Annotated in this window: 42 protein-coding genes, 6 pseudogenes and 2 riboswitches; of the genes and pseudogenes, 19 read left to right on the plus strand and 29 right to left on the minus strand. The window is 32.8% G+C overall.

Annotated features, from left to right (window positions below):
• The 5 genes and pseudogenes from ACZDYH_RS27645 to xerS all read left to right on the plus strand — a co-directional run.
• On the plus strand, nt 1-79 hold a 79-nt coding region (locus ACZDYH_RS27645; RefSeq protein WP_474887706.1), incomplete at its 5' end, for a type A2 lanthipeptide.
• A gap of 86 nt (nt 80-165) precedes the next feature.
• Nucleotides 166-3,435, plus strand: a complete 3,270-nt coding sequence (locus tag ACZDYH_RS27650) for a type 2 lanthipeptide synthetase LanM family protein (RefSeq protein WP_180985050.1) — start codon at nt 166-168, stop codon at nt 3,433-3,435.
• 25 nt (nt 3,436-3,460) lie between these two features.
• Nucleotides 3,461-5,656 (plus strand): peptidase domain-containing ABC transporter, encoded by a 2,196-nt coding sequence (locus ACZDYH_RS27655; RefSeq protein WP_458895804.1) that lies wholly within the window; start codon nt 3,461-3,463, stop codon nt 5,654-5,656.
• An 89-nt stretch (nt 5,657-5,745) separates the two neighbouring features.
• Nucleotides 5,746-5,880 (plus strand): annotated as a pseudogene (locus ACZDYH_RS27660) (DDE-type integrase/transposase/recombinase); the annotation flags it as partial.
• A 1,011-nt stretch (nt 5,881-6,891) separates the two neighbouring features.
• Complete coding sequence (xerS, locus tag ACZDYH_RS27665) at nt 6,892-7,968, plus strand: tyrosine recombinase XerS (protein WP_426938339.1); 1,077 nt, start codon at nt 6,892-6,894, stop codon at nt 7,966-7,968.
• A gap of 398 nt (nt 7,969-8,366) precedes the next feature.
• On the opposite strand, the gene ACZDYH_RS27670 is transcribed toward xerS, so the two are convergent.
• The 3 genes from ACZDYH_RS27670 to ACZDYH_RS27680 form a co-directional block, all read right to left on the minus strand.
• Nucleotides 8,367-8,684 (minus strand): protealysin inhibitor emfourin, encoded by a 318-nt coding sequence (locus ACZDYH_RS27670; RefSeq protein WP_098023358.1) that lies wholly within the window; start codon nt 8,682-8,684, stop codon nt 8,367-8,369.
• 32 nt (nt 8,685-8,716) lie between these two features.
• On the minus strand, nt 8,717-9,778 hold the full coding sequence (locus tag ACZDYH_RS27675; protein ID WP_426938315.1) for a M4 family metallopeptidase: 1,062 nt from the start codon (nt 9,776-9,778) through the stop codon (nt 8,717-8,719).
• A gap of 607 nt (nt 9,779-10,385) precedes the next feature.
• Nucleotides 10,386-12,128, minus strand: a complete 1,743-nt coding sequence (locus ACZDYH_RS27680; protein WP_474887686.1) for a S8 family serine peptidase — start codon at nt 12,126-12,128, stop codon at nt 10,386-10,388.
• 406 nt (nt 12,129-12,534) lie between these two features.
• On the opposite strand from ACZDYH_RS27680, the gene ACZDYH_RS27685 reads away from it, so the two are divergent.
• Both ACZDYH_RS27685 and ACZDYH_RS27690 read left to right on the plus strand, forming a co-directional pair.
• A complete protein-coding gene (locus ACZDYH_RS27685) occupies nt 12,535-13,182 on the plus strand; it encodes a YukJ family protein (RefSeq protein ID WP_001128579.1) in 648 nt (215 codons plus the stop codon).
• Between the two features lie 471 nt (nt 13,183-13,653).
• Nucleotides 13,654-14,595 carry an endonuclease I family protein gene (locus ACZDYH_RS27690; RefSeq protein ID WP_434714935.1) on the plus strand — a complete coding sequence of 314 codons (942 nt, stop codon included), beginning with the start codon at nt 13,654-13,656 and terminating at the stop codon, nt 14,593-14,595.
• A 239-nt stretch (nt 14,596-14,834) separates the two neighbouring features.
• Here the strand turns inward: ACZDYH_RS27690 and ACZDYH_RS27695 are convergent, their stop codons facing one another.
• Nucleotides 14,835-15,881 (minus strand): SpoIID/LytB domain-containing protein, encoded by a 1,047-nt coding sequence (locus tag ACZDYH_RS27695; protein ID WP_434714934.1) that lies wholly within the window; start codon nt 15,879-15,881, stop codon nt 14,835-14,837.
• Nucleotides 15,882-15,948: 67 nt separating this feature from the next.
• On the minus strand, nt 15,949-17,724 hold the full coding sequence (locus ACZDYH_RS27700) for a peptidoglycan-binding domain-containing protein (RefSeq protein ID WP_474887689.1): 1,776 nt from the start codon (nt 17,722-17,724) through the stop codon (nt 15,949-15,951).
• A 545-nt stretch (nt 17,725-18,269) separates the two neighbouring features.
• Here ACZDYH_RS27700 and ACZDYH_RS27705 point away from each other — a divergent pair.
• Entirely contained in the window at nt 18,270-19,103 is an 834-nt protein-coding gene (locus tag ACZDYH_RS27705; protein ID WP_434714931.1) for a peptidoglycan-binding protein, read from the plus strand.
• Between the two features lie 431 nt (nt 19,104-19,534).
• Here the strand turns inward: ACZDYH_RS27705 and ACZDYH_RS27710 are convergent, their stop codons facing one another.
• Together ACZDYH_RS27710 and mgtE are read right to left on the minus strand one after the other, a co-directional pair.
• Complete coding sequence (locus ACZDYH_RS27710; protein WP_434714929.1) at nt 19,535-20,620, minus strand: phosphodiester glycosidase family protein; 1,086 nt, start codon at nt 20,618-20,620, stop codon at nt 19,535-19,537.
• Nucleotides 20,621-20,777: 157 nt separating this feature from the next.
• Nucleotides 20,778-22,106: a magnesium transporter gene (gene mgtE, locus ACZDYH_RS27715; protein ID WP_434714928.1), complete on the minus strand. Its 1,329-nt coding sequence runs from the start codon at nt 22,104-22,106 to the stop codon at nt 20,778-20,780.
• A gap of 279 nt (nt 22,107-22,385) precedes the next feature.
• Nucleotides 22,386-22,551, minus strand: a riboswitch (M-box (ykoK) riboswitch).
• Nucleotides 22,552-23,057: 506 nt separating this feature from the next.
• Nucleotides 23,058-23,234, plus strand: a riboswitch (M-box (ykoK) riboswitch).
• Between the two features lie 187 nt (nt 23,235-23,421).
• Between mgtE and ACZDYH_RS27720 the strand changes: the two genes are divergently transcribed.
• Entirely contained in the window at nt 23,422-24,540 is a 1,119-nt protein-coding gene (locus ACZDYH_RS27720; protein ID WP_434714927.1) for an FtsW/RodA/SpoVE family cell cycle protein, read from the plus strand.
• Nucleotides 24,541-24,775: 235 nt separating this feature from the next.
• Here ACZDYH_RS27720 and ACZDYH_RS27725 read toward each other — a convergent pair.
• Nucleotides 24,776-25,504: pseudogene (locus ACZDYH_RS27725) on the minus strand (serine hydrolase domain-containing protein); the annotation flags it as partial.
• 145 nt (nt 25,505-25,649) lie between these two features.
• Between ACZDYH_RS27725 and ACZDYH_RS27730 the strand changes: the two are divergent.
• Together ACZDYH_RS27730 and ACZDYH_RS27735 are read left to right on the plus strand one after the other, a co-directional pair.
• Nucleotides 25,650-25,982: a DUF1904 family protein gene (locus tag ACZDYH_RS27730; protein ID WP_434714926.1), complete on the plus strand. Its 333-nt coding sequence runs from the start codon at nt 25,650-25,652 to the stop codon at nt 25,980-25,982.
• 638 nt (nt 25,983-26,620) lie between these two features.
• Nucleotides 26,621-27,247 (plus strand): LysE family translocator, encoded by a 627-nt coding sequence (locus tag ACZDYH_RS27735; protein WP_434714925.1) that lies wholly within the window; start codon nt 26,621-26,623, stop codon nt 27,245-27,247.
• A 604-nt stretch (nt 27,248-27,851) separates the two neighbouring features.
• Here ACZDYH_RS27735 and hfq read toward each other — a convergent pair.
• Entirely contained in the window at nt 27,852-28,040 is a 189-nt protein-coding gene (gene hfq, locus ACZDYH_RS27740; RefSeq protein ID WP_149214545.1) for an RNA chaperone Hfq, read from the minus strand.
• A gap of 22 nt (nt 28,041-28,062) precedes the next feature.
• Nucleotides 28,063-28,395, minus strand: a pseudogene (locus ACZDYH_RS27745) (transposase).
• A 465-nt stretch (nt 28,396-28,860) separates the two neighbouring features.
• Between ACZDYH_RS27745 and ACZDYH_RS27750 the strand changes: the two are divergent.
• The 3 genes from ACZDYH_RS27750 to ACZDYH_RS27760 all read left to right on the plus strand — a co-directional run bounded on the left by ACZDYH_RS27750 (nt 28,861) and on the right by ACZDYH_RS27760 (nt 31,065).
• Nucleotides 28,861-29,520, plus strand: a complete 660-nt coding sequence (locus ACZDYH_RS27750; RefSeq protein ID WP_149214546.1) for a GntR family transcriptional regulator — start codon at nt 28,861-28,863, stop codon at nt 29,518-29,520.
• A 1-nt stretch (nt 29,521) separates the two neighbouring features.
• Nucleotides 29,522-30,493 carry a DMT family transporter gene (locus tag ACZDYH_RS27755; protein WP_474887694.1) on the plus strand — a complete coding sequence of 324 codons (972 nt, stop codon included), beginning with the start codon at nt 29,522-29,524 and terminating at the stop codon, nt 30,491-30,493.
• Nucleotides 30,494-30,789: 296 nt separating this feature from the next.
• Nucleotides 30,790-31,065 carry a hypothetical protein gene (locus ACZDYH_RS27760; protein WP_149214548.1) on the plus strand — a complete coding sequence of 92 codons (276 nt, stop codon included), beginning with the start codon at nt 30,790-30,792 and terminating at the stop codon, nt 31,063-31,065.
• Between the two features lie 67 nt (nt 31,066-31,132).
• Here the strand turns inward: ACZDYH_RS27760 and ACZDYH_RS27765 are convergent, their stop codons facing one another.
• The 4 genes and pseudogenes from ACZDYH_RS27765 to ACZDYH_RS27780 all read right to left on the minus strand — a co-directional run bounded on the left by ACZDYH_RS27765 (nt 31,133) and on the right by ACZDYH_RS27780 (nt 33,796).
• Nucleotides 31,133-31,366 carry a YuzF family protein gene (locus ACZDYH_RS27765; RefSeq protein ID WP_002068860.1) on the minus strand — a complete coding sequence of 78 codons (234 nt, stop codon included), beginning with the start codon at nt 31,364-31,366 and terminating at the stop codon, nt 31,133-31,135.
• A 238-nt stretch (nt 31,367-31,604) separates the two neighbouring features.
• Nucleotides 31,605-31,831 (minus strand): annotated as a pseudogene (locus ACZDYH_RS27770) (hypothetical protein).
• 173 nt (nt 31,832-32,004) lie between these two features.
• Nucleotides 32,005-32,991 (minus strand): choloylglycine hydrolase, encoded by a 987-nt coding sequence (gene bsh / locus ACZDYH_RS27775; protein WP_434715079.1) that lies wholly within the window; start codon nt 32,989-32,991, stop codon nt 32,005-32,007.
• A gap of 379 nt (nt 32,992-33,370) precedes the next feature.
• Nucleotides 33,371-33,796, minus strand: coding sequence for a DUF4879 domain-containing protein (locus ACZDYH_RS27780; RefSeq protein ID WP_000472918.1), 426 nt, complete (start codon nt 33,794-33,796; stop codon nt 33,371-33,373).
• A gap of 558 nt (nt 33,797-34,354) precedes the next feature.
• Here ACZDYH_RS27780 and gad point away from each other — a divergent pair.
• Nucleotides 34,355-35,824, plus strand: coding sequence for a glutamate decarboxylase (gene gad, locus ACZDYH_RS27785; RefSeq protein ID WP_474887696.1), 1,470 nt, complete (start codon nt 34,355-34,357; stop codon nt 35,822-35,824).
• 168 nt (nt 35,825-35,992) lie between these two features.
• Here gad and ACZDYH_RS27790 read toward each other — a convergent pair whose 3' ends face one another.
• The 10 genes and pseudogenes from ACZDYH_RS27790 to ACZDYH_RS27835 form a co-directional block, all read right to left on the minus strand.
• Nucleotides 35,993-36,502, minus strand: a complete 510-nt coding sequence (locus ACZDYH_RS27790; RefSeq protein WP_434714922.1) for a ClbS/DfsB family four-helix bundle protein — start codon at nt 36,500-36,502, stop codon at nt 35,993-35,995.
• A 167-nt stretch (nt 36,503-36,669) separates the two neighbouring features.
• Nucleotides 36,670-37,431 (minus strand): glycosyltransferase, encoded by a 762-nt coding sequence (locus ACZDYH_RS27795; RefSeq protein WP_434714921.1) that lies wholly within the window; start codon nt 37,429-37,431, stop codon nt 36,670-36,672.
• Nucleotides 37,432-37,884: 453 nt separating this feature from the next.
• A complete protein-coding gene (locus ACZDYH_RS27800; protein ID WP_434714920.1) occupies nt 37,885-38,322 on the minus strand; it encodes a GNAT family N-acetyltransferase in 438 nt (145 codons plus the stop codon).
• Nucleotides 38,323-38,510: 188 nt separating this feature from the next.
• A pseudogene (locus ACZDYH_RS27805) lies at nt 38,511-38,913 on the minus strand (BlaI/MecI/CopY family transcriptional regulator).
• Between the two features lie 368 nt (nt 38,914-39,281).
• Nucleotides 39,282-40,106 (minus strand): SDR family NAD(P)-dependent oxidoreductase, encoded by an 825-nt coding sequence (locus tag ACZDYH_RS27810; protein WP_459070541.1) that lies wholly within the window; start codon nt 40,104-40,106, stop codon nt 39,282-39,284.
• Nucleotides 40,107-40,129: 23 nt separating this feature from the next.
• Entirely contained in the window at nt 40,130-40,837 is a 708-nt protein-coding gene (locus ACZDYH_RS27815) for an SGNH/GDSL hydrolase family protein (protein ID WP_434714918.1), read from the minus strand.
• The gene (locus tag ACZDYH_RS27820) at nt 40,815-41,435 is read right to left on the minus strand and encodes a TetR/AcrR family transcriptional regulator (RefSeq protein ID WP_434714917.1); all 621 of its coding nucleotides are present in this window, start codon (nt 41,433-41,435) and stop codon (nt 40,815-40,817) included. Before ACZDYH_RS27820 ends, ACZDYH_RS27815 begins: the two co-directional genes overlap by 23 nt.
• A 1,269-nt stretch (nt 41,436-42,704) precedes the next feature.
• The gene (locus ACZDYH_RS27825; protein ID WP_434714915.1) at nt 42,705-43,607 is read right to left on the minus strand and encodes a hypothetical protein; all 903 of its coding nucleotides are present in this window, start codon (nt 43,605-43,607) and stop codon (nt 42,705-42,707) included.
• 92 nt (nt 43,608-43,699) lie between these two features.
• Entirely contained in the window at nt 43,700-44,683 is a 984-nt protein-coding gene (locus tag ACZDYH_RS27830; protein ID WP_434714914.1) for a hypothetical protein, read from the minus strand.
• Nucleotides 44,684-47,466: 2,783 nt separating this feature from the next.
• Nucleotides 47,467-48,288 carry a UTP--glucose-1-phosphate uridylyltransferase gene (locus ACZDYH_RS27835; protein ID WP_149214553.1) on the minus strand — a complete coding sequence of 274 codons (822 nt, stop codon included), beginning with the start codon at nt 48,286-48,288 and terminating at the stop codon, nt 47,467-47,469.
• A 196-nt stretch (nt 48,289-48,484) separates the two neighbouring features.
• On the opposite strand from ACZDYH_RS27835, the gene ACZDYH_RS27840 reads away from it, so the two are divergent.
• From ACZDYH_RS27840 to ACZDYH_RS27850, 3 genes are read left to right on the plus strand one after another with little or no spacing between them, the layout of a single operon-like run.
• Complete coding sequence (locus tag ACZDYH_RS27840) at nt 48,485-49,774, plus strand: UDP-glucose dehydrogenase family protein (protein ID WP_434714913.1); 1,290 nt, start codon at nt 48,485-48,487, stop codon at nt 49,772-49,774.
• On the plus strand, nt 49,771-50,724 hold the full coding sequence (locus ACZDYH_RS27845; RefSeq protein ID WP_098198960.1) for an NAD-dependent epimerase/dehydratase family protein: 954 nt from the start codon (nt 49,771-49,773) through the stop codon (nt 50,722-50,724). The genes ACZDYH_RS27840 and ACZDYH_RS27845 overlap by 4 nt, the downstream gene beginning before the upstream one ends.
• Nucleotides 50,725-50,727: 3 nt before the next feature.
• Nucleotides 50,728-51,918, plus strand: coding sequence for a glycosyltransferase family 4 protein (locus ACZDYH_RS27850; protein ID WP_149214556.1), 1,191 nt, complete (start codon nt 50,728-50,730; stop codon nt 51,916-51,918).
• 454 nt (nt 51,919-52,372) lie between these two features.
• Here the strand turns inward: ACZDYH_RS27850 and ACZDYH_RS27855 are convergent, their stop codons facing one another.
• The 4 genes from ACZDYH_RS27855 to ACZDYH_RS27870 all read right to left on the minus strand — a co-directional run bounded on the left by ACZDYH_RS27855 (nt 52,373) and on the right by ACZDYH_RS27870 (nt 55,747).
• Nucleotides 52,373-53,020, minus strand: coding sequence for an AAA family ATPase (locus ACZDYH_RS27855; protein ID WP_474887701.1), 648 nt, complete (start codon nt 53,018-53,020; stop codon nt 52,373-52,375).
• 80 nt (nt 53,021-53,100) lie between these two features.
• Nucleotides 53,101-53,526 carry a hypothetical protein gene (locus ACZDYH_RS27860; RefSeq protein WP_065705581.1) on the minus strand — a complete coding sequence of 142 codons (426 nt, stop codon included), beginning with the start codon at nt 53,524-53,526 and terminating at the stop codon, nt 53,101-53,103.
• A gap of 1 nt (nt 53,527) precedes the next feature.
• Nucleotides 53,528-54,586: a spore coat putative kinase CotS gene (gene cotS / locus ACZDYH_RS27865; protein WP_434714908.1), complete on the minus strand. Its 1,059-nt coding sequence runs from the start codon at nt 54,584-54,586 to the stop codon at nt 53,528-53,530.
• Between the two features lie 24 nt (nt 54,587-54,610).
• On the minus strand, nt 54,611-55,747 hold the full coding sequence (locus ACZDYH_RS27870) for a glycosyltransferase family 4 protein (RefSeq protein WP_434714906.1): 1,137 nt from the start codon (nt 55,745-55,747) through the stop codon (nt 54,611-54,613).
• A 152-nt stretch (nt 55,748-55,899) separates the two neighbouring features.
• Here ACZDYH_RS27870 and ACZDYH_RS27875 point away from each other — a divergent pair, with 152 nt between their 5' ends.
• Nucleotides 55,900-57,003 carry a CotS family spore coat protein gene (locus ACZDYH_RS27875; RefSeq protein WP_434715077.1) on the plus strand — a complete coding sequence of 368 codons (1,104 nt, stop codon included), beginning with the start codon at nt 55,900-55,902 and terminating at the stop codon, nt 57,001-57,003.
• Nucleotides 57,004-57,203: 200 nt separating this feature from the next.
• Here ACZDYH_RS27875 and ACZDYH_RS27880 read toward each other — a convergent pair.
• Nucleotides 57,204-57,532 (minus strand): annotated as a pseudogene (locus tag ACZDYH_RS27880) (IS6 family transposase); the annotation flags it as partial.
• Between the last annotated feature and the right edge of the window lie 139 nt (nt 57,533-57,671).

The raw sequence follows: 57,671 nt of genomic DNA on the forward strand, positions 1-57,671 counted from the left end.
CGGTGGAGTATTCTGTACAATAAGCCATGAATGTCATTACAACTCTGTATCTCCATCTTCATGGATGACTTGCTGTTAATCTAGTTATTAATCTATTGGGCACATAGCTGTTATCAGTTTATGTGCCCAACCTTTTGTATATTTATAAAAAATGGGGGAAATAAGATGACAGATGTAAATAGTCTATTGGCTGACAGTCAGTGGGGGAATGCATTATATTTGGACGAGAGGTATAGACAATTTGAAATAAATGTACAAGATAGAATTAATTCCAACTTAGATTCAATTACAAATGAGGACAGTTTGGAAGAGTGGTTAGACAGTTTTTCTAATGATCAGGAACTACTACAGCGTCGTATTGAATCTGAAGGGATGGAGATGGATAAATTCAGAAACCTAATCTCCGATCAGGATTTTCCTTATGATGTTTCTGAAAGTGAATGGTATCAAGAATTAACGTCTATTTTTAAAAATGATGGCAAACAGGAGCTAAGTGAATATAGTCATTTCAATACAGAAGAAATTCCATTTTTTGAGTTTTACAAGCCTTTTCTTAAACGGACGATTCAAGTCATGGAGGAGAGGATGTGGGATGAAGAAACATGGATTGGCAAACAGAGAGTCATTGGACTAGTTATGAAAGTGGTATCCGATAAGGTATTCCATCTCTCCGTTAAAACACTGATTTATGAATTACACACAGCTAGATTAAATCAGGAACTGCAAGGGAGTGATTCACAGCAAAGATATCAGGATTTTGTGAAAAATAAGATCAGTAAACCAGAAGATATTCTGAAATTATTGCTGGATTATCCTGTACTGGCTAGAATGCTTGCCGAGAATGTGAAGCGGATTAATGAAAATATGCTGACTGTTCTAGAGAGGCTAGTGAAAGATAAAAGAGAGATTGAGGATTTCTTTGATATTAAGTTAGAAAAACTACAGGAAATTGATTTTTTGGGAGACTCTCATAATGGAGGCGCTAGTGTGCTCCGGTTAAAGTTTTCTAATGAGACAAGTATTATGTATAAGCCAAGAGACCTAGCAATCGACAATGCATTCGCCCGTCTCATGGATTGGTTTAATCATAAAGAAATCTGTAATAAATTTAAAATCGCCAAGACATTGAATAAAAAAGGGTATGGTTGGCAGGAATTCATTACCAATCAAGAGTGCAGTCAACAAGAAGATATTGAACGCTTTTTCGAGCGACAAGGACAGTATACTGCCATTCTGTATGCCATTAATGCGACTGACATGCACATGGAAAACATTATCACCCAAGGAGAGCACCCTTTCTTTGTCGATCTAGAATCCTTGTTCCATAATCAACCTTTTACATATATAGAAGAAAAGAGTTATTATTCGGCACTGGAGAAAACATCGCTTATTCTGAATGATTCTGTGCTAAAAACTAGCATGCTACCGACGCTAGACCCCAGCTCTCTATATCATAGTGATTTAAGTGGATTAGCTGGAGATATTGTACAAGTCATGAATACATATGAAGTCCTTCATAAGAATACTGATATGATGAAGATCAAACGGACCAAAATAAATGTGGAAAAATCTAGCCATCTTCCTTGTTATCAGCAACAACCGATTACTCCTGAAAACTACAATAATAATATCAAAAAAGGATTTTTTGAATGCTATCGACTGATTATGCAGCATAAAGAAGAATTCATCGCTGTGTTGTATGAGCTGTTTGAAGGCTGTATCGTGCGTACCATCATTCGACCGACTATCACCTATTTTACTTTGCTAGAAGCAAGTTCTCACCCAAAATATTTGAAAAATGGGCTTGATAAAATACGGCTGTTCGATATGATGTGGATGATTCTCAAACAAGATGCAAGCCGTGAAAAGTCCGTGAAATACGAGTGCTATGATTTGTCCCGTGGAGACGTTCCCCTATTTAGAACAGTAGTTGGTCAAAAAGGGCTGATTCATTCTAAAGACCATATTCCAATTCAGGGAGCTTATGCTCACGATATTCTGACTTTAACCAGAAACAAGGTACAGAAGATGAATGAAGAGGATTTAGAGCTTCAGTGGGAATTTATCGAACGTACCATCCAAACTAAATATTTATTGGAAAAGACGCATACCATGGAAAGCATTACGGAAAGTGTGCAGCTGGAGGAAGTGAAAACAGAATTAGCTGAACTAAAAAATAAAGATAAATACTTGCAAGAAGCGATTCGAATAGGGGATTATATTAAAAGTATTGCTATTCGCGGGGATGATGGACATACAGTCTCCTGGATTAGTATGGGTATGGATGTTAATGAAAAGCTTGTTTATAAAGGGACTGATTTAGGGCTCTATAATGGGGTCACAGGAATCGCCTACTTCTATCTTTATTTAGGTAAGGAAACCGGCGATAAGGAATACATTCAACTTGCAGATCAATGTATTAATACGGCTTGGGAAATGATACAGAAGAATGTAGATCGTAATATCTCCTTATTTACGGGGTATGGTTCCCTGTTGTATGTACTATTGCATCGAGCCAAACTGTTTGGAGAGACAGTTGTGAACGACCAGATAATCGAATTAATGGAAATCTTAGAAGAGATGATTGATACGGATGAACAGTTGGATATGATTTCGGGTTGTGCAGGGACTTTAATAGTCTGCCTAGATATTTATCAATTATTCCATTCTAGTAAAGCACTAGATATTGCCCAAAAATGCGGAGAACATTTATTAAGAAAATCGCAATCTATGCAGAACGGCACAGCCTGGGTCACTTCATCCATCCACAAGACACCGCTGAGCGGCATTGCACATGGGAACGCAGGAATCTGTCTGAGTCTTGCCCGTTTATATGAAACAACAGGCAATCAACGGTATTTGGATGCCTGTATGGCAGGAATAGAATATGAGAACAGTCTGTATTGTCCAAAAGAGAATAATTGGAAGGACTTGAGATTTACAGAAGGACACACTCCGAATAATCATTTTGTCATGTACTGGTGTAATGGGGCACCGGGTCTTGGAATTGCTCGCATCGGTATGGCACGGCACATAGAGTCGGAGATTATTAACAACGATATTAGTAAATCATTGGAAAAAACCATGAAGGATGGATTTACAGAAGTTAGTTACTCCTTGTGTCATGGCGATATGGGGAATTTAGAGCTGATTCTGCTCGGTGCCGATTACTTTGACAGTATTCAATTAAATACATTTGCCTCACAGATGATGGATCACATATTAAAAGAGGTAGAGAAATCAGGGAATCATTGGAAGTGTGGTATACCTGGCAGACAGCAAATTCCAGGTCTGATGTTAGGGCTTTCTGGTATTGGTTACCAATTGCTTCGTCTGTACAATCGTCAATTACCTTCGGTGTTGTTAGTTGAAGGACCAAGAGAAGCATTAGTTCCTCATGGTTTAGATTTTGAAATGGAGCGTAACCGTGTCTAAAATTTTCCGTCTGTTCCACCATTTCATGCCTAGCAGGAAAGTACCGGTTAAGCTTCAGATGAACCAGTATGATTGCGGTCCGAGTTGTTTACACATGATACTTGCCTATTATGGATTTAAAGCAGATTTCTCTAGGTTGAAAGAACGCCTTGCTTCGGCCGGGAACGGACGGGACGGAGTCTCCATGCTGAAGCTGAAAGAAGTTGCACAGACCTATCAAATGAAGGCTATGGCTAAAAAAGCACCGTATGATGCTTTAAGCAATGATTTTGTACCGGCCATATTATATTGGGAAAATAAACATTTCGTTGTTCTAGAAAGCGTCAAGCCTGGTAAGCGGTATGTTGTGATTGATCCAGCAATGGGAAGGATGGAGCTTAATGAGAAGGATTTTGCTGAGAAATATTCTAATATCTTCTTGCTCGCATATCCAGATGAAGGTTTCAAAGCTCGTTCCGAAGAAAAGTATAATAAATTGACTTATTTTAAAGAGTTAATTCTGAATAATAAAAAATATTTTATACTGGCGGTGCTCCTGGCGTTCGGATTACAGATTGTATCGGTCGCTTTTCCTTTCTTGATGCAAATATCTGTAGATTCTGCAGTTCAGGATGAAGGTTATTCATTATTTTCTGTTCTTATCGCAGGGATTATTTGCTTATCCTTGTTTCAGCTATGCTTTACGTATTTCAAGGACATATGCATTGTTAGATTACAGGAACTACTGGATACTCAGCTTACGAACAGTTTTGTCTCCCATATGCTATTTTTACCGTACCAATATTTTGAGCTGCGTTCCCGAGGAGATATGATGCTGCGTATTAATAGTAATGTTACTATCCGGGAGTTGATGTCCCAAAAGTTTATTTCCACCATTATCAACATTTTTCTAGTTGTGGTGACCTTCGGTTTTATTTTTGTTCAGTCCAAAATTGTCGCTCTGTCACTTCTAGCTTTAGGATGCTTACAATTCCTTGTTTTCTTTTATACTCGGAGGAAATTCAAAAAACTAACGCAGACACAAATTGCAGCTCAAAGTCTGGCTGGTTCTTTTATGACAGAGGTGTTAGAAGGCATTTCTACAATTAAGTCTCTTGGTATTGAAGAGGTGGCTGAAAAAAGATGGCAAGAATTATTTAAACGTCAGCTAAAGTCTGTGAAGGAGAAGGCATATTATCAAACTAAAGTGAACACGTTGAGCAACGGAATTAACTTTATGACTCCAATGTTAATTTTGTTGTTAGGTCTCTTTCAAATGAAACAAGGAAATATGACGGTCGGTATGCTCTTTTCATTCCAATCGCTAGCGGTTATGTTTCTTAGTCCTTTGAATTCACTTGCCATGATGGTAAATGAATTCGTTATGGTAGATGCTCTATTGGAGCGAATTTATGATGTCATGAATGCTGAGAAACAGTCTGAGGGGAAACAACTGAGCGAAGGAGATGTGAATGAGGGTCAAAGTTTGGATTTGAAAGGAAATATTGAAATCAATCATGTCAATTTTAAGTATAGCAATTATGGAGAAAATGTGCTGAAAGATATCCATTTGACCATTAAATCTGGACAACGGATTGCCTTGGTTGGCCGATCAGGATCAGGAAAGAGTACCCTTGCTAATCTACTCGTTGGTTTATATAAACCAACAGAGGGGGAGATTCTCTTTGATGGTGTGAGCATGCAGGAAGTTGCACAGAAAGCATTGCGGAGTCAGATTGGCATTGTACTTCAAGATAATTTTGTGTTTAATCGTACGGTATATGATAATGTTACCCTTCATGCCCCAAAAGCGACAATGGAAGATGTTTTGTGGGCGACACGTCTTATGGATATCCATTCTGATATTGAAAATATGCCGATGAAATATAATACGTTGATTTCAGAATCGGGAACAAATCTGTCTGGTGGTCAAAAACAGCGTATTGCGTTGGCAAGAGCACTAGTCAATCGTCCGAAAATTCTTCTGCTGGATGAGGCAACCAGTTCCCTAGATACCGTCACTGAAGCATTAATTGCGGATAATCTTAAAGATTTAAATTGTACACAGATTATTATCGCACATAGGTTAAGTACAATTATGAATTCCGACATGATTTATGTACTGGATCAAGGGGAAATTGTAGATATGGGTACCCATTTAGAATTATTAGAGAGCAGCGAGCACTATAGGAATCTAGTATCTGCTCAGGTGGCAAATCATAGGATACCTCAATATGAGTAACATAAACATGTATAAGGGAGTACCATAGAAATTCCGGTTCTAGTTTAAGAAGTCTATAAAACTTGGATATATTGATACTAGTACTCTAAAAAGGACAATGGATGTATTCATATCGTGCCGTGGATTCAGAAGGGAATGCAATTGATTTTTATCTAAGTAAATCAAGAGATAAACAAGTAGCCAAGTGCTTTTTCAAGAAAGCCTTGGCTTTTTCGTACGTTTCTTTCTTCTTTATATTCCAAACTATACAAAAAACATTCAAGAGCTATCAAAGGTGTTGCATACAGTATAGAGGTGATATAGAATCCGAAAGATTTTTGCTATTTATTAAGTATGCAAAACCCGCTAAAATTCCAGATTAGGAAAATACCAAAGAGTATTATAAATTAATGATAATGATTGGAGTAATCCTCATATAAAATAGCCTATGTTATAGATCAGTACGACATAGGCTATTTTACTTATTTTAAAAGTAAGTTTCGGTGATATTCGGAAATCTCTTCAGATTTTAAAATGAGTTTTTATGCTAGTTGTGTCATTTTAAGTAACTTCACAATCCACATCGATAGGTAAACGTATCTGTTATTAAATGTTTACTTGCTAACGAAAAGAGAACAATGAATTCTGTTTGAATGAATAGAAAAAGGAAGGTGGATATAAAAACAAAACACAACTTCGCACGAAATACCAATTTTACGAACAATAAGGTATTTATATAAAATCAAATAATAGCATCTAGGGATTTCGAGCTTAGTTGCATAAATCTTCGTATGTTTGAGTGTGCCTATATAGTTCATATTTTATATAGAAATTATTAAATTTTGAGTTACTCATTAATAATTTCTATAGTAAATTACATATTACTTTATAAGATTTTTTCTCACGTTGATTTAATTAACTCCCTATAATTATGATTAAATAAGCCGATTTATATTTTTATAAAGAATTTTAAACTATATTCATGTATTGATCTTTTGTATGAATTTAGATATCAAATTTGTTTTATTTTACATACATTTATATTTAGTTTTTGCACTAATTTTTATGGTTAAATACAAATTTCTCACTTGATTATCTATAATTTTTATTTGAGTAAACACATTATTCCATTTACTATTGAGTGTGTTTTAGTATTTCATAATTTAATTATGTAAATAAGTTTGTGTAAAAATTGAATTTAACGCGAACTTGTGTTCGCTTTCTTTTTCTGTTATAGTATATATGAGGTGATTTTTATGGATTACAGCAAGCAACGTCAAAAATCCGTACATCGTAAAAAATTATACGAGAATCTAAATGAAATGCCCTTTTACATAGAAGAATTTGTGGAGTACAAAGAATTGCATGATGCCTCTCCCTCCACCCTACTGAATTATGTATATGATTTTAGGGTCTTCTTTAACTGGCTATTATCTGAACAAATTATTGAATTTAAGCCTATTAAAGACATATCCTTCTCTGATTTGGAGAATTTAAAGAAAAAAGATGTTGAGAACTTCATGAGGTTTCTAAAACTACAACAAAACATGCAGAATTCCTCTGTTAACAGAAAAATTTCAGCCTTAAAGTCTTTATTCAAGTACCTTACTTCCCTATCAGAGAATGATGAAGGAGAATGTTATTTTTATAGAAATGTAATGGCCAAAATTGAAATACATAAAGATAAAGAAACATTAAATGCCCGTGCAAAACGTATGAGATCTAAGATATTTCATAATGATGACGATCAAGAATTTTTGAATTACGTTAAGTACGAACATGAAAAATCTTTAACAAAACATCAATTGTTCTATTTTCTAAGAGACAAAGATCGTGATGTAGCTATCCTTTCCCTTTTTCTTGGTAGTGGTATTCGTGTAAGTGAATTGGCCGATCTCCGTATGGAAGATATAAATATAAAAGAAAGGCTAATTGATGTAATACGAAAAGGAAATAAAGAAGATTCAGTATGGATTACTCCAATTGCGTTAAATGATCTTAAAAAGTATATGGAAATTAGAGATAGCAAATATGCACCAGGAAAAGAATTGAAAAATGTATTTTTATCGAAGTATAAACATACTGCACAGCCTCTATCAGTTAGGGCCATCCAAGATATAGTAGAAAAATATACTAAGGCCTATGGAAAAAGAATGTCTCCTCATAAATTAAGACATACATTGGCAAATAAGTTATACATGGAAGAGAAAGACTCGTTACAAGTGATGCAGCAACTTGGACATACAAGTCAAGATACAGCATTGTTATATACTCAACTTGGGGAAACAACTATTAAAGATAGCTTAGGTAGACTAGGAAAGAATAAAGAATAAAAGTTCAGCAATTTTATTTTGCTGGACTTTTATTATGACATTAAAAAAGGTGTATTTTTCGATTAAATCTTTATTTTATTATGTAAAAAATACATAGTTGGAGATCTTCTGTGAATTTATTTGATATTACAGGATTACTCTTAAAGATACACCATTTCTATTTGTTAATTTTAGTGAAGGCTCTTTAATAATTAATTTAATAGCAATAGAAAGATTACTTAACATCTCAATTTCCAAATGAATTTGGTTTTCAGAAAACAAACAGGATTAGTAAGATTTCAATATTATTTTATAACACAATTTTTCACCACGTATGCTTAGCAGATAAATTTTAAAAATACATAAGATGTTGTTAATAATAAAAAAACCAAATTCTAATTGAGAATTTGGTTTTTTTATTATTTTTCCATCTTTTCTTTAATAGCTAAATTGCGTAAATAATCTAAAACGGGGAGCATATCTTTTGGAGCTGTCAAATCGTTTACTGAAAAGGATACATTCTTCTCATCGTCTGTTATTCCCAACTCATAAGAAAAAGCATCCGCTCCTTGGATAGCAGCCCCATTTACTTCACTTGGTTTAAGATGTAAAAGATTAGATTGTTGAATTAAATTAATTAATTCCTTAGCTTGTTCCTCTGGTAAATCCATCGTATCTGTCTGAAAGGTTAAGTGGAGGTTAGCTAGACCCCCGGTACAACTAAATTTAATATGCATATTAGCCCCTCCCTTCATGATACAGAATCTGATTAAGAAGGTAAACCAACCGATTTAAAAGCTGATTCTACTGTTTTTGCAGCTGTTTGCGGAACTTCGCCACTATCTACAAGTTTTTGTGCTGCTTTAGTTACAATTTGCGCAAATTGATTGAAATTAGTAGTTGCAAATAAGCTGTGCATTGCATTATACCATATTAAAGCTGCTTTATCTGTTCCAATTTCCATAGATACAAGATAAAACACTTTATTTGGTATACCACTATTTATATGAACACCGTGGTTATCCTGAGATCCTTGATAATAGTTTTTCATATGATCTGGTTGCATATCCTTACCCATTAGTTTATTGTCAAATGCAGTGCCAGGTGCTTTCATTGAACGAAGAGCTTGTCCTTTTAATGTTGGTCCCATTATATCAGCACCAATTAACCAATCCGCATCGTTTGCCGTTTGCTTTAAATAAGATTGCTTAATTGCAATTCCGAACACGTCCGAAATATGTTCATTCAAAGCTCCAGACTGTCCATCATATTCTAATCCATTAGTAAATTGAGTAATTCCATGTGTTAGTTCGTGCCCTATAACATCAAGTGAATTTGTAAAACTAGTAAAAATAGTTCCATCCCCATCACCAAACACCATTTCATCCCCGTCCCAAAAAGCATTTTGATAGTTATGACCAAAATGAACATTCAAAATGAGATCAAGACCATTGTCATCAATAGAATTGCGGTGGAACACATTTTTGTAATAATCACGTACTATACCAGCATAATCATACGCATGGTTAACCGCGTTATCCCCAGTTGATCTATCTCCTTCTTTTCTAACCTCTTTAACTCGAAGGTCTCTTCCACCATTACAATCATATACATGGCGTGCAGATTCACCTTTAGGTCCTGCTCCTGCATCAGTTAAAGCGACAACCCCATTAATATCATATTCTTTCAAGCTTCTACGTTTTCGAATTTGGTGACTTTTTGCTAAACTGATTCGTGCGGCTTCTATATCGTTTTGTGCTAAATTCTCCAGAATATAGGTTGGAACAATAAAGCATTGACATTTCTTATGCGAACAACGTTTTGTATGCATAATTTACACCCTTTCGTGATAGTAGTTTATAACATCTCTATTAATTTGTTCTTTATGTTTGAAATTTATACACTTTTTTTAATAAATTCATTAACAATTTATATGCTTTAAGATTATCAAGATCTAAATTTTAAAAATACTTAAAATAAGTTAGCGTCTACATATCTTTTTCAATTCATCTATTATTATATAATTAAATTTTAATATACATTTATTACCTTAAAGAGAAATTCTACATGTACTTGAAGATTATAAGTTAGTTGCCCTGCCTTTTTAGACAGCTGTAACAAACTAGAAACGAATATTATTATATAGAAATTATTTAAGTTTTATAATTATATATCCTATTATAGAATTATAGTGAATAAATTAAAAACGTTCTTAAAAAAAGAGTCATTTTTGGGGTAGATTTAAATTATGCAACTAACTATAAATACTCACTTTATTCCTGACTTGATATTAATAATAAAACTAAAATCTTATAGTTTTTTTCAGCATCGCACCTAAATTTTTACCATTCACTATATCTTCTACTTATAGCATCAAATATTTTTATTTTTTCTACCACTTTTGTACTAATACTTATAAAAGGATTATTTTACACATATTATTTACGTTTTAAAGCTTCATTCACTGCATTGAATGCATCCACTCTACCATGTCCAAACCAAGGACTCCATGTTCCATCATTACTTCCAATATCAATAAATGCACCATTATCGAATGGTGAAATTGGTGAAATGTCCCATGATGTATCCATATCAAATGGACTTGGTGGCGTCTTTGAATAACCTTCAAAGTTCAAATTTTTAGAAGCGGTGCTTTTTAGGATAGAAATTATATTTAAGGCTGATAATTGTGGATTCGCTGAAATAGTTAAAGCAGCAATTCCCGCTACTAAGGGCGTGGCACTAGAGGTGCCTCCAAAACGACTTGTAACGTTTTCTGGTATACAAGCTCCATGCAAAACGGGGATAGATCCAGTTGCTGTTGTAATTGGTATTCCTGTAACAGGCATTCGAAAATATTCGTGTAGATTACTACTAGGCGCTGATATTGAAAGACCAAAACCATAATTTGAATAATGACTTCTTTGCGCTATACTACTGAGCGCTCCTACAAACATAACTCCAGGAATACTAGCTAAGGAATGATGAAAATTTTTAGCCTTCATTACGCCTACCCACGAACCATCTTTCCATCCATCAGTATATGGTACATCAACTAAAGCATTATGCTCAATTGGACAATTCTCATTCCCTGCTGCCCATAAAAAAACAATTCCTTTACGTCTCCTTCCACCAATTTTAGTTAGTTCAGTAATTTTTTCTAAAACTTGAATAGGCCATGTTCTTTCGGGACTTCTTCCCCAGGAATTTGAAAAAACATCTATCTTATCAGCAATATAGTTTAAAACTGTCATTAATTTTGAATCACTTATAAATAACCCTTCTTCTTTCGACTCCCATTTTATAGGTAAAAGGCTGCAACCTGGCGCTGCACCAACAGTAAATTGTCCATCAACTTCCGCTGCTATTACTCCTGCACAAGAAGTACCATGATTTTTACAAGTCATATACATTTGTTCTCTTTGAAAATCACTATCCGAATTCACAAATAAACGTTCATTTTTAAAGTATCCATAGCCAGCAAATTTATTTATTGAATTAAAATCTGGATGATCTATTTTACACCCATCATCTGAAATACCAATTACAACCTCTTCACTGCCAAAATGACCCAACAGCTTCCAAGCATCCTCACATCTTGTGGAAGAACGCGAATCATAATCTGTATTTCGAAAGTGCGTATGTAAATGCCATTGTTTCGAATAAGATTCATCACGCGGAATTTCTAAATCATATGTACGCATCTGATGATTTAAGTCATGATCTGCTGTTTCTACATTTTCTTCTTCTTCTATAAGCATAACAATAAGTTTAATTGGGTTCATACCAGTAGCATTAGTGAGCTGAAAGAGATAATTATAATCATCATATTTCTCTAGTAATACTAATCCATAATTTGTAGTAAAAAGAATAATCTCATCTTCTGTAAACATTTTGCGAAACTTTACAAAAATACGATCAGTAATAAGAAATTCATCGTTTGTTTCCATGTAATAATATGCATGATGTACAGGAGCCATTTCTCGCGCTACATCCATCAAATCTTCAAGGTTACTTTTATCTGTTGTAATACGAAAAGAGACTGGAGATACCTGTTCAACTTCTAAATTCTTATGTACTTTCTTTAATTCATCAGTCCTTGTTCTTATCACAAATTGATTTTCTTGTTTTCGGAGTAGAACCTTTATTCCAGCACGATAAGTATATAATTCTTGTATCATAAATTTATGACCTCCTGATTACAAGGAACCGTTTAGCGAGTTATTATTAATTAATATATAAACTAAATCACGATTCCCTCTTTCTTAATTACTAAATTTAGTGTCGTAAATTTAATCATGAATGAACTGTTCAGCATTTTTTTCATGATCAAATCTTTCTATATTACTAATAAATTGTTATTTAATTTTTTACATTTGTTACATATAGATGAACTCCCTTTATTTAAATTTAAAATCATATTTATTATGAGTGAACATTTGAAAGTATTATTCATAAAATTATTGATTATTAATTCTAAATAGAAAATATTTTACCCTTACATCTTACTAATATTACTTTAGAATAAAAAACAAAACACAGATAATACTATATTCTGTTTAAATAAATTTTTAGGAGCTGTTAGCAATGCCGTTAAAAAATTATGGAGTTTTAAAAGGTCAAGTTGTAGGATATACGCCTCCTGACAATCAGGATAGTACACCTCATTTTACAGTTAATATCTCAGATAATAATAACCGTGAATACGAAATTATTATTAATGTCAAATCAAAAGAAAGACCCTCAGAGTTATTGTATTATGCAGGTAAAAATTTTCATTCTGAGCAAATTACAAACCTACCTAACTTAAATTACGGCTTCACAAACATTACTAGTAATAATAGAGAAATTGCACTTGATTATATTCGAGGTAACTTACTTGACCGTTGTAAATTAGTCCCACTTCCAGTAACTGCACCTGGTGAGGATAACGATTTGCAAGATAAATTTTTAAATTACATGAAAACATCTGAAAATAATCCAAAAGTTGATATTTATGCATATGGTGAAGAAATCCCTCCTGGAATTCATGATGTCCACATGAACCAAGGAAATGTAGGAAGTTTTAAAAAAGATGATGGCATTTGGCAAGATGGTGGAGTACTTTTCCATTATAAAGACACTGATAAATGGGAGGCTGTCTTTTTAGCGTTCCAGTCACAGTCATGGTGTACAGATGACTCAGGCCATGCAATTAAGCCTGTTGAAGATTGTAATTACAAAAGCGATTGTTAATAATAAAATTTAGAAATATATTCCTATTAAAAATTAAGAGGTGGTGTAAACTTACACTATCTCTTTTCTAAAATCCCAATAATTTGGGTTATCATTATGTATCTGCTGTTCAAAAGAAAAATAGCATTCAGATTAAAGAGTCTTAAAAATATATCATTTACCTTGCATCAAGATAATTTGGCACAAATCCAATTTATTTATTGTTCAAATACTTAAATCTTATTATTAAATTATTAATAATATAATAAAAGAATATACAATTAATATTATTTTATTATAAGTATCAAACCTTTTTGGTAGCAAGGTTCTTAGTATAAAAATTAAAATTCACTTTAGTGTTAATGAACACAAAGAGTTATTAATATTCTAGTTCCTTCACTGAAACCAAGGATATTCATAAGTAACCCTATAAAATTATTCAATAAATTATAAGAATGTACGCATACAATTATGAAGGAAGGGCTATTACGTATGACAAAAAATAATTCAAGTATTCCAGAAAATGAATTTTCAGCCTTATTAATGAGTGAAAATGAACAAATTGAACTTCTTAATAAACTTAATAAAAATAAAGGTATTATTGAAAAAGATTCAAAAAAATACTTTGATGATGATGCAGAAAAAAACATTATAGCATCTTATTATAAAACAATAAATTTCAATCAATTAAAGCCAAATGAATTATTTAAGGCTTTACATTCCTTAATAGAAAATACACATAAACCGGTTATATATAATCCCACAAAATATTTATATAATTGGGTGGATTTGCAAGAAGACGGAAATTTAAAAAGTATCTACTCTGGGAAAATTCGAAATCCTGAAGACGTTATTGCTGAAGATTTTAAAATACTCACCAAACGAAAAAATGAATTGGATTCACTTCTTGCTAATCAATCATTAACAGAAAATGAGTTAAAAACTCAAAAAAAGCGAATTGAAGAAAACAATAAACTAAATTGTGAACATGTAGTACCACAATCATGGTTCAATAAACAGGAACCAATGAGAGGTGATTTACATCATTTATTCGCATGTGAACCATCATGTAACTCATTAAGGAGTAACTATCCTTATCATGATTTCTCAGATTATGAAGGAGGTAAAGTACTGAACATTATTAGACAAGAATGCGGAAAATTAGAGGAGAGTTTATTCGAACCTGAATATGCTAAAGGTATAGTGGCTCGAGCTACTTTATACTTTTTACTAAGATATCCAGATAAAATTGCAAACGACAAAGAAAAAAATATAGACATTGAATTATTACTTAAATGGCATGAAGAATTTCCAGTAAGTATATATGAACGACATCGAAATCAAAGTATTCAAGACACCCAAGGGAATAGAAACCCCCTTGTTGATTTTCCTAACTATGCTCGTAAAATTAATTTTTCATTGAGTTCTTCTTGAGTTTTTATAATTCAAATAAATATAAATTAAAAAAGCTTAATACTTACTCCCTTACCTTTTTTAGAGGGAGTTTTCTTTATTTTAACAAAATAAACCTTTTAATAATTATATACAGAAAAACCATAGAACGTAACTACTTCTACGGTTTTTGATTTAGCTATATTTTAATAATAAACTTGAATCCATATACCATTTGTAATTCATCTTACCCCTAAATCACATCATACCTTTTTACTAAATTATAAAAAATAAATTTGAGCGAATGGATAATAGCTCTTTAAAATACCTACATAATCCATACCTTGATCAGCAAGATATTTACTACTCCATCTACAAAAGGATTCATTTGAATAATTTCTTATACCACTACTATATACAATTAACATTGGTTCGATACTATACGGTTTTGCAATATATTGATTAAACAACTCATCAACTATATCATCGATTTCAGAAAAAGTACTTCTACCATAATTATAAGATTGATCAAACAAAGGAGTGCTACTAATAGTAAACCCTCTTTCCAAATAATGCTCATTATATATACGATTTAATACAAAAGATGTTATACAAATTATATTAGCCTTAATAGCTTCTTTTGGCCATGTTGGATAAAGTTCTGAAGCAGCTACGTTTTTTATATATTCCTTAAATTCCACTTTATATCTCGGAGCTAATTCATTAGGATTTCCATCATGAACGATAATGTATTGAGGGATGTTTAAGCTATTTGCATGTTGAGGAAAGTGAGAAAACCGGGGATAGTTTGATCGAAGTTGTCTCTCTAAATAATATTCAGTTAATGCATGTTGAGGAATATTAATTGTTTCAATTAATTGGCGTTCTCCTGTTCGATTAACAGGAAGCATTTCCACTCTTTGTTTCGCTGTAGTTTCCGGAAAGATTTGTACACCTCTAATTATTTTAACACCATAGTTAGGTGCTTCGATTGTAAGGACATATTCTGTATAAGGTTTAGGTCCTGAAGGATTCTGTGAATACTCTTTAGGAGGCGCTGATAGAGAAATGGGACTTGTGAAACCAATGTCATTTGTTTGGAGTGTAGCAATAATTTGACTACTATCATCTTGCTTACGAATGAATACCTTTGCACCCTTAATAGGTTTATCTGTATTCATCTCATAAACAGATACAATTAATTTACCAGTTGATGCCCGATAAGAATGCCGTGTATCATAATAAATTTGATTTTCATTTAAAAATGGATGAGGTTGATAATATAATTGCTGTCCTAAATCCAATGGATAAGAATAATTTTCATTCAAATCTATTCGTCCTCCTTCTATGTCTGTTCATTTAATTACTACTTGTTTCTTTCACATACATCACTAATTAAGAAAAGGGATAATATCTATTATTATTGTAGAATGATTGTGTCTGTTGATAATTGGACACATTTGTCATAGAAGGGGGATAAATAGACACTGGGTTTTGATTTTGAGAAGGCGCTTGTGTTTTAAGATTTAATCCTGTATTCGTTTGCTGCGGAATTGAATTGCTTGTTAAAGCCCCACGGGAAGTTCCCATAGTATATTCTATCGCTTCAAGGACCATCCATAATTCCTTACGCACTACTCCTGTAACAGTAAAACTTTTTATCTTCTGAAACTCTTTCACTGATACTTCAGTTCCAAGTCCAAAAAAACCATCTAATTGTCCTTCATAAAAACCATAGTCCTTCAATAAATTTTGTAATCTCCTTACAAGTTCTCCTTGACTGCCATTCTGCAAAATAGGATACATGCCAGGGAGATTTGTAACATACACATACATATCATTCATTTTATTCCAAGTTACCTCATCTACAGCTCCATTTTCAGGAAGTTGGAACTGCCTTTGAAAAGCCTTAACTGCATTTGCAGTACTTGAATTGTACGTACCGTTTACTCTTACTTCAGGAATATCTGTATATCTTTTTCTTATATGGTATAAATATTTTTGAATGGTTTCAACAGCAAGATTTTGATCTCCTTCCTTCAAAATTTTCCCAGGGAAAGATTTAACGACTTGTATAAATTCCGCTAAACGGACTTCAATATCTTTATAGTAATGTTTCAAAATATCCAAATGGCTCATGCCTTTTTCTGCCAGGCAGTATGTTCCCCATTGATATAGCATTCCTGGCCGTTTAGCAAATTGGCATGTTTGTTTTTTACCATCACGATATTGTGTAAAAAATGGTGTATTTTCTCCATGCTTTGCAAGATATTGCTTAAATACCTCATCCACTGCATCATCAGTAGATTCATAGGTGTTTCTCCCATGAGTATACTTTTGATCAAACTGTGTAGTGCTTGTGATGTCGAATCCTTTTCCTTTAAAAGGGTTTACATAAACACGATTTAATGTAAAAGTCATTATACAAAGAGCATTAGCTAACAATGCTTCTTTTTTCCAATTCGGATAAACCTCAGAAGCGACTACATTTTTTATATAATCTTTAAATCTCATTTTGTAATTTCGTGCAGGTGTATTTGGATGACCATCGTGAACGATAATAAATTCAGGTATTACAATATCCCTATCCCTATCCTTATCACTATCTTCTCTTATCTCTTGTTGTGCCTCAAGTTCTTTTTGTAATTCCTGTTGGGATTCCTGCTGGGGATATTGTCCGATTAATGTATGTTCCGGAATATCAATTATTTCAACAGAATCCCGTCCATCCGTTCCACTAATGGGTATAAGTTCCATTTTCTGAACAGCAGTAACGTCTTCAAAAATTTGTGTACCGCGCAGTACTACAGGTGCATAACCTGCAGCTTCAATGGAAATTGCATATTCTGAATAAGGTTTAGATCCTAAAGGATCGCTCGCATTCTCTTTAGGGGGCGTAGGCAAGGCAACTGTATTTGTTTCACCGAATTCATTCGTATATAAAGTAATAACCTCACTTTGTCGGGAAGCTAAAATACGCCCTTCATTTGTCATTTTATAAATTGATACTTTGACACCCTTAATCGGTCTTTCTGTGTCTTTTTCATATATTTTTGCAAATATCTTTCCGCTTGGTTGCCGATAAAAAGCTTCCTGACCTTCATCACTCACTCCTGCTATAGAATGTGGTGGTTTAGAATTTCCTGAAGAATATGGTGGATAATTATACAAATTCATCTCTCCTCTCATCAAATCCTATTTATATTAAAACTCTCGTATATAAACAAAATAAAAAGGCCCTTTATCCATGATATTATGCTCAACTCTATTTTTTTGAAATCATATAATTGCCTATTTTCTTTAAAGATTCTATAGATTTTTTTAAAAATAAGTATGGACTACTCTATTAATACTTGACCACTTCCTGCTAATCTACCCGAAAAACTCCTTCAATCCAAAAGGTTAATCTAGTTACACTTTTGTTACATACTATAAAAGTCAAATAACCTTATTTATAAAGGTAATTTTATGTAATTCAAATTTATATTTGTCTATTACAAAAAAGTTATGAATTGAAGATTTCAGTTGATTCATAACGGAATTTTTTAAATTACTCTTTTAAAATCTATATTTTATGAGGGGAAAAAACTTCTTACAAACATTCAAATATAGTAACTTTAATAAAATTGATTTTATTTTTTACGATTAGTACCTGTCATATTAAAGTTCAATCTAACTATAATAAGTAACAGTATTCCAAAATCAAGGGGTGAAATATGGATAATTTACCCATTATTAAATTAGGTTCCACAGGCTACTACGTAACCGTACTCCAATTAAATTTAATTGGCTTGGGAGTAAGCTACGAGAAACCTGCAATTACCGGCTTTTTTGATGAAAAAACACTTAAATGCACAAAAATTTTCCAAGACAAAACTAAATTAAAGCCTAATGGGATAGTAGAAGTTAATACTTGGAAATCATTATTTGAGAACGTAATATTAATACAAAAGAAGTTACAATCTATAGGGTTTTATTTTGGACAACTTGATGGAGTATTTGGTTTATCAACTACCCAAGCCACACAAGAATACCAAAAAGAGCAACATTTATACCCTTCTGGAGATATTACACCGAGAACACGCCACAAATTATTTAATCCCAATTCTCAATCTGAATTTTATACTAGCTCTAATCATTTACAATCCTTACATCCATATGTGGAGATGTTGGCTAATGAATTTCTTCAATTAACAAAAACTAATGGCTTAGATGTTCGAATATACTCGGTGTTTAGGAGTTGGAGTGAACAAGATAGGTTATTTTCTTTAGGTAGATGGAAACCGGGTAAAAAGGTTACAAATGCTCGAGGCGGGGAATCATATCACAATTGGGGATTAGCTTTTGATGCTGCACCTTACGACAATAACTCTATACCCTGGGGTGACATCAAAAAATTCAAGCAAATGGGATATATAGGAGAGAAGCTTGGTTTAACTTGGGGTGGACGCTTTACTACCATAGTTGATTATCCGCATTTCGAATATTCTTTTGGATTAAGTTCTTGGGATCTCCTTAACGGTATTACCCCTCCTATTTTGAATATATAGCTTTTCATGTAACTTAAATTAGATCAAGAACTTTTCTATTCATAAAGAAAAAAACATCTTCCAATTGAGATGCATGTACAGCATTAGGCAGATCTGATGGAAGCAAGTTAATGAAAAATCTCAATAGTTGAAATTAGATGTGCTTTCGGGTTAATAGAATCTGAAAATGTAACTGTATTAAAAATAACACTAATCTATTTGTGAATTTTATCAAATAGATTAGTGTTATTTCCATTTCTCTTTCTCTGTTTTGTGTACTGACATCATTTCGCAAATTTTATACATCCATACGTTCTACGGTTTTGAAGCTTAATTTTCCTCAATATAATCCCATTTAATATAGTTTCATGTTGATTTTACTTTAGGTGCAATTATTAGTTGTTTATTTTAAAGTGAAAATATTCCTTTATATAGGCAATTCATAAATTATTTTATATATTTGTACCAATTTCATCTAATGTTTTGGGATTTATCTTTACCCCATCTATTGTCATCTTTAATTTTTGCTTCGAATTTGCTGTTACCACCCAAGCATTTGGTAAATAACGATCTTCATGAGATAATGTGGAAGGCGAATTTATAACTTTCCCCCCTAAATATAGGGTAGCAGAAGAACCTCCATCCATAGCCATTGCATTTATAGCACCTTTTTCATATAGAATATCTTGACACTCTTTTAACGTAGCCCCTATACTATGCGTCTGTCTACCGTCAATGACTAGAAACATAATTGTACCATCTTCTTTTTGGGCCATAATACTTCGCGGAGCAGAGCCCCAACCACCGTCTCCTTCTGTAATCATTTTTTCTCCATTAACAATTAACTGTGGCATAAATCCAGCTGCGGAAACAACTTGTTTATCCAAAAGTTGTTGGGTAGAATAATTTCCTGTTATCATTTGTCCAAACTTTGTTAAACCCGTAATAATTGTAGGGGTATTTCTATCCATATTCGTATCAATAGCTTTCCCATTTTCTATTACTATTCCAGTTGCAACATTTCCTCCACCTCTTCCTGTTTCATCAGCAAATCCACTTGCATTCACAGCAACAAGTGCATGATTACGCTTTGCCATTACGCTAATTTTTTCTCCTCTGTTAGCGCCCTGTGTTCCTTGATGGCTAACAAGTTTAACATTGAAGGGATTACTAATAGTAACTAATTTCCCTTCAAAAAGAAAGCGACTATTTTTGTTACTTTTAATCGTTTCTACATCAATTTCTAATGGCTGATTTTTAAATTCTTCTAATCTTTTTCCTGCTATTTTTTTATAAATATGCTCATCACTATTTGACCATTTCGGATGATTAATTCTATCTTGCAATTTATCTAGTTCCTTTTGGGATAGGAATGTATATTTCGCATATTGCGGATGCTGAGAAGTTAGTATACTCCCAGCCATTGTTATGCGAAGCTCTCGACCATAGCTAGTACCAAATAATATGCCTATGCCAATAAGCATGAAAATAGACAATAGAAGCAAAATTCGTTTGAAGATTTTTCTGAGATGTTTCATAGTTTTATCCTCCAGCATTCATTACATTCAATAAATCCATTAAAATATTATTTATCTAAATACAAAAGTGTTTGATTTCCTCATGCCTGAATTCCCCACTATACTTTAGCAATTCAGGCAAAATACTTATTCCGAATTTCGTTTTTTTAGTGTATTTTTATAAATTTAATAACGTTTTTGCAACCATGAAATAAATTACTAATCCTGTTCCGTCAACAAATGTTGTAATAAATGGACCTGAAACAACTGCAGGATCTAGTTTTAATTTTCTTAGAATTAAAGGTAAAACAGCTGCTACAAGAGAGGCCCAAATAACAATAAATAATAAAGTAATTGCTACAACTTGTGCAACTTCTGTTCCAACTCCTAACATATAAGCACGAGTGAGCCCAGCTATTCCAAGTGCAAGTCCGAGAAGCATACCTATTGCAAATTCCTTTTTCATTACACGGAAAATGTCTTTAAATTTGACCTCTCCAATACCGATTGCACGAGTAATTGTTGCTACAACCTGTGTTCCTGTATTCCCACCAGTACCTACTAATAACGGAACAAAGAAAGCAAGAGCAACTACAGTTTCAATTTCGTCTTCAAAATACTTTAATACTGTACCTGTATATGCCTCAGCAACAAAAAGAAGTAATAACCATGGTAGACGTTTTAAGAAAATGCTCCAAATGCTAGCTTCAAAGTAAGATTGATTCAACGGTTCACTTCCGCCTAACTTTTGAATATCTTCTGTAGCTTCTGCTTCCATAACATTCATTACGTCATCAAATGTTATAATACCAATCATTTTATTATTTACTGTTGTTACAGGTATTGCTGCTAAATTATAATTCAGTAGCTTTTTTACAACTTCTTGCTGGTCAACTTCAGCTTGTACTGAAATTACCTCTTGAATCATAATAGTAGATAATATCTCTTCATCTGCTGCTAGTAATAACTCATGTATGGAAACGATTCCCTCAAGATAACCATGACTATCAAGAACATAACTATAAGATATTGATTCTACATTTTCAGAATGTTCCCTAATGTACTTCAATGTCATTTTTACTGACCAATTTCCTCTAACTGCAACAAAATCACTTGTGACAAGACTTCCTGCCGTTTCAGGTTTGAAAGTCATCAATTTTTTTACGTTATGTTTTGTAATTTTATCTAGATGCGCCATTAATTTAGCTTGTTTTTCAGGATGAACCGCTAGAAGTAAATCTACTAATTCATCAATCGGTTGTAAATTTAGTAACTTTTTAGCTTTGTTTTCAGATAAGTGAATTAAGATATTATATTTTTCTTCTGCACTCATATATTGAAGAATATTAGAGCTTTTTAATACAGGAATCGTATCTAGCAATATGACTTGATCTTCAATTGAAAACCTTTTTACTTCTTGCGCAACATCATACGACGGAAAACGTAAAACTTGCTCTGCATCCAAATTATTTTTGGTTATAAGTAATTCCTTTAATAATTTCTTCATGTTAACTCCTCCTCATATTGCTAAGGGAGACTCTAGAGTTTCATGAGCGGTTTTGTTTTATTTTATCTGTCTTAAATTTTTTATTAGATCAATAACAGTTACATTGCAATCAATTCATTAGTTAGAATTACCTCCTTTTTGAATATAGACAAGATAAAACAAATAACATTAAACAGAAAAACCTTTACTCAAAAAGGAGTAAAGGTTTTTTACAATACAAATAAATGATTATTAAGACAGCTCTGCCAAAATCACAGAGGTGCCTTTCTATCAAATCGTATACCACTCCCTCGTTGAGTTTTAGCACTGTATAGCATAGGTTTTTATAACCAGCTACATTAAGAAGGGCCTTAATCCGACCGTTCCTGTTGACCCATTGGCGTCTCTCGACATTTTTGGGCAGCAGCGTTTCTCTATACAGGAGCCTCACCTAACAAAGCTTATTGAATTACTTCAAAATTTAAACCAGAATTTAATATTTGTCAACTGACTTTCAATTCCATTCATAAAAAATCTTTTATAGAAAATGAAATTATATTTTATTATAAATTTAAAATTCCTCTTAAAAAACATAGAATTCAAATAGATTTAATTCGAACAAACGTTATAAAACATATGAACCTTATTGTTTTTAATCAAATTCCAACTTTATAACAGAAGATGAATAATTAGTCATTCTGTATATCAAAAGAACATTCTTAAAAAAATCTTCTTTTATGATTAAAATCTTCTTTACCATTTATCAAATTTATATGATTAAATTACTTAATCGAACTATACACTACAAGTCGAAAATATGTATTTATACGAAATGATTACATACATTTTCGTACATCATTTCTCAAAGGGCTATAAAACAATAAAATATATAAAATTAGCAATACGGTTACTTGACAATCAAAAAAAATATATTTATGCTTGCCACACGAAACAAATACATAAAATTTATATTGCTGAACCTGTTAGGTGAGGCTCCTATACAAACACAGGCTATTGCCCAAAAATGTCGAAAGACGCCAATGGGTAGAACAGGAATTGTCGGATTAAGGCTCTTCTTAAGATAGCTAAGTAATGAATTTTCATTACTTTACGTTGTATAGTGCCAAAGCTCTACTAGGGGGAGAAAAGCCTTATTTAGTCATGCCATTTTAAATCCCTCTAGTTAAATACTAGGGGGATTTTTGCGTAAAAAAAACAGGGAGTAAGCGATAGAATCTTCCTAAACACAAGTCATATTTATTAATTGACGAGAACAAGATTCTATTCATTAGCAAATGTAATATTATGTTTTGTTTTAAATCAGGAGGATATTAAAATGAAAAAAATATTAAAACTCGATTATCTATTGCTCCTTCCTCTATTCATAACATGTACTTTAGGTATTGTCATGATGTATAGTGCAAGCTCCATTGTCGCTGTCCAACATTATGGTTATAACAGTAGACATTTTGTTGATTCTCAATTAACAAAGCTACTTTTAGGAACAATAGGGTTAATAGTTTGTGCTTTACTCCCATATGAAATATGGAAAAAACGAATAATCTCTATCTGTATTATGGTTGGGGGGATTTTTTTATTAATTATGGTTTTATGGAAAGGAAAAGTGGTAAATAATGCTCAATCATGGATCTTTGGAATACAGCCAGCTGAATTTCTTAAATTAGGAACAATACTTGTAACAGCCCGTTTTTTTGCACTACGACAAGAACAAGCTAAAAATAACTGGAGTAGTATGGGAAAACTTTTATTTTTTTTAGCTACAATTTTTTTTCTTATCTTTAAACAACCAAATTTAGGATCTGCACTTTTAATATTAGGTATAGGTTTTAGCATATTTCTTTGCTCAGGAATAAATATAAATCTACTAATCAAAAGAACTACCATCGGTTCTATTTTATGGTTACCTATTTTATATTATTTGATTCAATATAGTTTATCAGAAGTTCAAAAGATACGTATTACTACGATTTTCAATCCCTTTGTTGATGCGCAAGGAAATGGATACCAGCTTGTAAATTCTTTTATTGCCATTGGCTCTGGAGGAATCACTGGTCGTGGATTTGGAAATAGTATACAAAAAACAGGTTATCTTCCAGAACCACACACTGATTTTATAATGGCAATAGTTTCTGAAGAACTAGGATTTATTGGTGTATTTATTCTATTGGCTGGAGTTTTGACTATAGTACTTCGCTCCTTAAAAATTGCACAATTATGTGTAGATCCATTCGGCAGTTTTATAGCGATTGGTATAGGATGTATGATCGGTATGCAATCTGTTGTAAATTTAGGTGGTATTACAGGACTATTTCCTCTTACAGGTACCCCATTTCCATTTGTAAGTTTTGGTGGAAGCTCTTTAATGGTTAATTTAATAGCAATAGGAATATTAATTAATATTTCAATTTTCAACAAAATTAAGTCTAATAATTAGAATATATATTATGTAATATTTTTTAGAAAAATATTACATTCAACCTCATTGAGTAATCTATATTTAAAGAATTTCTAATTAATTTTTTAACTGTATGAATACAAATATCTATGTTCATTTTAATACGAAAAAAGGCAAGCATAAATTTATGCTTGCCTTCCGTTCTCAAAATCAATTACACCTAAAACAACGTGTGGTTAACCAAATTCAGATACTGTCTTCTAAGCCCTATTTTTTATTTTTCTAAAACAATTCCTGCTATTTCATTAGCATATTTTTTAGAGTCAAATTCATCATAGTTACTTAGTACCACAACAGACAAATATTCTTTTGGAAACCGCATGAAGTGTGAGCGGTAACCTGCCCAACTTCCTGAATGTTCCAAGTATCGAAAGTTAAAACCTTCAACAAGCCTTAACCCAAAAGCATAATCTTCATTGTCAATAATTGTATCCCCAGTTGAAGAAATTTTCGGACCTATTTCGCTCATTCTTTTAACGAGATTTTTTCCACCAACGGTAACTGTAGTTAAATTTTCTCCCCATTTTACCAGGTCTTCAACTATTGTATGAACTGCCCCATCCCCTGTATGTTCCCAAGGGCTTTCATAGATTTTATATGTTCCTTGCTCATTCCTCGAATATCCACTAGCAATTGAAATAGTAGTTGGGTAGCAATCCACAATCGCTGTGTCTTTCATGTGTAAAGGTTCAAAAATACGTTCCTTTACAAACTGACGTAGGGACTTGCCACTTACCTTCTCTACCACTAGTGACAATAAAAAATATCCTGTATTGCTATACTCAAATTTTGTGCCAACAGGGAACCTTGCAATTTGATGCCCATTAAGGTGTTTTAGCGATTCTTCCACAGTTAATATATCAGTAAATTCAATATTTTCTGCTCCAGCCAATGCCATATAATCAACTAGTCCACCAGTATGATGAATTAGATGTCTCAATTTTAAATAGTTACAATACTTGTATTGCTTCAATAATATATAATCATTCTTAAGAATGTCATTGAAATGTATCAATAGATTCTAGTGTAGCAAAATAAATTGTGCTATGATGTGAGCAAATATAAAGCTATCTAACGGAGGGATTCACATGCCGCATGTTGTGTTTCGTGGAATTACTACTGAACAATTAAAACACATAAGCAAGCCATTAGTAGAAGAGCTCGCAGAGATTTGTGAGTGTGATACGGATAATTTTACGTTGGAACTACCAAGTTCTACGTTTGTATTCAATGGAGAAGAAATAGAAGCGTTTCCTCTTATTGAAGTGAAATGGTTCGAGCGTGGACAGGAAATTCGTGATCGAGTTGCCAAGGCTATTACTACATATATAATGGATTTTGGACTTCCAGAAGTAGAGGTTGTATTTACGGTTTTCACAGAATCAGCGTATTATATTAACGGGAAGCATTGTGCAAGTTAGAGCTATTTGAAAGATTTTTGTAACATTTATAAGGGGTAGAACCACGCTATCAAGCTAACTAGACAAAATACCCCCTAAAAAGAAAAAGGCGTTATTCTTTCTGAGAAATCATAGGAAAGGATAACGCCTTTATATCAACATGGGGTATAGCCAAGATACGTGTAAAAACAGGCCATAGACTCACATTTATTTCCAATTACTTTTAAAATCAGCTATTATATCCCCATAAAATTACAGCTTATATGATATTTAGCTAATTGTCTAAAGAAAATGTATGCATAGCTTTGCTGTGTGTTTTATCAATGTAGTTTTTGGATAATGTTTGGTCAAGTCGATACTAATACCCTCGATAGACGAAAGAAAATTAAGAGTGTTCCGAGAAAAAGTAATTAAAAAACGATCTTAATTTATTAAATTGAGTTATCCTTTCATACAAAAATCTGATTATTTATGTAATTGGCATTCCATTAAAACGCTCATTTACAGAAGAACATTATTCAAGTGAAGCCCTCTATAATTCAATTACAACACCTTGAAAGTTTATGATACTATCTTGATTATACTTTTTATATTTAATGTTTTAAGGAAAAAAGCTATACTATAAGCGAAACTAAAAATCAGAAAGGAAACACCAGAACATGGAAAATTATTTGCTATTTATCCTAACAGCACTCCTTATTATAATGATGCCTGGTCCCGGTTTTGCTTTAGTTACAAAAAACACTATCTCTCATGGTAGAAATGGTGGGATAAAGACCGTCTTAGGAACGGTATCTGGAATGATGATTCATACAATAATGGCTACACTAGGACTCTCTGCTATCTTAATGAAATTTGCTATGCTATTTACATTAATAAAATATGCTGGGGCATTTTATTTAATTTATTTAGCTGTAAAGTCAATTAAAAGTGCCTTTTCTAAAAAAGAAGATATATCAGGTTCAGTGGAAATAAACTCTAAGGATATTGGAACGGTTAAAAGTTTTAGACAAGGATTTACCACGGCAATCTTAAACCCAAAAACGGCTGTATTTTTCCTTAGTTTTCTACCCCAATTTATTGTGAGTAATCAAAGTCATTTCTTCCAATTTCTTTTGTTGGGATTCACATTTACGACTTTGACAGCAATATGGTATTTATTTTATATTTCTCTAATACGTCAATTAAGAACTTTTTTAAGAAAAGAAAAGGTGAACCGTACAATAGAGGGTATTACTGGCACAGTATTATTAGTATTTGGAGTTAGGTTATTTTTCCAAAAATAAATATGTAATAGAGAGAGTTTAAAACTTTCGGTTTTTCCAATAAATGAATCAATATAAAAAGTATGGCTTTCAAACAATAAAAATGAACAAACGGGTGTGTTTGTGGAATAAGCTTCAATAAAATAAAAGTTTACATTGGAGTTTTGAATCATTTATAACTAATTTTGTAATAAATTTCTCAATATAAATATACTTGTTAGTTACAGCTCTAATATTCAAAATTAACAAAAAAACAAATTATACTAACAATATGATCGTTATCCTTTTGTTTACTCCTTGTGCTAAAGATAAGATTGTGTTTCCGAATCTTATCTTTTTATTTTTGGATTTTAGATACAAGAAAAGGAATCCTTAATAGCTTAAGGATTCTGTAACAGGAAAGAACAAACATATAATAATAAAAAGAATTACTTATATTATAATTTAAAAATAAGACAAAGATGTTGAGAAAACTTGGAATGGATTGAATATTTACATGTGCTTATTTATAATTGATTAAGAGTTGGAGTAGTAATCTGTCATCTGTTCCTTTTTTAAAGAAGATTGATCTCAATCTTCTATTTTTTTGTGTTTTTTCCTCTTCTCTCGAAAAAAGGAAAAAGAATTACTTAAGAATTGTTGAAATTACTTGCTTATAGGCTAGTTGTTGCTTACCATGAACCATCATTAGGAAGGCAAATTTATCTGTTGCAAGGATCTGCCCACGTACTGGAAAGCCATTCTTTAAAAATACAGTAACTTCCCCTTTTTTCTCTTTCAATTGTTCATACATATCTTCTTGTAAGTTATACATAAAATACGCCCCCTATTTGTATTTACTTTTCTTTTAATACTTGCTGCTCATTGTTATCTATTTGTATTTCCCACCCATCTTCTATTTTTCTAAACCATTTTCCTATTTTGCTTACATAGTATTTTTTCACTTCACCGTACGGAATCCAAATTTCACATTCCTGTATTTGATTCATCACTTTATGAAGAATCTCATCATGTTCGTATTTTCTAGGTTTTCGATGTTGCGTTCTTACAAACTGTATGTATTCCATACATAACTAATTAGAAATATAATCTTTTTGTTTTTTTCGGAGATGTGGCCACTTTTTATTAGTCTGAAGGAGTTTTCCGTTTATCATTGTATGGTTTTTCATCAACACTCATCCCCTTTTACCATCTAAATGTATATACAATTATCGTATCACATTTAAATTAAAATACGGCTCTAGATACATATTTCGCAAGAAATCTATCCGAAATAAAAATAATATCTCCATTTCACATAAAATAGTATCCAAAATAGACGAGATCGAATCCATTAAGCGAATTAATTAGAGAGTCCTACCAATAAAACGCGAATTTCGTAGGCTAAGGATTTATTTCTTTAAAGAACTTGATTTTTTCATACGTTAAGAAGATTCCTTAAACGGTATTTGATGTTTGTTATGATACTTTGTTTTTGGCAATGATCTTTAGAACTAGTTTTTGACCGTATTTTTTAAGTTTTGTTAGAACTAAATAGAGTTCCTTAAACGTTCGTTTTTAGAATTTGATAATCGAGTATATTTTATTGGAAAATTAGAGTTGACCATAAAACCAATATCCGATATATTGGTTTTATGAAAAAAGATATTATTAAACCCATTAAACGTATGTCATTTAGAGATGAAGTATATCAAACTTTGAAAAAAGCAATCGTTACATTAGAGTTGCAACCAGAGCAACGCTTAAATGACAAAGAATTAGCAGAAGAATTTGGAATTAGCCGTACTCCAGTTAGAGAGGCGTTGAAGCGTCTTGAGGATGAAGGACTTGTTGAATCTATTCCAGGTTCAGTTACTCGTGTTGCACCATTAAATATTGAGGAGGCGAAACACGCATTTACTGTGGTAGCAGTTTTACACTCGTTAGCTGCTCGTTTAGCAGTACCATTATTAAAAGAATCGGATATTCAAGAATTAGAGTTCAGTAATAAGGCTTTACTATTATCTATTGAGAAAAAAGATATTATAAAATCAATTGAAGCTGACGAGCTATTCCACAATGTTTTTTTAGATGTGGCAGGAAATCCTGAAATCATTCGTGCGTTAGAACGAAGTATATCTAAGATTCAACGTCTCGAAATTTCTCAGTTCACTTCGATAAATGGTCTAAAGTCAGTAGAACAACATCAGCAAATTATAGAGGCTTGCAAAAATAAAGATAACGAAACAACAGCGCATCTTGTAGAACAAAACTGGTTAAGTCTTGAGAAATTAATGACTTATGAGGCAGATTGAGATGAGAAATTTGCGCCCTATTTTTTTAGGTGTATGTGCTGCTTTCTTTTTTGCTTTTACATTTATATTAAATCGAGCAATGGAATTATCAGGTGGTAGCTGGATATGGAGTGCTTCATTAAGGTTTATTTTTATGCTTCCATTCCTTTTACTTCTTGTTATGAGTCAAAAAAAATTAAAAGTATTATTACAAGTTATGAGAGAGGATTTAAGTGCATGGTTTTTATGGAGTTTTGTAGGTTTTGGTCTATTTTATGCTCCATTATGTTTTGCACATGCACCAGGATGGATTATTGCGGGGACATGGCAAGTTACTATTATATCAGGATCTTTGTTAGCTCCTCTTTTTATCCAAACCTATCAAACACCAGATGGAATTATTAAGAAAAGAGGAAAAATTCCAATGAAGGGTATGAGTATGTCATTGATTATTCTTCTTGGTATTTTCCTTATGCAAATGGAACAAGCAAAATCGCTTGCTGTAAAAGATATTATGTTAGGTATTATCCCTGTTATTGTAGCTTCTTTTGCTTACCCACTCGGGAATCGTAAGATGATGGAGGTTTGTGGAGATCGTCTAGATGCTTATCAACGTGTCCTTGGAATGACGTTAGCTAGCTTACCATTTTGGTTTTTATTATCCTTGTACGGTCTTTTTACAGCAGGAATACCTAGTAAGGAGCAAACTATGCAATCTATTTTAGTTGCTATTTGCTCTGGTGTAATTGCAACTATCTTATTTTTTAAAGCGACTGATATGGTTAAAGGAGATATGCAGCAACTTGCAACTGTTGAAGCAACACAATCTATGGAGGTGCTTTTTGCTGTTATTGGAGAACTAATCTTATTACATTCTTCATTCCCCTCTATTTTATCTTGGTGTGGCATGTTTGTAATAATGCTAGGAATGATAGCACACAGTTATGTTTCCCATAAAGGTGAAACGGTGCATAACCAAAATATTAGTGCTTAATTGATATTTTAAAATGTACAGTATCAACCCTTTTCTAGCTAGTAAAAGTACTGTTATTATTATAAGTTTTATGTCAGAAATTGATTAAGTAAAAGAATATGAACAAAAGCCGATACCCTTAATTTGTAGGGAAATCGGCTTTTTCTTTATAAAAATTTTTCTTAGCTTCCTTTACATTAAAGGATTAGTTTGTATATTTGAGGAGATGTGCGAGACAGGTGTATATTTAGGATAATCTAATATTTTCCATTCGAATATGATAGAATAGAAGTATATCCAAAATGGAGGAATAGCAAATGAACTCAAACACAAAACAGTTTATTTATGATATCCAGCAAAGAAAGAACAATTATATAGAAAATGCTTTAATAGCAATACAACACCCTAAAAAAGAGCAATCTGAACAGGTCATTCAAAATATAGTAGAGAAGATGGATATGATGATCAGTTTAGTTACTACTTACATGGCTATTGAATCAGAATCTATAAAAGAATTAAAAGAGCTTCAGGAAGAAATTATTCATGCCCAAGCATATATTCAAAAACGAAAATTTGAAGAAACACAGAGATAAAACCCTGTGTTTTTATTTGGTGGCCTATGACGCTAATCTGTTATAAATCAAATTACACGTAATTTGATTATTGTTTTGGCATAATCCATACAATTTGTTGAATCCGTACAATATATGGCACCGTATCTTCAATGAGCAAGTGATCTGGTTTCACATCCTTTAACTTTCCTCTTACATTACCTCTTACAGTTTCAATAACCACATGTTTACCAATTACTGATTGTAATGTCTGATATACGTAGGGATTAGGCACACTTACCATATTTTGTTCACTAAAGTCATTTCCCTCCAAATAACTCATTCTATAAGACTCCCTTCTAACTTTCATTCTTTCTCCTAATATATGATATAAATCTTATATATATGCTAGAAGGATAATTCATTATAGGAACGGAAATAACATTTTAATAAGGTACGGTTTCTATTCCTAAATTGCTAAAAAACTATTTATATAGAGTTACTTTTACTAGTTAATAGATGATGATATAGGGGTATCTTGAATGTACATCTAGTTTGTTCCTTTCAGGATATGTATCATTTTAAATACGCCCTTGATTAGAATAGTGCTCATGCTTTTTGAGATTCTTTAGTAATACGTGCGTTAAGTAAAATGACCAACAATAAAAACACTACATATTTTCCTTCTATAACTCCTATGATAACCACACTACTACAAACAAATAAAATTAATAGGAGAAACGAAATAAATACGGTTATAGTTCTTTGACATCTTCTCATATTTTATGCGTTCTTTCCTTGCATCCATTTAAATTCCTCCTTTAAATTATCTATTTCACTTTAAATAATGCCTTAAAATCCTCTTTTTTTACCCTCTATTCCTAACATGTGGTATCATCCTTCCTTTTTAGTAATACTTTAGTAAACTAGACAACAGAAATGATATAGTCTATCATCTGTACACTGTTTACAGGGTTCCGATTAGTTTTCATAAAAAATCTGTTGTTTACGCTGAAATGGATAAGTTTTAATTTCATCTGTATCTAAATTTTCATGAAATAGATGTATGGCTATAATTTGTCTACAATCATAGGTATGATAATAATATATACCCGACTCCATACACATTGCGCTTGTATAAATGGTATTATCTAATGTACCTTCTTCCGTTATCACTCCACCTTTTGGAAGCTCACAATTTGATAAGATATGAAAAATGGCCGATACCCCTTCCTCTTCGTTATCTATATCTTGGATATTTTGTTTGCCATATGCTGCCCGCACAAATCTTGATGGTGGGGTAAAATCACCCGGAAGCCCTATTGAACCTGAACCTTGTCCAAAAGCACTTAATGATAAATCCCCCCATTGTGTAGGCTCATAGGGCTGCGATCTAAGTCCAATATATTGTCTTAAATTTTGTAGATGCCAGTTAAACTCTGGACTATTGGTCATTACCCCTAACGGATTGTCATACACTTTTAGCCCCTCAGTTGTCGGCTCTAGTACAATACATTCTCCCCATTTATCCGCTATAATCCAATGTAGTGGCGGAGTAAGTCCTAAAATAGGTAATGGTACATCCAAAAAAGAAATACTATCAACAGACTTTCTTAACTCTTCAATAGAATTGAACTGCGTGAGACTCCAAGCCACAAAATCAAATGGAGCCAGATTCGTTTTACTGTCATCTATACTTTCATTATAAGTGGCGAAACCTGGGAAATAGAGCGTTGCACATGTCATACCTGCTTCATTTACTCCATCTGCCAGAATGACCCTTCCTTGATAGTTAATCCCCATCCCCACAACTGCTTGTTTCGTTTCGATGGTTTCACCAGTTATATTGTTCCATCGATAACTTCGAGGAACTATTATTACTTCTTGATTGAAATCTAATGTAAAATCCATCGTTCTTGCAAAAAGATGTTGACCGTTTTTTGTCTGTAATGTCAAACTAGTACACATAAAGAACACCCCTTTGTTTAGTTTATTTAAACAAAAACCCATTTAATTTCTATCCTTAAGTTGATAGGCACGTATCTTTTTTCTTACTCATATTTATTGATTCCCCTTTCAAAATTTAAATTTTCTAATACAATAAGTCCAATACTATAAGGAAAATAAAAATGATCAAAGAAATTACTAATCCCCTTTATGATTTCCCCTAACAAGTTAAAAAGCTATTATAAACAAACTTCAATAAAAGACACCTTCTCCCTCCTTTTTTATAGGAAGTGTTTTTTATGGGATGGGAATATATATATGAACATGGTTCAAGTCAAAGAAAAGGCACTCCTAGGAGTGCCTTTTCTTTGACTATTTAAATGTGCGAACGCTTTCAAAACTATTGGATATAAATTGATGTACGCATTGTATTAAATGGTGCATTTATAGATGTCTTTTGGTACTCAAATGTTCCTTGTTGGTGCCCAGAAGCATCCCATTTATAATACCAGCCAACGATTGGTCTTCCACCAATTATAGTGGATCCAATACTTTTTACATTAGATCCATTCATTTTAGCAAATGGGTTTTGGCCATATCCCATTTCTTTCGTGGTAATATATAAGTATTTTCCTCCGTGATTACGTGATGTGCTAAAGCTGTTCTGGTTGATCGTTTCTACTCCGCCCAGTTCAGATTCTACTTGTACGACGTTTAATGAAGTAAGTGGTGCTGCTGGTCCGGCAGAAGCCTCTGTTGCCATTCCTAATCCTACAAACGCTGTGATTGCTAACGATGAAATCCCTAGTGCTGCTTTTTTAAACATAAAAAACATCCCCTTCCATCTATTGTTTTCACTTACATTGCCAATATAATCCTTATAACCTTATATGTAAATAGATTACAACTGTAGAAATAGCAGAAAGAATATTCCGATTTATTAACATTAAAAAATGAATTTCACAACTTGAATAAGGCATAAAACAATAATTCGAAGAGCTGCGCGAGCAACCCCTGGTCATTTACTGCTGATTAGACCAACTGATCCACGAGATTTGTCAGAAAGCCAGCCTCGGCATCGGAATTATACCGAAATCCGCGTTTAAGCTGACGAACCACAGTACGACAGTCCTTCCCTCCAGACCAGGATCGCTGCAATCTGAATCAAGGAACGTTACATGTCCTCATTGACCAGAAAGTGCTTGGTAAGTTTCAGTAAGGAATGAATCGACTATTCACTCCTTTGAATTATAACCATAGGGTTCCGTGTTGCTTTGAAATAAAGATTGATAGAAAAGTGCTTGAAGCTTTATGTCCCCTTGGTTTAACAAATGATTTTTTGTAAATAATATGTTTGTTAAAAACTTAATTAAGGGGGGCTTTTATGCCACAGGATCGAAAAGCAGAAGTTCAAAACGATACATACGAAAGAAAAGTTATTATGCCAGATAATTCACAATCTCTACCACTTCACATGCAAAAAGAGCTGCCTCACGAATTTTCTGTAAATCCTTTGTTTGCCCGCGAAGGAGAATCCGTCGTTCCACGCTTTCATATGTCTGATGAAGGCATGTTACCAGAAACAGCATATCAAATCGTCCATGATGAAATTGCTCTTGATGGCAACGCCCGCCTGAATCTTGCAACTTTTGTTAGTACATGGATGGAGCCTACCGCAGAGCAATTATATGCAAAATCATTCGACAAGAACATGATTGACAAGGACGAATATCCACAGACAGCTGAAATTGAGGAGCGGTGTGTCCGTATCTTAGCCAACCTCTGGCATTCGCCCAGCCCCCTTACGACTATGGGCGTTTCAACAACTGGATCGTCAGAAGCATGTATGCTCGGTGGGCTTGCCTTAAAGCGACGCTGGCAAAATGCACGTAAAAGCGAAGGGAAGCCGGTAGATCGTCCTAATATTGTGTTTAGTTCTGCTGTTCAGGTCGTTTGGGAAAAATTCGCGAATTATTGGGAGGTTGAACCACGCTATGTGAAGGTTAGCCCTGAACATCCTCAATTGGATCCTCAGGGGGTCCTCGCAGCCGTGGATGAAAATACGATTGGTGTAGTACCGATTCTCGGTGAAACTTATACCGGTCTTTACGAACCGGTTGCCGCAATTTCGAAAGCGTTGGATGATTTACAGGCGAAGACTGGTCTTGACATTCCCATGCATGTGGATGCAGCTTCGGGAGGATTTATAGCACCATTTCTCCAACCAGATTTAGTCTGGGATTTTCAATTACCAAGGGTGAAGTCCATCAATGTATCCGGACATAAATATGGATTAGTCTATCCTGGATTGGGTTGGATAATTTGGCGGGAAGCTGAAGATCTCCCTGAAGATCTAATCTTCCATGTCTCCTATTTGGGCGGAGACATGCCGACCTTTGCTCTGAATTTTTCTCGTCCAGGCGCACAAGTGCTCCTGCAATATTATAATTATTTACGCTTAGGGAAAAAGGGGTACTATGATGTTCAAAAGGCTTCACAGAAAGTCGCTCTTTTTCTAAGCAAGGCCATTCAGAAGATGGAACCGTTCGAACTTTTGTCCGATGGTTCGGATATTCCGGTTTTCGCTTGGCGACTGAAAGATGGCTACACATCAAACTGGAATCTTTATGATTTATCTCGACAATTGCGTGTGTTCGGTTGGCAAGTACCCGCCTATCCATTGCCTCCAAATCTAGAAACGGTGACGATTATGCGCGTTGTGGTTCGAAATGGATTTTCCATGGATCTTGCGCATTTATTTTTGAGAAACCTCAAACAGACTGTTGCCTTTCTTGATTCCCTGGATGGGCCTATGCCACATGATACGAAATGTGATAATGGGTTTCATCACTAAATTAAAAAAGCCTAATTTCTTCACATTAAATTGAGAAGTTAGGCTTTTTTAATATTGGAATTTCCTTAACGTTGTAAATCCATATTTTTCTGAAACTAACCAATATATATAAAATAGACTTTAATACCTTTCGTCTAAATGTCTGGATATCTACTTTTCTTAAATCACTTATAAGACTGTTTTTTTCCATTTTCGTATTTTAGTTCTGAAATTCGTGAATGGAGCAACTGTATTGATATGCACCCATTTCCAAATAGGCCACTTTGCTTTTGTTGTAGCCCATTTTCTTTGTTCTGGTTGGAATAATTCTACTTCAGAAAGATCACTTATCCAATCGACTAACATTTGAACTAACTTTGTTAATTCTTCCTCCTGCTGTTTTAAGGTTAACCTACCATATCGCTCATAAAAAGATTGATAAAGCCCACCTAAGTTATTCCATTTGTAGTCCGGAGTAGGTGTTTGTACGTCAAGTCCACATTGTTCGTCTTTTTCCCATGATAATAACAAGTTAATCCACCCCAATTGATAAGAAAGGATTTCAGAAGGAGTTTTGTCCACTTCAGAGATATGTTTACTCCTCAAATTTTCAGGAATCACCTTAAATTCTTCAATAAATTTCTTATAGGCTTTATCGATTGATTTAATAAATTCTTCAGCATTAGCGTACTGTTTCATAGTTCTTTCACACCTTTATTTTTGATACCTCCAGCATATGGTTAATGGTCTACATTCAACCAAACCAAAAGAATCCTAAATAAATAAGATTCTTTTGGTTTGGTTGAATTTAATTTATCTTAGTTTGCTAGTTCACTTGACGATGATTTGTTTGGTATTCTTCGCCTTTATCTTTCTTGGTTATCATAATATGTTTTATCTGCGTATTTTTTATCATTTCCTCTTAGATAGGCTAAGATTACTTTGGGATTTTTAAGTAAAGCCCAGTCTCCATATGTATCAAATCTTCTGCATGAAGTTATCATTCCATTTTTAATGGTACCGAATTTCTTATGATTTCGCTTTCCCCATTTTTTTAACCGTTTAGCAAAATCTGCATCTTCTGCCATAAGCATATTTTCATTAAATCCATTGATTGCCATAAAGTCTTTTCTATAGCACCAAAAAATCCCTACAGATATAGCTCCATACTTAAAAAGTAAGGGGATTATTAATAACATTGCGGAAACGAATATTCCTAAAGACATTCTTTCAAATTTCCCAGTTACCCCACCGCCAATGTATTTACCTGAAGCTAAATATTTATCTACATTAGACAACATAGATTCTGTCATTTGGGTATCAGCGTCTATAGTAATGATTATTTCTCCACTAGCTATTTTGGCTCCTGCATTTCGAATTTTTGATAAGTTTTTATCGTTGTTTTTTAATGTAATACAATTATAAGACTTTGCTATTTCTTCTGTTTTATCTGTGCAACGATTTAAAACAACTATAACTTCAGTTTGATCTTTATATGCTTCTGATGCTTTTGCAATCGAATCTAAACATTTTCTAATATACTTTTCCTCATTGTGTGCAGGGATTATAATAGAAAATTTCATAGCATCTTTTAAATAGACTCCTGAAGATTTATTTGTTTCAGTCATAATATTCCCCCTTTTTCATAAAGCGAATATATACCATATATAATATATATTAACATTTATAGAATTTTATTATAGGGGCTAGCACGCAAATTTTAACATTTGTATATCCTAAGGGATTCTCAAACACCACGTCAATATACTACTGCTGCAGTACATCCATGTATATGTAGCCATGTTTACTCTGGACTAGATTTCCAAGAGGGACTATTATCAATACAAATAGAGCTCTTGGTATACCTAATAGTACTGCAAAGAATACATTTGTAGTACTAGACATGGGAGATGTAAATTGTAAAAGGAACGTAACAAATAATTGGTTTGATATTTATTTTGGAGAATCTAATAGTAGGGGGCACTATACATGCCCATCAACTTAAGAATTTTCACTACCCCTAAGTACAAAAAACGTTATTCTTTCTAAACACTCTAAGAAAAAACACTTATAAATTAAATTTAATTAATTGATATATACTTCTTGAAACCCTTACTTCTGGTTCCATTGTATCCATTTTTAGTGAAGAATTTATGAGCTTTTATTCTAGTAGCACTACTTAATAAGATAACTCTTGTGGAACCCCTTGCAATTGATATCTGTTCTACATGTTTCAATAACTTTTCCCCTATCCCATTACCTCGAAAATCTTCATTTACAATCACATACTCTAAAACAGTATACGGCCTAAATTGATATCCAGGATCAAGGCAAAACGTCATAAATATACTTCCTTTGATGTTACCACTTTCCTCATAGACAAACAAAAAATTATTAGAATCATTCCTTATCTGCTCAATTCTTTCTGGTAAAACCTTAATATTTTTGCTATGTGGTGCTAATTTTTTATATAGATTTTCAATTACATTACTGTCCTTTGGTTCAGCTTCACGAATCATATAATTACCTACCTTTTGCATTTAATATATCGATGACTCAAATTGATTTAATATTCCGATTAAATTATATATTAAAACAAGACTTTTTGGTATAATTCAGGAGGTGGTAAAAACGAAAAGGATTGTAATAATTCCACAGCTTGACAACCTGAACTGAATTAATTACACGAAGATAAACATTTCTATCATTATGATCTATCCTTCCTCTGATTTCCCTCAGTTTTCTCATCCAGAATACGTTTAAGTTCGTTAATGTCTTCTGAAGACAATTTTTCTTATTTCAAGAAATTTACAATCAAAGGTTTAAATGCTGTATCATAGAAACGTTTAAGTAAAGATTTTGTTTCTACTTGTAAATAACTATCTTGTGAAACCAAAGTATAATAAGCGTACATACGCCCCATTATCTTGATGGTAAGCAATTGCTTCTTTGTGAACTAATCGATAAATTAGTGTTCAAATCGATTTCGGTTTTCAATCCATTTTCATCTCCAACACATCAATCACTTCATTTACCTTTTGTGGAGATTTTGACCACAGTACTTTTATTACTTCTAATTCAGCTTCCGAAAATTTAGGTAATTCTTTCATAAGATAAAATTACAAACCTCTGTATTACATTCGTAATCCGAAACTGAATTTATACTTGTAATCTTTCGTTGTCAATATTATTTTATGTTTGCGGAATCCTTTCCTATGTCCATCAATATAAGCACGAAAAAAATCAACAGAAGTTTGGACTTTTATATCCTCCTAATTAGACAAGAAATTGAATACTTCTATTTCTATAATTATTTTTGGATAAAAAAATGAAACCAACTTATTAATGGTCTCATTTTAACAACGGACTAAAATAACATTTGGTTGATTTTTTTACATAACAAATTGAATTTATTTCTTAACTAAATAGCGAAGGTTTAACCAGTTTTGTTGGATTATTTTGCGAGGGATCATAAAAATTAGCCAGTTGAACCTTTGGCCTCTCTAACCACTTTACAAACAAACCTCGCTAATGCATTATGCATTGGGGGGAATATTGTAAATATGACATCCATTGTTTTACGTAGTGGCATTGGGCATATTATAGGTTTATTTTTATGAACTCCATTAATAGCAATTTTCGCAAGTTTTTGAGGAGACATCATCTTGTGTTTTTTCATTTGTTTAGTTATAGCAGACTTATCGATATTTATTGCTTTTGCAGCATCAAATATTGGAGTATCAACGAAAGACGGACAAAGCGTACTCACTTTAATACCAAACTCTTCCGCTTCAAAATGAAGGGAGGTTGTTAAACCTACAATAGCATGTTTAGTCGTAGAGTAGGCCGAAGCTATTGGAGATGGACCAAGACCTGCAGCAGATGCCGTGTTGACAATATGTCCAAACCCTTGTTCTTTCATTATTTTATATCCCATTTGAGTACCATGAATGACTCCCCATAAATTGATATCAACAATTTCTTTCCAGTTTTCTAACGACATATCATACAATTCACCGTACATAGAGATTCCAGCATTATTAAATAGATAGTCTAGCCTTCCAAATTCTTCATATATCTCTTCGATTACATGTTCTACACAATTGTAATCAGTAACATCTAAATACGTAAACCTAGAATTTAAAACGTCTTGGTTAAGCTTTCCTTCAAACGCTTTTCCTTCTCTCTCATTAATATCAGCGATAACTACAAATACATTTCGAGACGATAATTCATTGCAAATGGCTCTGCCAATCCCTGAGGCACCGCCTGTTACAATAGCAATCTTTTTATTTTCTCCCATTCCAGTTCCCCCCATAAATTATTCTATTTTTGTGACTGAATGGTACCACTGCTATCGAATAAAAGTTGATTTATCATAGATGCATATTCTTCTGCCACACACAAAGCACCATTGCTATTTAGATGAATACCATCTAAAGTCAAATGAAGACCTCGCTTACTGGATAATCGATCAATTCGAATTGGATTCTTATAAAGAAACACATCCTTCATTACAGTCATAACACTTGTGCTGATATAGTCTGAACTGTTCGCGTTAGCCAACCGTTTCTCAAAAACTGATTGCATATCCAGAAAACTAACATTTAAAAATTGACTCGATATATTTTCAATAATAGTAGACAACCCCTTTAACTCGTAATTTGATTGATTTTTTAAATTTTCTCCCACTATTGCTGGTGAAACTACAACAACGTACTTTGAAAAAGGAATGACTATATTCAGTATTTTGTTGAAATAATTATTAAATTCTCGATGGTCTTCTACAATTGGTTGAGCTTGCACTTTTAACAGTTTTGAATAAACATCATTAGCACCAATCCAAAGGAAGATTAAATCAAAATTTAATTCCAACTTGATTTTCGTTAATCGTGTATGCAAACTTTTAACCGTTTCCCCTGGTTTACCAAGGTTTAAAAATGTGATACTTGGATATTTTCGTTTTAATATGTTCACAAAGGACACTCCTGGACGACCTTCAGTTAAACTATCACCGATTAATCCAATCTTCATTTTCATTTCCCCCGTCTTTTATTGATTCTAAAAAGATTGTAATCGCTTGATTAAACAGCGGTTCTAGTGTTTTCAACTCATGTGTATTCGTGAGCTGACATAATCCCCCAAGCCAAGTTCCTAGCAATATAGTCCATTCGTCTAGATTACCATCTTTGAACTCCTTTTTTTCTACCCCCTCTTTTAAAATTGTTTGATAAGTATTCATTGGTACAATTGATAAATCGAATAATTTCTGGACCGATTCAGGACTAGATTTTGGGTTTGAAGCGAGCTCTTGACCTGATTTTAATAACGGCGTTTGGTAATTATAAAGGACATGAATTGCCATGCTGTATAGTTTTTCAGTTGCGGTTGAATAAGTAGATTCTTTTGCTATCCATTTTTCATACCAATTTTGCATAGTTTGTTGCGCTAAGAGAACAAATAGCTGTTCTTTGTTTGTAAAATGATAATATATATGTCCTTTACTGTAACCAGAGGACTTGGAAATATCTCCGACAGATGTTTGGTTATATCCTTTTTGAGAAAACAAAAGAGATGCATGCTCCATGATTTCTTTTTTTGTAATCTCACTATCATAATGCCTTTTATTCAAATACATTCTCCTCCCTTTAATTAGTACAGTCGTTCTAATTTAAATATACGTATAGAATTTAATTTTTGTGCAGATTATTAAAGAAATTACACTTATATTTTAGAAAATAGGGGGAAATCCTACATGAACTTCAATTCAAATAAACTTTTCTTTATGTGAGTATGGTACAAGTACATTGAAACTTAAAAAATAACTACCAAAATAAGAATGTTTATCTATATAAGCGGTTTTAATTAAGATGAAGGCTAAAATTAGGAGAAAATAAGTTAGCCTTGATTAGCTTAGTTAGAATCATAAAATTCTTTATCAATTGGTGAAATATGTTTTTACTCATAGTAATTGAATCTAACACATCTATTTTCTTTTCATTTATTATTAGTTCCTTCAAATTTTTATTTTTTATTGGCAAATGGATAATGTTTTCTAAAATAAAAATACATTCCCATTTGAAAGTGATACATTTTTATTAACAATAAGTGGCTATTGTGTTGAAATCTACTTTTATTAGTAATTAAAGCTTGACCAACAGATAAGTGGGTAAAAAGAGCTGTATATCATTAAGATATAGATGTTTGTATAATGTGCCGACGTCATCTTACAAATGAGACGAATGTAGAAAATAGTTATGCTATAGATCACATTGACCACTAAGCCGTATGGGCAATAATGATTTAACAAACTTGTAATAATTTCAAAGTTAATCGGGCGACTAAAATAAACAACGGCACAATACCTTTTTGAAATCTATAAATCTCTAACTACACTGCAAAAAAGTTTCTTTAAAAAGTATTCACTTTAGTATCCCTGTTTAAAGAAGCATCCATTCTCTTATCTCGATGTGTGGACAGGATAATAAGTACTAGTTGGACTGTTTCTGTAGATGGTAGAGCATTTTACACTATAAAATAAGTTTCTACTTTCATGTCTTTGTACACTTTTTCAAAAGTGTACAAAGACATGAATCTCTAAACAATTTAGACAAGAAAGTATATCCTTCATGAATATCTTTTGTTACTCATGTAGAATTAAATTACATTTTAGTTAAACTCCACATTTAATAAGGTTTTACTGAGGACTAAAAAAGAGAGCATGGCTCTCTTTTTTAGTTATTTACTATTTAGTTTTGTTTCAAATTAAATTAGTTGAAGCGTTACTAAAATTTTGTTCAGAAAGTTAACTAGATTTTCATGCTACTTTTATTTTATTTTACATAAGAGCAACATCTCTTATTCCTTGCAATATAGCAGTTGCTAATCTTTTTAAAAGTTTTTAGAATTTCACTTGTGCATGTGTAGTAGTTTCTGTAAATTTATCAGATTGACTAGCTGAAACTCCAAACGTAAGAGGTGAAAACGATATAGACGGAGAAACTTGGAATGTTGTTTCTTGATGCAAGTACTTACCATAAGCATCTATCTGAGTAGTAGCTGCTAATTTCTCAACTGTATAATAAGAGAATGCGGATAAAGTTAGTACTTTTTCGTTATAACAAGCGTAGGATTTAGTAACATCATTAGGTAAATCAATATTTAAAGCATAGCCAGAAGGTCCCTTTGACCATTTGTTACTGTCCTTCGTATAAGTTGCATTCTTAGATTTAGTTTTATTACAATCATACTTTAGCTTCCATTTTTGTTGTCCGTATTGTGATCCTGGAGAAGGAGCCCAAAAAGAACTGTTAACACCTGTACCTATAACATCTATTTTTCTATTACTAGGCATAACACTCCATTCTATGGAAGTTTTTACCCTGTACTTTTGTTTTGCTTTTAAAGAGACAATATTAGTTGTAACCTTTTTATAAGATGTGGTATTCGTATCGCTAGAAAGTTTTGCCACACCATTGCTTTTTTGTACTCTTTTTGCTTCTTCTAGTTGAACTTCATTTAAATACGTGTTCTTATCAATTTCAATTTCTTTACTTGAATTATTAACTCCATTTTCAGTAACTTTAATAAACTTTTCTTTGGTAGCTACAACTTGGCCATCAATTTCTAAGTTTTTCATTATTTCCATTTCAGGCATGTCCGAAATTTCTTCTTTAGTGAAACCTAAAGACTCTAAATGTTTTATTTGTTCTACATTTAACTCAGCAGCTTCAACTTTAATACCATCCAAATTAAATACTATAATCCCCATCAAAAAACCAACAAATAAGTATATTTTTTTCAAAATAATCCCCCTGGTTATTTTTATGTTTTAATTAAATTATATAAATAATACAGTTGTTGTATTTCAAATGTTTTACTATTAAATTCGAATTTTTATAAATCTGCTTGATAAACCATATATCGACCACTAGCAAGGGTAACGAATACTTGATTATCTTTAATTTTTACTACAGTGCCGTTAGAAGTATAATTATTTAATTTTGTTTTTGCTTTAACAGAAATTTTATTATTTCCATCAATCTGAACCAAAAGCATCTGACCAGTGGAACTAATTACTATTGCATGTTTATCCTTGAGGGCCACCACTTTATTCCATTTATAATTTTTACTTTCTTGATCAGTCAGTTCTGAACTCTCAATCTTTTCCCCTTCTTTATTAAAAAGGGCGAATTTTGCACCCTCTCCAACAGCTATTATAGTACCATCAGAAAGTCTGTCAATTGACGTAATATCATGTTTTGTTGATCCCCAATCCCCAAAGTTGATGACGTTTCCATTTGTTAGTGACATGACTTGATATTTCCCTTTATCACCTACCATCAAGATCAGGTGTCCACATAACTGAATTGAATCGTTAATATTCCAATCATTTGGCCATTTTCCTGTTCGTGTTACGCCATAAGAATCACCATCAAGGATAGCATAATAACCTTTATCGTAAACTAATAAAAGCCTTCCATCCAATAGTTTCTTAACAAATCTCGGATTACGTTTGTCCGATAGTTGCCCTTGTTCAACTAAACCTGCAGATGAATCTACAACTTTCCATTTTCCTGATGTACCCGCAATAAAAAAGTTACCATCAGATGTTTTTGCAATGCCCTTTGTAGGAAAAGAAGGTTTGTTCTTTTCATGTGAAACCATTGATCCACCAGATTCAGTGCTTAATACAGCTAAATCAGTAGAATTTCCAACAAAAATAGTATCCCCATCGATACCTACAGCTTCCTGGATAGTGCCAATTCCATCCCATTTATTACTCACAACACCATACAGATTTGCTGCACTTGCACTTGTAGGTAGTATCAATAAAGCGCTTGCAAGTAATAATGTAGATAATTTCTTGAGTTTAATCATATTTCCACCCCTATCAAATATATTTTATAAATCATATATAAATATATTAACACATTAGGTAATAAAAGGTTGCCGCTATAACGTATTTATCAAAAGGATTCAGAATAATTAATTATATCATTCGATATGTATATTTGATTATAAAGGTTGCCCTTTAAATATTAATAAATATAAAATTTAGCTATGAAAAATTATGCAGAAAGGTTAAGTAGGGGGCGCATCACATGCCCTATTAAGCTAAGGTATGGTACCCTATGACCTTCCGATCTTGTTGGCTACATGCTTGGTATTTTGTATGTTGTTAAAAATACGTATTCCAAATAAACCTTGATAAGATGTGTTTTTAAAGATTATACAGAAAAGTTTTATCTATTATTTTACTGACCCTGTTTATTTTTGTATTTCAACAATAAAGATAAAAGTGACTCCGATTATATGATTTTAAAATGAATGTCGTCTGTTATACCTCTATAACGCTGACTGTTCAGAGCATGCTCTGAACTTTACCATTTTAGCCCAGAAGACTCCTGCCTCAAGGTGGTTAGATTTTTCTGATTCCGATTTATCATAACGAACTGCAAATGCAAGTTTAGAAATATAACTCCCTGTTATCACAATTAGCATATCTGCTAATTGTAACCCAACAAACTCCTTAGAATCCTAGTCTACTATTATATCGCTAAATCCATACTTCTAAATAATTTAGAAGGTTTTCCCTGATTAAGAATTAGTGTGGTCCTTCCTTTTCTTGGTCATATTATATCTGTACATCTAGATTGTCACGTTTTGAATAAACAATTAGGTTTTGCTAGCTACATTTTTATAAATTAAGATTGTCACTTGAATTATAAAGATGAGGTTCTATCCTAAAATCTTTCTCAGACTATTTCATAGTCCATTTCTGAAAAAAGCGCTCTGTTTTATTGGAGGGGTTGTAAAAAAGACCCCCTTTTTATTTATGACAAAATTAAATTTTTATATAAAAGACACACAATTAAACAAACATAACTACATATGATATATTGTATCCTCTCTTTTTAGATTCAATATTCTTTACAAAAGGGCACTTTCCTAAGTGCTCTTCTAATTACATACCAAATAGCGTTTATGTTTAAAATAATCGCTACAGAGCAATTGGACACATTCCCCAATTTATTTATCCCTATATCCATGTTAAAACTCGTTGTGAGTATGACATAACTCAATCTAGTGAAGCACTGTAACATTTCATGCAGGGCTTCTTTTTTCATCAAGCCGTTAGTTAATTGCACCGACTACCTTGACGTACAAAGTAACGTTTTTGTTGAATTTCCTTAAAATTATATATAAATATAATCAATAATTAGTTATACCATTAAAATTCCTAAAAGTTAATATTATAGAATCGACAATTGCAATAACTTTACTTCCAACATAGTCATACTTCTCGATTCTCACCCCCTTGGAGTGCACCTTTTTTCTATATAAATCTTGATCAAAGAGCGCTTTGAAAAGTGCTTATTTTATTTAAAAACTACACCAAAATGAAAGAAATACGCATACAATGTCGTGTATTCTTTTTCAATGTTTGTTTAGGTGAAAGAGCACTCTCCAGGGCGCTCTTTCATTTTTGAAAAGGATTTTATTTAAAATATAAAAATAAAAAACATATTTAGTTAAACCACTCATACACTTTTATAGGTGTTGTCATTTGGTCATGGAGTGCTCATCAGGCACTCCTATTTTTCCGCTTACTAAATAACTACTTTGTTAAAATGAACACTTTATATTTTATAATTAAAACTTTTAATATAAATACAAGCTGTAGTCATTTTCTTTAGAGCTAAATCAAGATAAAAAAGGCACTGTACAATGGGAGAATTTTCGTTTGTTTTACTAAAATATATTGAAGAATTTTGTTATTGACTTAGAAGACAAAACACGTTACCTCGACTGCCTTATTACAAATTCGTTAGCTATCAAAATTAATGATTAACCCAGATGCCACACTTCAAACAGTGCTTTAAGACGTTAAGTGGCGGGTAGTTCACATAAGTATTACCTACTCAAATGTTCGTTTTTTTCAGTAAAAAGAAAGCACCTGCGCCAGTAGGGACTCTCGTAATGTGAGAAATATTTTTCAATGAGCATTGAAATTAAAATAAGTTACAAACCTATAAACCTGTCTTTCAATTCAATATATGCTTGTCCTTACCAAAAAGCGAGAACAAAAGAGAGCACTCTCCCAATAAGTGCTCTCTTTTAAAAAATATAGGGGAACATATTGGAAACCGTTCAGTATCATTATATGATGATTCTCCTCAACTAAAACTAATATATCCATTAAAACCGGTTAATGTGTAGTTTTTATATAACAAAGAAAAAAGCATTCGTTATGGATGCTTTCCTTATCTCCTGCACAACTCTTTGGACATATAAAACCTAAAAAGAGTCTTATGAAACTCGTACTGTAATTTAGGTATTTTATTTAGCTAATTGAGATGCCGTCTGTTATCTTTTCTCTTTTTTGTATTTCCAATTACAATAAATTAATGCGCATTCTGCCCTATTGTAATTGCATGAAGCTAAGAAATACGAAAAGACCGATAGACAAAAAAATCCTCTGTAGTCATATGATTTTTTCTTTTTTATTAGTAAAAGTCGGTTTTCCCCCACTCCCTACTGTCTCAGAGGTACGACATAAATATTCCTCTTTCGCCCTTAACTTTTACATATGTTTTATCAAATCTTCAGGAATTGCTTGTTAATCTAAAATGGATATTTGTTAAATCCTTTTCTATAAATCAATCCTTACTTACATTATTTTTTGCATATAAAAGGTTAAGAAGCTGCATATATTCATCTTCTTGTCCAATATCAAATCGTTTCCCTTCAATCATTTTTCCATATACCTTTTTAGTCATAATTAAAGAATGTATCGCATCTGTTAATTGATATTCCCCCCCAACACCAGGTTGAAGCTTTTTTAATAATGGAAAGATATCCGGTGTGAAAACATATCTACCAATTACTGCAAGATTAGATGGAGGGTTTACTTTTGGTTTTTCAATAATATTTGTAACATCTATACAATCTTCTTTTACAATATTGCCTTCAATAATACCATACTTTTCTACACATTCATTTGGTACCCTATGAATGCCTATAACACTATTTTTCTTATCTTCATAAATTTTAATTAACTGGCTTAAAGCGGTTTCTTTATCCGAAACTACAATATCATCTGGTAAGAGTACAGCAAAAGGTTCATTACCAATAAATGTTTCACCTAATTTTATCGCTTCACCAAGTCCTTTCGCATATGGCTGTCTTATATAATGAATTTGAATCTCAGGGACAGTAAGCTCTTTTAACAGATGAGATTTTTTCTCTTTTTCCAAAAAAGCTTCCAATTCTAATGATTGATCAAAGTAATCAACTATTAAATCCTTTCTGCTAGAAAGGACAATTAATATTTGCTCAACACCCGATTTCACAGCCTCTTCCACAATATAATGAATCGCCGGTTTATTCCCTATAGGAAACATTTCTTTTGGAATTACCTTTGTAATTGGAAGGCTCCTCGTGCCGTAACCAGCTGCTGGAATAATTGCTTTTTTAATCACTAATCTCTCTCCTTCAATTGTTTATAACAATGTATTCAGCACCCTCTGTACCTGCGCATAACGAAATCAAAAGAGGCCTTTACCTTCTGCCTACTTTTATTGCTTATATGAATAGGCCCTTTTACTTGTCACCAATCCAACTTGTCCATCAATATACTGTTACAACTAGTACTAAGTTTAGAAAGGTGATTAGCATATGAATATATGTATTATAGGCTCTGGTTATGTTGGTATTACATCAGCAGCAGTATTAGCAGACTTAGGTCATGATGTTATATGCGTAGATAAAAATCAAGATAAAATTTACTCTCTTCAAAAGGGAGAATGCCCCATTTATGAACCTGATTTAAAAGAACTTATTCATAAAAATCGAAAACGATTACAATTCAGTTGTGATATTGATAGTACTATTCGACAATCGCCCATTATTTTTATTGCAGTAGGGACTCCTTCCACACCCAGTGGAAAGACGGATTTAAAATATATTTATTCTGTTATCGATCTACTAGTTCCAGCTATAACATCGTATAAAACTATTATTACCAAAAGTACAGTTCCACCAGGTACAAATCAACAAATATGTGAAAAGCTTATTAAATCTGGGGTTTCATCATCCCTATTCAATATTGTTTCTAATCCTGAATTTCTTCGTGAAGGTTCTGCTGTTCGTGATATGCTCATCCCAGATAGAACTATTATAGGAATCCAAAAAGGTGACACAAAGTCGTTAAAAATTATGCAGAAGATATATAAAGGAATTAGTGCTCCTTTCGTTTGTACTGGTCTAAATGAAGCAGAGATGATTAAATATACATCCAATGCATTTTTAGCTACAAAAATATCATTTATAAATGAAATCGCTCGGATTTGTGATGCATATAATATTGACATTGTTGAGGTGGCAAAAGGAATTGGTCATGACTTTCGAATTAACCCTCATTTTCTTCAAGCGGGAATGGGATATGGAGGATCATGTTTCCCAAAAGATTTACATTCACTCATCTATACAGCAAATAATAGGCACGTAGCAGTTCCTATTTTACAAGCTGTACAATCCATTAACTCCACACAAATAAATCTCTATGTTGAAAAAATCCGAAAAGCTATAAAAGAGCCCTTTTCAAAAAAAATCACGGTGTTAGGAATTGCCTTTAAGCCAAATACTGATGATATTCGTAGCTCTCTTGCCGTATTACTCCTTGAAAAATTGATTCCTCTTGGCTATGATCTACATGCTTATGACCCAAAAGCTCTTCTTCCTCCACATTTAAAAAGACAAGTTACACAGCATAATAACCTAGAATCTTCAATCACAAGTTCTGATTGCATTATTATCGCAACGGAATGGGATGAATTTAAAACACTTAATTGGAAACTAGTCAAACAAGTTATGAGGGGATGCACAATCGTAGATGGACGCAATTGCATTGAAAAAGATGAAATAGAAAAATACGGATTACAATATATTGGAGTGGGTCGGTCATGAAAATACTTGTAACAGGAGCCGCTGGTTTCATTGGTTCACATTTGTGTCAAGCGTTACTTAAAAATAGTGCATATCATGTAGTGGGAATTGATTATTTCATCGGTCCTACTCCAGCCACTTTAAAGACAGATAATATACAGTCTCTCAAATTGAATTCACGTTTTCAATTCATACAAGAAGATATTTTAAATACAGATTTATCAAAACTATTACAGGATATAGATGTTGTTTATCATCTAGCTGCTATTCCTGGTGTGAGAACAAGTTGGGGAAAAGATTTTCAGTCTTATGTTTCAAATAATATAATGGTTACACAGCAGTTGCTTGAAGCCTGTAAACACATAAAATTAGATAAATTTATTCATATATCAACATCTTCTGTTTATGGTGAAAAATCTGGCGCAGTTTCTGAAGATTTATTACCTACCCCCCTATCTCCATACGGTGTTACCAAATTAAGTGGTGAACACTTATGTCATGTTTATCAAAAAAATTTTCACATACCAATTGTTATTTTAAGATATTTCACAGTTTATGGGCCAAAACAGCGTCCTGATATGGCATTTCATAGATTAATTAAACAACTGCTAGAAGATAAACCTCTCACAATATTTGGTGATGGAACACAAACACGTGATTTTACCTATATCGATGACTGTATACGAGGAACGGTGGCCGCTTTAGAAACAAAAAAAAGTATACTAGGTGAAGTTATCAATATCGGTGGAAAAGAACAAGCTTCCATTTTAGACATCATTTCTATGTTAGAAAAAATATCAGGGAAATCAGCAACCAAAAAATTTCTAAAATCAGTTCCTGGGGAACCGAAGCAAACATGGGCAGATATATCTAAGGCCAGTACATTACTACAATATTCTCCTACAGTTTCTCTATCCGATGGATTGGAAGCAGAATTTCATTATATAAAACAACTATACAAAGGAGATTAGTTTATGAAAATTGCATATATATGTACAGAAAAATTACCCTCTCCGGCAATTAAGGGTGGAGCAATTCAAATGATGATTGATGGGGTGTCCCCCTATATAAGTCAAGATTATGAACTTACTATTTTCTCTATTTCAGATCCAGGTCTTCCAAATCAAAAAACACAAGATAATGTCAATTACTTGTATTTTCCTCAAAAAGAATATGAACAGCATGTTATAAGAACACTCCAAACCAATACCTTTGATATTATACATGTCTTTAATCGCCCTAAAAATATACCGCTATATAAACAAGCTTCTCCACACAGTAAATTTGTATTAGGTCTTCATAACGATATGTTTGCTGAGCATAAACTATCCATTTATGAAGGCAATATTATTATTGAAATGGTTACCGCCATTGTGACCGTTAGTAACTATATTAAACAAACTGTGATTGAAAGATTTCCACAAGCTGAAGAAAAGATTTCAATTGTCTACTCTGGTGTTAATTTAAAACAATCTCCCTCCATCTGGACACCAACAGGACAAAAGATAAGAAATGCATTTCGGAAAAAATATGGCATACAAAATAAAAAGGTGATACTATTTGTTGGCCGATTATGCAAAAATAAAGGACCTGACTTACTCATTCATGCTATGAAGAAAATTATTCAAACACATAAGGATACGGTACTTGTAATTGTTGGTGGTAAATGGTTTAGTGATAACCGAGTAAATAAATATGTTAAAAGACTATATAAAATGGCTAGGCCAATTAAAGAACACGTAATTTTCACCAAATTTATTCCAGCAGATCAAATTCATAATATTTTTCTAATGGGGGATATATTTATATGTAGCTCACAATGGAACGAACCATTGGCACGTGTTCATTATGAAGCAATGGCAGCTGGAATCCCAATTATTACAACAAACCGTGGGGGAAATGCTGAAGTTATAACAGATGAATATAACGGATGCCTAATAGAACAATATAATAACCCATTAGAGTTTGCCAGACTTGTCAATGCTTTGTTATCTCAACGAGAATTTGCCCAATGGATTGCTGAGAACGGTAGAAAGGTTGTGGAAGAAAACTTTACATTTAAACATACAGCGACAAAACTTGATCAGGTATATAAACAAGTCGCAGAATCCACAAATCAACCTTCTAAAAACTTATTACGCCCTCTCAAAATTCAAATCATTTAAAATATCATTATTATCCACTTTAATTAAGATCCACGAAATTTAAACGTAGATAGAATTAAATTTTTTTGATACAAATCCATTTTTCTTTCCGTACAAAGTTTTTTTATAGGGGGAACTCGATGGAGTAAGAATGCTGCGTTAATCTTTTTCCTGTTTCTTTAACGAGATGATTTAATATGGCAAGGAAACAATTAAATACAAAATGACTGTAAATAATTGTTCTCGCAATTAAGGTTTTTTATCCTTGATTCGGCCAAATGCAAATTTGTATACCTTATCGATTAATATGGATTACATCTTGTTTCCTTGTGAAATTTCTGTACTATAAAATAAAAATATAGGCTAATGCCTAGTTAACTTCTTCCTATATTTAGAAGTTCATATTCTTACCTATTAAATATGTAGAGAGCAAAAAACGCTTGAGGAAACCAAGCGTTTTTAAGTATTAATTATTTTATGCGTCTTCTTCTTCACCCTCCTCATCGTCTTCTTCGTCTTCTTCGTCTTCTTCCTCTTCTTCGTCTTCTTCGTCTTCTTCGTCTTCTTCCTCTTCTTCGTCTTCTTCGTCTTCTTCGTCTTCTTCCTCTTCTTCGTCTTCTTCGTCTTCTTCGTCTTCTTCGTCTTCTTCGTCTTCTTCGTCTTCTTCGTCTTCTTCCTCTTCTTCGTCTTCTTCTTCTTCTTCTTCTTCTTCTTCGTCGTCTTCGTCGTCCTCTTCTTCTTCTTCTTCTTCGTCTTCTTCGTCCTCTTCTTCGTCCTCTTCGTAGTCTTCGTCCTCTTCGTCTTCTTCTTCTTCGTCCTCTTCTTCGTCTTCTTCTTCTTCTTCTTCTTCGTCTTCTTCGTCGTCCTCTTCTTCTTCTTCGTCTTCTTCGTCCTCTTCTTCGTCCTCTTCGTAGTCTTCGTCCTCTTCGTCTTCTTCTTCTTCGTCCGTAAAAGTAACTTCTGTTTCATCAAAATATTGAATTTCAACCTCTACACCATTATGCGTGCCTGATTGTATTACTTCAGCTAGAGCTTTTAGAACTTCTTGTAAATCATCGCCAGGATTAACACTAAAGCCATTCTCAACATCTAGTTTTATTTTTGCTCTTTTCACATCAGCCATTTACCTAACTCCTTCCATATAGATTTATATATACTATGTTGAAGAAGTATAAAAAGATTAATATATTTGCGGAAATTTCATTAATCGTTCTCCCTAGCTTTATTTACCCATTTTGATACCCATGGACCTTTTAATGGATGATCCGGAGTAATAATAGTGACTTTTATTTTTGGCTTTTCTATTTGCGTTAAAACGACTTCATTTAATTCCTCACTTTGTTCTTCCAGCTCTATTACATCTTGAATCTCTTTATCTTGAATTTCATCAATCATTGTAGTTTTTGGTGGTGACTTCTCTTCTAAATCTAGCAATCCGATTTTCGGTAACTCCTCTAATTCCACTTCCTTAATAATTGCTAAGCTCTCTAGCACAGAGGATTCATTTAGTACAATATTTTTTTGCTGCTCATACTCTGCCAATTCCCATCCCATTGGCCCTGGTGGAGAAAACACAAATTTCTCTAAATCTAAAATAGGGATTACTATTTCTTCTTGTTCTGAACTCATTTTATTTCCCCCCACTATTGCACTTGATTTCGTGATAAATATCAGAGAAATTTTGTAAAAATTCTTCCTTAGAGTCTTCAAGTGCAATGATATTTTGCAGTGCCCAAATATACTTTTCGTCAGACCAAGAACGCTTTTGTCCTAAATAGTATTTATGTGCAATTGAACAGAATAAGTGAGGAAACGATAAATCAGTCCAAAGAACACGAAATTGTTTTTCTGAAAAAGAATTTTCTGAATTATATGCACTCAACATATGAATAGCTAAATTAGTATCCCAAACTGACATTTTTTTCATTACTTTATTTAAGATAATACGTAGGTCCCTCACTGGTAAATCACTTGTAATAGAATGTAACTCTTTCATAAACATAGCATCATCTATTTCTGTAAATCTCGCTAAGGTAAAATCTTGTTGACAAAAACTATTAGATGCAATAACTTCTTTTGTCCATTGGTCATAATATGGATCATTTAGTTCTTGTAATGCTCTCTTTCCACGTTCTAACATTTTATCAACATACTCTAAAAACATAGTTGAAAATACATCATTTGGAAAGGAAAGCGCAATTCTTTTGTTCCCTTCTAATTCTTGTAATTTCCATCTGTATAATTTATGCCACTTCCCTAATCGACTCCGAATTTTACTTTCTTCCATAGGAATATATCCTTCCGATGCTCGATGGAATTTACCTGCATATATTAGTACCTTCTCTAATTGTTCTTTATTATAATAAATGACTTCTTTCCCTTGATGCTTATCATATAGTACATACGCATACTCATTAGATCCAATACAAAAGCCCCCTCTTTTTGTTTTATGAATTTTTGTGATTGGCAACCCATTTTGAAGAAGATGTAAATGTGCTCCAGCAATAAATAGCATCCTTTTTGGGTGCATTTGTGCTTGTTTTAATATTTTTAATCCCTCTTCTGTTTCAACTTCCCACATTGTTCTCCCACTTCTGCTTGATTGTAAATAAATATTACTTATTTCAAATGGATAAAGGCTAAGGACCTTTTTTAAATGTTCACTCTCTAATCGAGTTGTTTCTTCCACCTTTCATCGCCCCCTTCTTAAAATTTATAAAATTTCCCCATACACTTTCATTAAATCCTTAGCAACTCGGTTCCAATTAAATTCTTTTTCGACCTTAGTACGTCCATATTTCCCTAACTGTTTTCTTTTATTTTCGTTATTTAAAAGATTAATTATTTTTTCTGCATATGCATCAGGGTTTTCAAAATCATTGACAATATATCCATTTTTCCCTTCTTCAATTACTTCAGGATTACCACCTCGATTACTCGTAATTATTGGTAAACCTGCTGCCATTGCTTCGTAATGTACCCTAGCAAGAGGTTCTTGCCACTGTGAAGAGCAAACAAAAATATCTGACATAGCATAAAGTGTTGAAATATCCTTTGGCTTAACAAATTTAATAAAGACTACATGTTCTGGAAACATCGCACCCAAGGTATATAAGTGTTTTACATAATTATTTACATTGTTATCCCCAAACCATTTTGAACCAATAAAAACCATTACAATGTCTGGATTCTCCTCAATTATTTTAGGAAGAGCTTGTAGCAAAATATGAGGACCTTTTACTTTACTTAAGCGTCCAACAAATAAAACTATTTTTTTATTTTGTAAATTCAACTGATTTTGCACATGATTTTTAACTTTTGTACCGTTCACGGTCCACGAAGGATAATACTCGTTTACATCTACACCAGAATATACTGTTCTTGTCTTTGCTTTTGCAGCTTGAAATCGCGAGGTAATTGTTCTTCCTATATAATCACTAACTGTTACAATTTTTGAAACAGCTGCAATACATGCTTCTCCCTCTTTATCACTTATCTTTTCATATGCAAACATTTCATTATGCACACTTAACACAAATTTCGTCTGTGGTGCTGCCTTACGTAAAATGGTAATCCAATTTGGACGATTGCATAAATGAACCACATCATATTTTTCCTGTTTCAGATGTTTAATAACATAATCGAGATATTCTTCTTCTGGAAACCTTATATACCTTACACCTTTGTTTTTTTCTTCTGGTTTCAAATTTGGATCTGTTATAGAAATAACTGTCACATTTTTCCCATTTGAAGCAATAATGGAAGCAACAGAATCTATATAAATTTGAATAGCTCCACCTCGTACAGCTGGTACAGGTAGCTTTTCAGTCGAAATTATTGCTATTTTCATTAAAACGCCTCCCTGTTTCATAAAAATACAACTTCTTCATATGTTACGAAAAAAACTTTGTGTTTGTGATTTTTCAGCCATTTTTTCATCCTTTATTATGAAATTTAGTCAATAGTACTTTTTCTTCTTAAAGGCAAATGGCTAGAACAAAAATGGTCATGTACCATACAGTAATAAGAAAGCATAAAAGGATGGTGATATATGTGGAGAATAACAATAAAGAAGCGGTATATACATTATCGCCCGAAGAGGAACAAAAATTGGTTGAATTGGCAGGGACAATGATTCAACATTGGGATATTCAAGCGACTACAATCGAATTAATACAAGGTGGACAACTGGCCTTAGTGTGGAAAATTCATACTGCAGATGGACCATTTTGTTTAAAGAGGATTCATCGCCCCGAAAAAAAAGCTCTATTTTCCATTCACGCTCAAGATTATCTAGCCAACAAAGGCATGCGTGTTCCGAGCATAATCCCAAGCAAAATGAATCAGTTGTATACAAAGCACGGTCCATTTTTATTTGTTGTTTATGATTGGATTGAGGGAAGACCATTTGAACTTACAATGCATGAAGATCTTGAAATGATTATGAAAGGGTTAGCAGATTTCCATGTAGCCTCTATTGGCTATAAGCCTCCTCCAGGCATACCTATATTTACAAAACTAGGACGTTGGCCCAATCATTACATTAAAAGGTTTCAACAGATGGAGATTTGGAAAACTTTAGCCGCAACTATGCCAGATGACCCATTTTCACAGCTATACTTGGCTGAAAGTGATTCGTTTATTTTAGAAGCAAAACAAACACACCAAAGACTATTGGAATCTGAATATACTAAATGGACTGAAGAATTACAAACATCCCCCAATTTATGTCATCAAGATTATGGAACAGGAAATTCCTTATTAGATTTAAGTAATCAAATTTGGGTAATTGATTTAGATACAGTTTCTTACGATCTACCTATTCGAGACTTGCGTAAAATGATTATTCCTCTATTAGATACAACTGGTGTTTGGGATGAAAACCAATTTCAAATTATGATTAACGCATATGAGTCAGTTTCTCCCTTAACACCTGAGCAGAAGAAAATTATGTTCATTGATATGTTATTTCCATACGAATTGTATGATGTAATTCGCGAAAGATATGTTAGAAAGTCGCCTTTACTTGCTGATGAACTTGCTGGAGCTATGGAATATGAAAGAATTAAGTCAAAAGCTTTAAACATATTAATAGAGGAATTTTAATACGCAATACTAAAATTTCTAGTTTAAAAATTACCATTATTATTAATAAAGATAATAGTTTTATTTTTATAGTGACATAGAACTTATACAGATGATTCTGGTACAAAAAGAGAATAAAACGCATAGATTCCTAACGGAATTGTATCTTATACTGCGAGTTCAAATAATTAATGGATAAATTCTTTCTGATTTTGGACAGACTAATCCCATAATTCACCTGTTCTTTTTAACCATATGTATGGCTTCTACTCCAAAAAGAATGAATATAAATTTGTCAAAATATTTTAACCATAGCATTAAGTGCTAATCTTGTTCTACTATTTTATTCAAGTGCTTTTGTTGTCTAAGTCGCATACCACTAGGTATGCTCTTTTCTTTTTTCAACCATTCAATTACTATAGGACAAGATGAATCACCAAAAACTGTTATAACACAATTTCCAAAACATAAAAAGACTGCTTGTATTTCCTTTCTAATCAATAGCAAGATATAGGTACATACATGGACCTTTTACTTTGATATATATTTCTGGAAATTTTAAACAAAGTCGTACCGTTTTGCACCATTGAGTAAAACTCCTGAAGCTTTGATTCAAGATGAAATACAATTGTTTTCAAAGAAATTCTCCCGATATTTGGTATCATATATCTTAGATAAATTAGGTAGAG

The sequence above is a fragment of the Bacillus sp. EB V-12 genome, from assembly GCF_056158125.1.

What these genes read in the sequence shown, in the direction of transcription:
- ACZDYH_RS27650 (WP_180985050.1), top strand. Translation starts at nt 166, where the DNA reads ATGACAGATGTAAATAGTCTATTGGCTGACAGTCAGTGGGGGAATGCA.
- ACZDYH_RS27655 (WP_458895804.1), top strand. Translation starts at nt 3,461, where the DNA reads ATGCCTAGCAGGAAAGTACCGGTTAAGCTTCAGATGAACCAGTATGAT.
- xerS (WP_426938339.1), top strand. Translation starts at nt 6,892, where the DNA reads ATGGATTACAGCAAGCAACGTCAAAAATCCGTACATCGTAAAAAATTA.
- ACZDYH_RS27670 (WP_098023358.1), bottom strand. Translation starts at nt 8,684, where the DNA reads ATGCATATTAAATTTAGTTGTACCGGGGGTCTAGCTAACCTCCACTTA.
- ACZDYH_RS27675 (WP_426938315.1), bottom strand. Translation starts at nt 9,778, where the DNA reads ATGCATACAAAACGTTGTTCGCATAAGAAATGTCAATGCTTTATTGTT.
- ACZDYH_RS27680 (WP_474887686.1), bottom strand. Translation starts at nt 12,128, where the DNA reads ATGATACAAGAATTATATACTTATCGTGCTGGAATAAAGGTTCTACTC.
- ACZDYH_RS27685 (WP_001128579.1), top strand. Translation starts at nt 12,535, where the DNA reads ATGCCGTTAAAAAATTATGGAGTTTTAAAAGGTCAAGTTGTAGGATAT.
- ACZDYH_RS27690 (WP_434714935.1), top strand. Translation starts at nt 13,654, where the DNA reads ATGACAAAAAATAATTCAAGTATTCCAGAAAATGAATTTTCAGCCTTA.
- ACZDYH_RS27705 (WP_434714931.1), top strand. Translation starts at nt 18,270, where the DNA reads ATGGATAATTTACCCATTATTAAATTAGGTTCCACAGGCTACTACGTA.
- ACZDYH_RS27710 (WP_434714929.1), bottom strand. Translation starts at nt 20,620, where the DNA reads ATGAAACATCTCAGAAAAATCTTCAAACGAATTTTGCTTCTATTGTCT.
- mgtE (WP_434714928.1), bottom strand. Translation starts at nt 22,106, where the DNA reads ATGAAGAAATTATTAAAGGAATTACTTATAACCAAAAATAATTTGGAT.
- ACZDYH_RS27720 (WP_434714927.1), top strand. Translation starts at nt 23,422, where the DNA reads ATGAAAAAAATATTAAAACTCGATTATCTATTGCTCCTTCCTCTATTC.
- ACZDYH_RS27730 (WP_434714926.1), top strand. Translation starts at nt 25,650, where the DNA reads ATGCCGCATGTTGTGTTTCGTGGAATTACTACTGAACAATTAAAACAC.
- ACZDYH_RS27735 (WP_434714925.1), top strand. Translation starts at nt 26,621, where the DNA reads ATGGAAAATTATTTGCTATTTATCCTAACAGCACTCCTTATTATAATG.
- hfq (WP_149214545.1), bottom strand. Translation starts at nt 28,040, where the DNA reads ATGTATAACTTACAAGAAGATATGTATGAACAATTGAAAGAGAAAAAA.
- ACZDYH_RS27750 (WP_149214546.1), top strand. Translation starts at nt 28,861, where the DNA reads ATGAAAAAAGATATTATTAAACCCATTAAACGTATGTCATTTAGAGAT.
- ACZDYH_RS27755 (WP_474887694.1), top strand. Translation starts at nt 29,522, where the DNA reads ATGAGAAATTTGCGCCCTATTTTTTTAGGTGTATGTGCTGCTTTCTTT.
- ACZDYH_RS27760 (WP_149214548.1), top strand. Translation starts at nt 30,790, where the DNA reads ATGAACTCAAACACAAAACAGTTTATTTATGATATCCAGCAAAGAAAG.
- ACZDYH_RS27765 (WP_002068860.1), bottom strand. Translation starts at nt 31,366, where the DNA reads ATGAGTTATTTGGAGGGAAATGACTTTAGTGAACAAAATATGGTAAGT.
- bsh (WP_434715079.1), bottom strand. Translation starts at nt 32,991, where the DNA reads ATGTGTACTAGTTTGACATTACAGACAAAAAACGGTCAACATCTTTTT.
- ACZDYH_RS27780 (WP_000472918.1), bottom strand. Translation starts at nt 33,796, where the DNA reads ATGTTTAAAAAAGCAGCACTAGGGATTTCATCGTTAGCAATCACAGCG.
- gad (WP_474887696.1), top strand. Translation starts at nt 34,355, where the DNA reads ATGCCACAGGATCGAAAAGCAGAAGTTCAAAACGATACATACGAAAGA.
- ACZDYH_RS27790 (WP_434714922.1), bottom strand. Translation starts at nt 36,502, where the DNA reads ATGAAACAGTACGCTAATGCTGAAGAATTTATTAAATCAATCGATAAA.
- ACZDYH_RS27795 (WP_434714921.1), bottom strand. Translation starts at nt 37,431, where the DNA reads ATGACTGAAACAAATAAATCTTCAGGAGTCTATTTAAAAGATGCTATG.
- ACZDYH_RS27800 (WP_434714920.1), bottom strand. Translation starts at nt 38,322, where the DNA reads ATGATTCGTGAAGCTGAACCAAAGGACAGTAATGTAATTGAAAATCTA.
- ACZDYH_RS27810 (WP_459070541.1), bottom strand. Translation starts at nt 40,106, where the DNA reads ATGGGAGAAAATAAAAAGATTGCTATTGTAACAGGCGGTGCCTCAGGG.
- ACZDYH_RS27815 (WP_434714918.1), bottom strand. Translation starts at nt 40,837, where the DNA reads ATGAAGATTGGATTAATCGGTGATAGTTTAACTGAAGGTCGTCCAGGA.
- ACZDYH_RS27830 (WP_434714914.1), bottom strand. Translation starts at nt 44,683, where the DNA reads ATGATTAAACTCAAGAAATTATCTACATTATTACTTGCAAGCGCTTTA.
- ACZDYH_RS27840 (WP_434714913.1), top strand. Translation starts at nt 48,485, where the DNA reads ATGAATATATGTATTATAGGCTCTGGTTATGTTGGTATTACATCAGCA.
- ACZDYH_RS27845 (WP_098198960.1), top strand. Translation starts at nt 49,771, where the DNA reads ATGAAAATACTTGTAACAGGAGCCGCTGGTTTCATTGGTTCACATTTG.
- ACZDYH_RS27850 (WP_149214556.1), top strand. Translation starts at nt 50,728, where the DNA reads ATGAAAATTGCATATATATGTACAGAAAAATTACCCTCTCCGGCAATT.
- ACZDYH_RS27855 (WP_474887701.1), bottom strand. Translation starts at nt 53,020, where the DNA reads ATGGCTGATGTGAAAAGAGCAAAAATAAAACTAGATGTTGAGAATGGC.
- ACZDYH_RS27860 (WP_065705581.1), bottom strand. Translation starts at nt 53,526, where the DNA reads ATGAGTTCAGAACAAGAAGAAATAGTAATCCCTATTTTAGATTTAGAG.
- ACZDYH_RS27870 (WP_434714906.1), bottom strand. Translation starts at nt 55,747, where the DNA reads ATGAAAATAGCAATAATTTCGACTGAAAAGCTACCTGTACCAGCTGTA.
- ACZDYH_RS27875 (WP_434715077.1), top strand. Translation starts at nt 55,900, where the DNA reads ATGGTCATGTACCATACAGTAATAAGAAAGCATAAAAGGATGGTGATA.